55 protein-coding genes, 1 tRNA gene, 1 other RNA gene and 1 riboswitch (2 of these 58 running past the window's edge) are annotated in these 57,671 nt (G+C 44.3%); of the genes, 14 read left to right on the top strand and 43 right to left on the bottom strand.

Annotated features, from left to right (window positions below; genetic code table 11):
* Positions 1 to 271: the 3' portion of a hypothetical protein gene (locus Q7P33_RS00795; protein WP_303866383.1), read on the top strand. It extends 38 nt beyond the left edge of the window; 271 of the gene's 309 nt are visible here — the last part of the coding sequence; its start codon lies beyond the left edge, outside the window; its stop codon occupies positions 269 to 271.
* A gap of 79 nt (positions 272 to 350) precedes the next feature.
* Here Q7P33_RS00795 and Q7P33_RS00790 read toward each other — a convergent pair whose 3' ends face one another.
* Genes Q7P33_RS00790 through Q7P33_RS00780 form a run of 3 tightly spaced genes read right to left on the bottom strand, consistent with a single transcriptional unit; the run spans position 351 to position 2,186 of the window.
* A complete protein-coding gene (locus Q7P33_RS00790; RefSeq protein WP_303866379.1) occupies positions 351 to 902 on the bottom strand; it encodes a permease in 552 nt (183 codons plus the stop codon).
* Positions 899 to 1,378 carry a permease gene (locus Q7P33_RS00785; RefSeq protein WP_303866816.1) on the bottom strand — a complete coding sequence of 160 codons (480 nt, stop codon included), beginning with the start codon at positions 1,376 to 1,378 and terminating at the stop codon, positions 899 to 901. Before Q7P33_RS00785 ends, Q7P33_RS00790 begins: the two co-directional genes overlap by 4 nt.
* 37 nt (positions 1,379 to 1,415) lie before the next feature.
* The gene (locus Q7P33_RS00780; RefSeq protein ID WP_303866377.1) at positions 1,416 to 2,186 is read right to left on the bottom strand and encodes a methyltransferase domain-containing protein; all 771 of its coding nucleotides are present in this window, start codon (positions 2,184 to 2,186) and stop codon (positions 1,416 to 1,418) included.
* A gap of 120 nt (positions 2,187 to 2,306) precedes the next feature.
* Between Q7P33_RS00780 and Q7P33_RS00775 the strand changes: the two genes are divergently transcribed.
* Complete coding sequence (locus Q7P33_RS00775; protein WP_303866375.1) at positions 2,307 to 3,167, top strand: LysR family transcriptional regulator; 861 nt, start codon at positions 2,307 to 2,309, stop codon at positions 3,165 to 3,167.
* Between the two features lie 103 nt (positions 3,168 to 3,270).
* Here Q7P33_RS00775 and Q7P33_RS00770 read toward each other — a convergent pair whose 3' ends face one another.
* From Q7P33_RS00770 to Q7P33_RS00760, 3 genes are all read right to left on the bottom strand, one after another.
* Positions 3,271 to 4,410 carry a 1-propanol dehydrogenase PduQ gene (locus Q7P33_RS00770; RefSeq protein ID WP_303866372.1) on the bottom strand — a complete coding sequence of 380 codons (1,140 nt, stop codon included), beginning with the start codon at positions 4,408 to 4,410 and terminating at the stop codon, positions 3,271 to 3,273.
* 228 nt (positions 4,411 to 4,638) lie between these two features.
* Positions 4,639 to 4,904, bottom strand: an RNA gene (gene ffs, locus Q7P33_RS00765) — signal recognition particle sRNA large type.
* 62 nt (positions 4,905 to 4,966) lie between these two features.
* The gene (locus Q7P33_RS00760) at positions 4,967 to 5,965 is read right to left on the bottom strand and encodes a DUF3089 domain-containing protein (RefSeq protein ID WP_303866370.1); all 999 of its coding nucleotides are present in this window, start codon (positions 5,963 to 5,965) and stop codon (positions 4,967 to 4,969) included.
* 196 nt (positions 5,966 to 6,161) lie between these two features.
* Here Q7P33_RS00760 and Q7P33_RS00755 point away from each other — a divergent pair, with 196 nt between their 5' ends.
* From Q7P33_RS00755 to Q7P33_RS00725, 7 genes are all read left to right on the top strand, one after another.
* A complete protein-coding gene (locus Q7P33_RS00755) occupies positions 6,162 to 7,841 on the top strand; it encodes a 2-oxoacid:acceptor oxidoreductase subunit alpha (RefSeq protein ID WP_303866368.1) in 1,680 nt (559 codons plus the stop codon).
* A gap of 1 nt (position 7,842) precedes the next feature.
* On the top strand, positions 7,843 to 8,694 hold the full coding sequence (locus Q7P33_RS00750; protein WP_303866365.1) for a thiamine pyrophosphate-dependent enzyme: 852 nt from the start codon (positions 7,843 to 7,845) through the stop codon (positions 8,692 to 8,694).
* Between the two features lie 29 nt (positions 8,695 to 8,723).
* Complete coding sequence (locus tag Q7P33_RS00745; RefSeq protein WP_303866363.1) at positions 8,724 to 9,158, top strand: desulfoferrodoxin family protein; 435 nt, start codon at positions 8,724 to 8,726, stop codon at positions 9,156 to 9,158.
* A 284-nt stretch (positions 9,159 to 9,442) separates the two neighbouring features.
* A complete protein-coding gene (locus Q7P33_RS00740; protein ID WP_303866361.1) occupies positions 9,443 to 10,678 on the top strand; it encodes an iron-containing alcohol dehydrogenase in 1,236 nt (411 codons plus the stop codon).
* Complete coding sequence (locus Q7P33_RS00735; RefSeq protein ID WP_303866359.1) at positions 10,679 to 10,912, top strand: MoaD/ThiS family protein; 234 nt, start codon at positions 10,679 to 10,681, stop codon at positions 10,910 to 10,912.
* Between the two features lie 10 nt (positions 10,913 to 10,922).
* Complete coding sequence (locus Q7P33_RS00730; protein ID WP_303866357.1) at positions 10,923 to 12,923, top strand: aldehyde ferredoxin oxidoreductase family protein; 2,001 nt, start codon at positions 10,923 to 10,925, stop codon at positions 12,921 to 12,923.
* Positions 12,916 to 13,128, top strand: coding sequence for a 4Fe-4S binding protein (locus Q7P33_RS00725; protein ID WP_303866354.1), 213 nt, complete (start codon positions 12,916 to 12,918; stop codon positions 13,126 to 13,128). The genes Q7P33_RS00730 and Q7P33_RS00725 overlap by 8 nt, the downstream gene beginning before the upstream one ends.
* Positions 13,129 to 13,189: 61 nt before the next feature.
* On the opposite strand, the gene Q7P33_RS00720 is transcribed toward Q7P33_RS00725, so the two are convergent.
* From Q7P33_RS00720 to Q7P33_RS00655, 14 genes are all read right to left on the bottom strand, one after another.
* Complete coding sequence (locus Q7P33_RS00720; RefSeq protein ID WP_303866352.1) at positions 13,190 to 13,693, bottom strand: GNAT family N-acetyltransferase; 504 nt, start codon at positions 13,691 to 13,693, stop codon at positions 13,190 to 13,192.
* Between the two features lie 136 nt (positions 13,694 to 13,829).
* On the bottom strand, positions 13,830 to 14,291 hold the full coding sequence (locus Q7P33_RS00715; protein WP_303866349.1) for a GyrI-like domain-containing protein: 462 nt from the start codon (positions 14,289 to 14,291) through the stop codon (positions 13,830 to 13,832).
* Positions 14,292 to 14,539: 248 nt separating this feature from the next.
* A complete protein-coding gene (locus tag Q7P33_RS00710; protein ID WP_303866347.1) occupies positions 14,540 to 15,448 on the bottom strand; it encodes an FMN-binding protein in 909 nt (302 codons plus the stop codon).
* Positions 15,449 to 15,651: 203 nt separating this feature from the next.
* Positions 15,652 to 16,236 (bottom strand): chromate transporter, encoded by a 585-nt coding sequence (locus Q7P33_RS00705; RefSeq protein ID WP_303866344.1) that lies wholly within the window; start codon positions 16,234 to 16,236, stop codon positions 15,652 to 15,654.
* Complete coding sequence (locus Q7P33_RS00700) at positions 16,233 to 16,826, bottom strand: chromate transporter (protein ID WP_303866342.1); 594 nt, start codon at positions 16,824 to 16,826, stop codon at positions 16,233 to 16,235. Before Q7P33_RS00700 ends, Q7P33_RS00705 begins: the two co-directional genes overlap by 4 nt.
* 10 nt (positions 16,827 to 16,836) lie before the next feature.
* Positions 16,837 to 17,523 carry a 4'-phosphopantetheinyl transferase superfamily protein gene (locus Q7P33_RS00695; RefSeq protein WP_303866340.1) on the bottom strand — a complete coding sequence of 229 codons (687 nt, stop codon included), beginning with the start codon at positions 17,521 to 17,523 and terminating at the stop codon, positions 16,837 to 16,839.
* Between the two features lie 155 nt (positions 17,524 to 17,678).
* A complete protein-coding gene (locus Q7P33_RS00690; protein ID WP_303866338.1) occupies positions 17,679 to 17,888 on the bottom strand; it encodes a (Fe-S)-binding protein in 210 nt (69 codons plus the stop codon).
* A 105-nt stretch (positions 17,889 to 17,993) separates the two neighbouring features.
* Positions 17,994 to 18,068 (bottom strand) — tRNA-Gln (locus Q7P33_RS00685).
* A gap of 93 nt (positions 18,069 to 18,161) precedes the next feature.
* Positions 18,162 to 18,944 (bottom strand): TatD family hydrolase, encoded by a 783-nt coding sequence (locus Q7P33_RS00680; protein ID WP_303866335.1) that lies wholly within the window; start codon positions 18,942 to 18,944, stop codon positions 18,162 to 18,164.
* Positions 18,938 to 20,272, bottom strand: coding sequence for a CCA tRNA nucleotidyltransferase (locus Q7P33_RS00675; RefSeq protein WP_303866333.1), 1,335 nt, complete (start codon positions 20,270 to 20,272; stop codon positions 18,938 to 18,940). The genes Q7P33_RS00680 and Q7P33_RS00675 overlap by 7 nt, the downstream gene beginning before the upstream one ends.
* On the bottom strand, positions 20,262 to 20,840 hold the full coding sequence (locus Q7P33_RS00670; protein ID WP_303866331.1) for an HDIG domain-containing metalloprotein: 579 nt from the start codon (positions 20,838 to 20,840) through the stop codon (positions 20,262 to 20,264). The genes Q7P33_RS00675 and Q7P33_RS00670 overlap by 11 nt, the downstream gene beginning before the upstream one ends.
* Before the next feature lie 257 nt (positions 20,841 to 21,097).
* On the bottom strand, positions 21,098 to 21,907 hold the full coding sequence (locus Q7P33_RS00665) for an aminotransferase class IV (RefSeq protein ID WP_303866328.1): 810 nt from the start codon (positions 21,905 to 21,907) through the stop codon (positions 21,098 to 21,100).
* A 188-nt stretch (positions 21,908 to 22,095) separates the two neighbouring features.
* Positions 22,096 to 23,466, bottom strand: coding sequence for an aminodeoxychorismate synthase component I (gene pabB, locus Q7P33_RS00660; RefSeq protein ID WP_303866325.1), 1,371 nt, complete (start codon positions 23,464 to 23,466; stop codon positions 22,096 to 22,098).
* Complete coding sequence (locus Q7P33_RS00655; RefSeq protein ID WP_303866322.1) at positions 23,460 to 24,047, bottom strand: aminodeoxychorismate/anthranilate synthase component II; 588 nt, start codon at positions 24,045 to 24,047, stop codon at positions 23,460 to 23,462. Before Q7P33_RS00655 ends, pabB begins: the two co-directional genes overlap by 7 nt.
* Positions 24,048 to 24,302: 255 nt before the next feature.
* Positions 24,303 to 24,472: riboswitch (cobalamin riboswitch) on the top strand.
* Between the two features lie 114 nt (positions 24,473 to 24,586).
* Between Q7P33_RS00655 and Q7P33_RS00650 the strand changes: the two genes are divergently transcribed.
* On the top strand, positions 24,587 to 25,129 hold the full coding sequence (locus tag Q7P33_RS00650) for an ECF transporter S component (RefSeq protein ID WP_303866319.1): 543 nt from the start codon (positions 24,587 to 24,589) through the stop codon (positions 25,127 to 25,129).
* A gap of 90 nt (positions 25,130 to 25,219) precedes the next feature.
* The gene (locus Q7P33_RS00645) at positions 25,220 to 25,951 is read left to right on the top strand and encodes an alpha-ribazole-5-phosphate synthase (RefSeq protein WP_303866316.1); all 732 of its coding nucleotides are present in this window, start codon (positions 25,220 to 25,222) and stop codon (positions 25,949 to 25,951) included.
* Between the two features lie 114 nt (positions 25,952 to 26,065).
* Here Q7P33_RS00645 and Q7P33_RS00640 read toward each other — a convergent pair whose 3' ends face one another.
* From Q7P33_RS00640 to aroF, 3 genes are all read right to left on the bottom strand, one after another.
* Entirely contained in the window at positions 26,066 to 26,647 is a 582-nt protein-coding gene (locus Q7P33_RS00640) for an aromatic acid exporter family protein (protein ID WP_303866313.1), read from the bottom strand.
* 205 nt (positions 26,648 to 26,852) lie between these two features.
* The gene (locus Q7P33_RS00635) at positions 26,853 to 27,746 is read right to left on the bottom strand and encodes a prephenate dehydrogenase (protein ID WP_303866311.1); all 894 of its coding nucleotides are present in this window, start codon (positions 27,744 to 27,746) and stop codon (positions 26,853 to 26,855) included.
* Complete coding sequence (gene aroF / locus Q7P33_RS00630; protein ID WP_303866309.1) at positions 27,746 to 28,756, bottom strand: 3-deoxy-7-phosphoheptulonate synthase; 1,011 nt, start codon at positions 28,754 to 28,756, stop codon at positions 27,746 to 27,748. Before aroF ends, Q7P33_RS00635 begins: the two co-directional genes overlap by 1 nt.
* A gap of 596 nt (positions 28,757 to 29,352) precedes the next feature.
* On the opposite strand from aroF, the gene Q7P33_RS00625 reads away from it, so the two are divergent.
* Positions 29,353 to 30,636, top strand: coding sequence for an O-acetylhomoserine aminocarboxypropyltransferase/cysteine synthase family protein (locus Q7P33_RS00625; protein WP_303866306.1), 1,284 nt, complete (start codon positions 29,353 to 29,355; stop codon positions 30,634 to 30,636).
* 29 nt (positions 30,637 to 30,665) lie between these two features.
* On the top strand, positions 30,666 to 31,586 hold the full coding sequence (gene metA / locus Q7P33_RS00620; protein WP_303866303.1) for a homoserine O-succinyltransferase: 921 nt from the start codon (positions 30,666 to 30,668) through the stop codon (positions 31,584 to 31,586).
* 36 nt (positions 31,587 to 31,622) lie between these two features.
* On the opposite strand, the gene Q7P33_RS00615 is transcribed toward metA, so the two are convergent.
* The 20 genes from Q7P33_RS00615 to Q7P33_RS00520 all read right to left on the bottom strand — a co-directional run bounded on the left by Q7P33_RS00615 (position 31,623) and on the right by Q7P33_RS00520 (position 56,696).
* Positions 31,623 to 32,051, bottom strand: a complete 429-nt coding sequence (locus tag Q7P33_RS00615) for a hypothetical protein (RefSeq protein WP_303866301.1) — start codon at positions 32,049 to 32,051, stop codon at positions 31,623 to 31,625.
* 30 nt (positions 32,052 to 32,081) lie between these two features.
* Complete coding sequence (locus tag Q7P33_RS00610; RefSeq protein WP_303866299.1) at positions 32,082 to 32,501, bottom strand: hypothetical protein; 420 nt, start codon at positions 32,499 to 32,501, stop codon at positions 32,082 to 32,084.
* A gap of 323 nt (positions 32,502 to 32,824) precedes the next feature.
* Positions 32,825 to 34,105, bottom strand: a complete 1,281-nt coding sequence (gene mtnK, locus Q7P33_RS00605) for an S-methyl-5-thioribose kinase (RefSeq protein WP_303866297.1) — start codon at positions 34,103 to 34,105, stop codon at positions 32,825 to 32,827.
* Positions 34,106 to 34,215: 110 nt separating this feature from the next.
* Positions 34,216 to 34,989 carry an ABC transporter permease gene (locus Q7P33_RS00600; RefSeq protein ID WP_303866294.1) on the bottom strand — a complete coding sequence of 258 codons (774 nt, stop codon included), beginning with the start codon at positions 34,987 to 34,989 and terminating at the stop codon, positions 34,216 to 34,218.
* Complete coding sequence (locus Q7P33_RS00595) at positions 34,989 to 35,606, bottom strand: ATP-binding cassette domain-containing protein (protein ID WP_303866292.1); 618 nt, start codon at positions 35,604 to 35,606, stop codon at positions 34,989 to 34,991. Before Q7P33_RS00595 ends, Q7P33_RS00600 begins: the two co-directional genes overlap by 1 nt.
* Positions 35,607 to 35,648: 42 nt before the next feature.
* Positions 35,649 to 36,473, bottom strand: a complete 825-nt coding sequence (locus Q7P33_RS00590; RefSeq protein WP_303866289.1) for a nitroreductase family protein — start codon at positions 36,471 to 36,473, stop codon at positions 35,649 to 35,651.
* Between the two features lie 36 nt (positions 36,474 to 36,509).
* On the bottom strand, positions 36,510 to 37,340 hold the full coding sequence (locus Q7P33_RS00585; protein ID WP_303866286.1) for an undecaprenyl-diphosphate phosphatase: 831 nt from the start codon (positions 37,338 to 37,340) through the stop codon (positions 36,510 to 36,512).
* Positions 37,341 to 37,574: 234 nt separating this feature from the next.
* Positions 37,575 to 38,822 (bottom strand): serpin family protein, encoded by a 1,248-nt coding sequence (locus Q7P33_RS00580; RefSeq protein ID WP_303866285.1) that lies wholly within the window; start codon positions 38,820 to 38,822, stop codon positions 37,575 to 37,577.
* Positions 38,823 to 38,882: 60 nt separating this feature from the next.
* Complete coding sequence (locus tag Q7P33_RS00575; RefSeq protein ID WP_303866284.1) at positions 38,883 to 39,458, bottom strand: carbonic anhydrase; 576 nt, start codon at positions 39,456 to 39,458, stop codon at positions 38,883 to 38,885.
* 133 nt (positions 39,459 to 39,591) lie between these two features.
* Positions 39,592 to 41,508, bottom strand: coding sequence for an HD domain-containing protein (locus Q7P33_RS00570; protein WP_303866282.1), 1,917 nt, complete (start codon positions 41,506 to 41,508; stop codon positions 39,592 to 39,594).
* Positions 41,501 to 44,491: a response regulator gene (locus tag Q7P33_RS00565; protein ID WP_303866280.1), complete on the bottom strand. Its 2,991-nt coding sequence runs from the start codon at positions 44,489 to 44,491 to the stop codon at positions 41,501 to 41,503. The genes Q7P33_RS00570 and Q7P33_RS00565 overlap by 8 nt, the downstream gene beginning before the upstream one ends.
* A gap of 113 nt (positions 44,492 to 44,604) precedes the next feature.
* Positions 44,605 to 45,438 (bottom strand): protein-glutamate O-methyltransferase CheR, encoded by an 834-nt coding sequence (locus tag Q7P33_RS00560; RefSeq protein WP_303866277.1) that lies wholly within the window; start codon positions 45,436 to 45,438, stop codon positions 44,605 to 44,607.
* A gap of 47 nt (positions 45,439 to 45,485) precedes the next feature.
* Positions 45,486 to 47,417: an HD domain-containing protein gene (locus Q7P33_RS00555; protein ID WP_303866274.1), complete on the bottom strand. Its 1,932-nt coding sequence runs from the start codon at positions 47,415 to 47,417 to the stop codon at positions 45,486 to 45,488.
* A gap of 36 nt (positions 47,418 to 47,453) precedes the next feature.
* Complete coding sequence (locus Q7P33_RS00550) at positions 47,454 to 48,521, bottom strand: diguanylate cyclase (protein WP_303866271.1); 1,068 nt, start codon at positions 48,519 to 48,521, stop codon at positions 47,454 to 47,456.
* Between the two features lie 5 nt (positions 48,522 to 48,526).
* On the bottom strand, positions 48,527 to 49,789 hold the full coding sequence (gene uvsE, locus Q7P33_RS00545; RefSeq protein ID WP_369693271.1) for a UV DNA damage repair endonuclease UvsE: 1,263 nt from the start codon (positions 49,787 to 49,789) through the stop codon (positions 48,527 to 48,529).
* Positions 49,790 to 50,125: 336 nt separating this feature from the next.
* Positions 50,126 to 52,528: an HD domain-containing phosphohydrolase gene (locus tag Q7P33_RS00540; protein WP_303866268.1), complete on the bottom strand. Its 2,403-nt coding sequence runs from the start codon at positions 52,526 to 52,528 to the stop codon at positions 50,126 to 50,128.
* A 157-nt stretch (positions 52,529 to 52,685) separates the two neighbouring features.
* Positions 52,686 to 53,372, bottom strand: a complete 687-nt coding sequence (locus tag Q7P33_RS00535) for a CDGSH iron-sulfur domain-containing protein (RefSeq protein WP_303866265.1) — start codon at positions 53,370 to 53,372, stop codon at positions 52,686 to 52,688.
* Positions 53,373 to 53,447: 75 nt separating this feature from the next.
* The gene (locus Q7P33_RS00530; RefSeq protein WP_303866262.1) at positions 53,448 to 53,747 is read right to left on the bottom strand and encodes a cupin domain-containing protein; all 300 of its coding nucleotides are present in this window, start codon (positions 53,745 to 53,747) and stop codon (positions 53,448 to 53,450) included.
* An 88-nt stretch (positions 53,748 to 53,835) separates the two neighbouring features.
* Complete coding sequence (locus Q7P33_RS00525) at positions 53,836 to 54,813, bottom strand: DUF523 and DUF1722 domain-containing protein (RefSeq protein WP_303866260.1); 978 nt, start codon at positions 54,811 to 54,813, stop codon at positions 53,836 to 53,838.
* A gap of 128 nt (positions 54,814 to 54,941) precedes the next feature.
* Positions 54,942 to 56,696, bottom strand: coding sequence for a GGDEF domain-containing protein (locus tag Q7P33_RS00520; RefSeq protein ID WP_369693270.1), 1,755 nt, complete (start codon positions 56,694 to 56,696; stop codon positions 54,942 to 54,944).
* Positions 56,697 to 56,920: 224 nt separating this feature from the next.
* On the opposite strand from Q7P33_RS00520, the gene Q7P33_RS00515 reads away from it, so the two are divergent.
* On the top strand, positions 56,921 to 57,671 hold the 5' portion of the coding sequence (locus tag Q7P33_RS00515) for an iron-containing alcohol dehydrogenase (protein ID WP_303866255.1). It continues 425 nt past the right edge of the window; only the first 751 of its 1,176 coding nucleotides appear in the window; the start codon lies at positions 56,921 to 56,923; its stop codon lies beyond the right edge, outside the window.

Below are 57,671 nucleotides of genomic sequence, written 5' to 3'. Positions count from 1 at the left end.
CATTATTTCTTTAATTTGTATTGGCGTCAATATCATTTTGACGACGGTCGGTCTGAGTACCATCGCCTCGATTGTCAGCCTGGCCGGTCTGGTTACCGCTATCATGGCTTTTGTCTACGGCAAAAAAGAATATGCGGCTGATCCGGATAATAAAAAAGCCAAGACTGGCAAAACCATTGGTCTGGTACTGATTATTATCAACATCGTTTTTGCAGTTATTGCAATCGTCGCGATGATTGCGTTATTTGGCTTAGCTGCATCACTGTCCTAATTTTATTTGTAATCCTTTAATTTTAAAAAACAAAAGGCACTCGCGGCAATATTGCCGGGAGTGTCTTTTATTTTTAAATCTATTGTGACATCTTTCGGGCCAATTCATAAATCTGGCGTTCATCATCATCATTGAGGATTTTTTCCATACTATAGGCAATTACGAGTACACCAAAGATATCCATAACCAGCCTGATCAGGGTAAATTGCCAGCCCATGGCTGCCACTTCAAACAGCAGTAACGGTATTTTCATCGATGCCCAGGCACCAACAATGATAAAAACATTTGCCAGTCGACTGCCCTTGTTAAGAAATACTCCAGCAACAGGAAAAGCACCATAAAGTGGACCAGCGGCAGCGGAGCCAAGAAAAAAGCCCAACAATACCCCGATAATGCCTGAATCTTTGCCCATATATTTAACCATGGTTTCTTTTTTTACCCATACATCCAAAAGGCCAATCAAAATAAATATCGGCGGTAAAACTCCCAGCATTTCAAAAACACTGTTGAATGCCAGACTATAAACCCTAACCCCCATGTCCGGTTTAACCACCAAAATCGCGAGGGTGACGACAATCATGATCGCAAAAAAGCGATATCGCTTCATTAATTCAATGCTCTTGTTTTTCATGACATTATGCCTCCAATGACCATTGCAACCAGAATCGAAAAGACCAATCCCATGCCATTTCTTAACAATGTGGCCTTTTTCCCAAAATATAAAACTTCAACCGGCATGGTTACAATCCCCACCATCATCAAGCTTGACACAAAAGCGCCAATTTGCATATACCCTGCGCCATTTTCAAGCAACGCGGCAGCCAGAGGAAAGGCCAGAAAACCAGGTATTAATGTAATTGAACCAATCACTGTGGCAATGACCACCCCCACCCATCCTGAGTTTTCCCCGATCAGTTGCGAAATTTGCTGCGGTGACAGGATACTGAGGATCACCCCGATCAGCAACACAATTCCCAGAAATTGGGGTAAAATATTCTCAAAGGCTTTTAGAGCCTTCATCAAGGCCATCTTTGTTTTTTCCCTGCTTTTCACGAAGGAAAAAACGAGTCCAATGACCGCCAATCCATAAAAAATAATTGTCATAATCATTCCATCTTCCTCTTTCCCCTATTTTAAAATCCGGTTATTTCGTCCCTATAAAAAATATCCGTTTAAATTCAAATAAGATCTTTCCGTCTTTCTGAACAGTATACCCTTTTTCTATCTCGTTCAATACCTTATCATAAAATTCAGCCTTTTGGTTCTCTGCGAATCGATTCGCATAAGGCCTTAATCCGGTGCTCATGCAAAATTCTAAAATATCTTCAGGAGCATTCATTCGATGGAAATAGTTTGTTTGCCATAATTCGATTGTAGAAAAATGATTGGTCAATTCATCGTAATAAAATCCCGGTGCATAAGACCTGTGCAAATCTTTTTCAATGCCCTTGAATATATCGGGATCATATTTCTGCACGGCTTTTTCAATACAATCCGCAATTGTCATCGCCGAAAAATAGGGAATTTGAACCGCTAATACCCCTTTGGGCTGTAACATGCCACTTAAGTTTTTGATCACCCTTGCCTGATTTTCAAACCATTGCAGGGCAGCGTTCGAAAAAATCAGATCAAACTGTCCTAAATCATCCATCGGTTTGCTACAGTCTCTTTCCAGCCAGGTTACATCGTTCATCGTTTCTTTTGCTTGCGTCAACATTGATGATGACGAATCTGCTCCAAAAATTTCAGCCTCTCTAAAACGTTCTCGTAATGGTAACGTACTCATTCCCGATCCGCACCCAATATCGATGATCCGTTTAAAGGAATCGCCTTCAATTCGCTTTACTAAATCGACTGACGGTTGTACCCGCTCTTTTTCGAATTGACGATACAGTGTTACATTCCAATCTTCCATCTTTGATCCTCCCGGGAATTCTTTTTTGAATTGATTGTTTAATTATAGTAGATGTTGTATAATTTGTAAAATAGATCTTGCCGATCTTATCAATTCGAATTTATGATCATAGGAGTTCATATGGATACCCAGCAATTAAAAACCTTTATCCAATTGTCATCCACCAAAAATTTTACACAGACTGCCAAATTGCTTTTTGTGGCTCAATCCACCGTTACCAACCGGATCACTGAGCTCGAAAAATCTCTGGGAAAATCGTTGTTTATTCGGGATAAAAAACAGGTTGTCCTGACGCCCGAGGGGCAATTATTTTTAGGCTATGCCAAGCGCCTCCTCGAACTGGAAGAAAGTGCCATTGAACAAATCAACGCCTCCGATTTCAACAGCAAACTGCTGCGTTTTGGAACCACCAACTCCATTTATGAAAATTATTTGTATCCCCTGATCCATTCGGTGCTGACCAACGATCTGACGATGTCTACCAAAATCATTATCAATCATTCCTTTGAAGTGCTTTCATTTCTTCAAGACGGTTTAATTGACATCGCCTTTACCTATATTCCTTTTACAAAAAACGGCTATGTTTGTACCCCCTTCAAAGAAGATGAACTGATTTTGGTAACCGCCAAAAACAATACCGATTTTGCTGGTGGCATTGTTCAGAAAGATCTGATCGCTCTTGATTATCTTTTCTGTAATTTTGCGCTCCAGAAAGTCGGGCTATTCATCCGAGAATTATTTCCACCTCATTATCAATTCAAATTTGAAATTGACAATAGCAGTAAACTGATTCCCTTCTTATTAGATGGTATTGGTTATAGTTTTTTGCCTAAAAGTCTGATTTCTCAATACCTGGAAAACCAATCGCTTATTTCAATCCCGTTATTGGATTTTAATACCCCCACTATTAAAAGTTATTATACCTATAAAGCTGATGACGCCTTTGTTTTATCTAAAATCATTCCGTTGATTAAAGCCTAGCGGCCTAGCGGACTATCGAAATATCTCCAAACAAAAACACCCGGTTAAAGATCTTGGTCTTTAACCGGGTGTAATCATTGGTTTTACACTTTTTTTGTATTTTTTAGAATCCGTAATAGGCCTGATCCATAACCCCTCCCAGTTTTTCTCGGGTCACTTCCACCGGGTTGGTCGTGGTGCAGATATCAGCCATCGCCTTATCAAGCATTTCTTCCCGGGCACCCAGATAATCGGCTTCTAAAACCCCTGAGGCCTTTAGTGAAGCCGGGATATTCAATGAAGCACTGAGTGCTGCCACACTGTTATAAAGGGTTTCGGTAGCGTTACCGGAGACATTAAGAATACCGGAACCACTTAACAGCCGGGCATACTGGTGCTGAACCTTTTCGTCCTGGCCGTTGTATTTGATCACATAGGGCAATACAATGGCATTGGCCAATCCGTGGGGCAGATGGAACATCGCACCGAAGGCATGGGCAATACTATGGGTAATACCCAGACCGGCACTGTTAAAAGCAATCCCGGCCATACAGGAGGCAATCTGCATGCTGCCCTTGGCTTCCAGATCCGAGCCATTTATGTAACTGGGATAGAGACTACGGAAAACCAGTTCCACGGCCTTATTGGCATAACACCGGGCAAAGGGATTGTTCTGGGTGGAAATAAACGCTTCAATGGCATGGGTCATGACGTCCATTCCCGTAGCAGCGGTGGCCCCGGCTGGAACACTTTCAATCAGCTGCGGATCAAGAATCGCCTCATCCGGCATCATCAGAATATCGGTTAAGGGAATTTTGGTATTCTTCTGTTTGTCGGTGATGACGGCGTATTCGGTGACCTCGGAACCGGTTCCGGCAGTAGTCGGAATGGCAATAAACGTCGGTTTATGAACATAGCGGTCTTCAAAAAAGATCCGTTTGAAATTGACACAGTAAAAGATGATCGCTTTGGCGGCATCGATGACCGATCCACCACCAATGGCTATCAGCGCATCGGGTTTGTTCATAATAATATGCATCAATCCTTTTTCCACAATTTCAGTCGAAGGATCGGACTCGATATCGGCAAAAACATGATAGCTAATCCCTTTGGCGTCGAGCTCGTCGGTCAGTTTTTTTAACAGACCAAACTTGACCATCCCCTGGTCAGTGGCAATACAGACGTTTTTGAAATTATGTTTCTCAATTTGTTTCAGGGAACCTTCCCCATAATAAATTGCTGGCTTCACTTGAAAAAATCGCATGGGTATTTCCTCACATTCTTAATTTAAACTTTCATAACGGTTCTTTCCGCCACAGCGGTATCCGATTCTCGTCAGATTGAACTTTTTTCATTATAGCAAGAATGCTTGTTAAAATATAGATTATCTCTAATTTTTATTCCATGATGACCATTAAGTATCATGATTCTGTCGCAACGCAAAAAGTCTATTGAATACAAAACTCTGTTTAGCATTCAATAGACTTTTTTGTCGTGCACCCCACTTCGACTACCAGTTTCCAAGCGTTACACAGGTAGTTGGCTCAAATCAGATAATCCTCCGGCACATAGAAGATCCTACTTACCGCTGCTTCATTCCTGACCTGACGGGGTTCATAAGTTTCTATTGCGAAGGGTCCAACTCTCAACGCCACTTTCCTCTGGCAGACCTCAAACCCTGGCGCCTCGATGGGGAATTCAACCCTGCTACAGCGGATTGCAGGTTACAAAGCACCGCTAACTCTCCATCTAGCACGACCTGTATATTATAGCCTAATAATTTGTAATTGACAAGAAAAAATAAATCGCTTAAGAAAGTCTCAGGATGCCTTCCCCAGATAATTAGCAATCCGCTGGGTAACGTTTTCCTGGAGATTACGATAAAAGAACTGGTAATCGTAAAGATGATACACACCATCCGAAAAAATATCCAGCACCGGTGGATAATCGGCCACTGCGACATCGGTGACCCGAAGGGTACCCCGGTTGGGATCCAGATAAGCCCCAGTCAGGTTGGGGATCTCTTTGACAATGGCCCCGGCGTAGTCGGTAAAGACAGCCCCCCGATTTTCTGCCGCCGTCGCCGTGGTACTGTCGGTTTTCCAGTTTAGGGGATTAATCCCCAGGGTCTGATCGGGAACAATCAACGAGGTTTCGACACCCACCGCCTCGGAATTAAAGCTGACAATCACCCCGGTATCTCCGGCCTGCTGAGCCATTTTCAGATGCGGATACTGAGCCAGATCTGCCGGAGTTACCCGCCAGCCAATTAAGTAGGCGGCCACCAGCTTTTCATTTAATGCCGGATCGGAAAATTTCTCTTCCAACAGCCGCAGCAGCATTTCTGATCCTTGACTGAACCCAGCCAGTACAAAGGGTCGCCCCTGATTGTAATCTTCCATGTAAACATCAAAAGCTTGAGCAACATCGGCATAGGCCAAATCAAAATACTGCTCGGCTTTGACCGGATCCATGGTATAGGCATTCAATCCGGCCTGGCGATAATAGGGGGCGAAAAAATTAGCTGATCCGTCATACAGCCCCTTTTCCATATTGGTAGCCCCTAAAAACTGGGCTTTGGTCGCTTCGTCAGCCAGATCCAGGGAATGAACCGCATCCGTGCCCAGATAAACAGTCGGCGCCACAAAAAATACATCACAATCCCTGATGCGGTCGCTTTCACTTGGTAAATAGGCCCAGTTCTCTGACTTGTTGTAATCCACCGCTGCCGACTGGGCGCATCCTCCCAGAAGCAAAGCCATTAGAATCAGAACCGACAAAACTGCAAATGACCGTTGGCGCTTTGTTCGTGTTAACATAATTTTCCCCCTTTTATTTCGAAATTCATTGTTAATTCCTATTCTATCTTTTTTGATCAGCCAAATCAAAACTTTTTAGTAATTCGTATTAAAACTCAAGAAAATCAGAATCATTCTTTTAAAACTCCAATAATTGGGTAATCAGTAACAAAGCCTACTTTATTTTGAGGCTATTATCTTTGAATGGAGGGTTTGTATGTATAACATACTTTTAGGCGGCGCCGCCGGCGATGGCATTGAAACAATGTCCGCAATTTTCGAAAAAATGCTAAAACAATCGGGTTGTCATCTTTTTACAATCCGTGATTTTATGTCCCGGGTTCGAGGTGGCCACAATTTTACCCAAATCCGCTTTGGCAATCAACCGCTTCACGCCCATCGGGACACCTTGAACGGGATCTTTGCCATCGATGAGACCACCTATTTGGAACACCAGTCCCGACTATCCTATGATGGCTTCATTTTATGCGATGAGTCGTTAGTGATTGATGATTTCCGGGCTATTAAGTGCCCTTTGAAAAAGACTGCTGCCAACCTTGGCAACCCCAAGGTCATCAACAGCGTGGCTACCGGAGCCCTGCTGAAACTTTTTGATATTCCTCTTGATCATGCTGCAAGTATTTTAAAAGCAACGCTCCGAGCTGACCTGGTCGATGTCAATCTGTCCGCCATCAAAATGGGTTATGATTTATTAAATACCAATTATCACCAATCACCGGTTGAAACGTCAGAACAGCTTTTACTGTCTGGCAATACCGCCATTGGCCTGGGGGCCGTAGCCGCTGGAATCCGTTTTTACTCGGCCTATCCAATGTCACCATCGACCAGTCTGCTAGATTTTTTTAATGCTCAAAGCAGCTCCATGGCCATTGCCGTCGAACAGGCTGAAGACGAAATTGCCGCTATTAACATGGCCATTGGAGCCTCCTATGCCGGAGCTACTGCCATGACCGGCACCTCCGGCGGAGGCTTTTCACTGATGGTGGAAGCTCTGGGCTTTGCCGGTATTGCCGAAATCCCACTGGTCGCTGTTGATGTCCAGCGTCCCGGACCGGCTACCGGCTTTCCCACCCGAACTGAACAAAGTGATCTCCAATTTGTCATCTCAGCCTCTCAGGGGGAATTCCCCCGAATGGTCATCGCCCTGCGGGATCATGCCGATTGTTTCTATCAGACGGCCCGGAGTCTGGCCCTGGCCAAGAAATATCAACTACCGGTAATCCTCTTAAGCGATCAGTATCTGGCCGATTCCACCACCACCGTCCCGATTTTTGATAGCAGTAAAATTGTCCGCTTTGATCAATCAGACGCGGCAGTTTCAGCAACAAACGATCCGCCATATCAACGCTATGCCCTCACCGAAAACGGCATCTCACCACTGGCTATCCCGGGGAAAAGCCCCGCCCTGGTTCGGGTGGACAGTGATGAACATGATCCCTGGGGAAAGATTACTGAATCGGCAACCGTCCGCAATCAAATGGTTAACAAACGTCTGATTAAACTAAACGCCCTGAAAGAAGAATTGATCGAACCGGAATTCTGGGGCTCCCATCAATGTCAGTTACTGCTGGTAGGTTTTGGTTCCACCAGCGGAGCCATTAAAGAAGCCGTAGACATTCTCAATCAAAACGAAAATAACTATGGCGCCCTGATTTTCGGCGATATTTATCCCCTGCCAACCGAACGGCTTCGTCATTTTGCCACCCAGGTGGTCGAAATAATCAATGTCGAACAAAACGCCACCGGCCAACTGGCATCATTAATCCGGGAAGAAGCGCTGATCAACTGCGACCACAGCATCCTCAAATATGATGGCCGCCAGTTATCAGTAGACGATATTCTCAATGGTATTAAAAATCTTAAAGGAGGCTTTTGACATGAACAAACCAGCATTTACCACTTACGACACCGCCTGGTGCCCTGGCTGTGGCAACTATGCCATCCTTGAAACCCTCACCGGAGTATTGAATCAGCTGGCTACCCCACCCCAACAGGTGGTTCTGGTCGGAGGGATTGGTCAAGCCGCCAAAACTAACCAGTACATTACCGCCAACGGCTTTAGTGGGCTTCATGGCCGCTCCCTGCCGGCGGCCGCTGCTATAAAAATTGCCAATAATGATCTGACTGTAATTGTCAATACCGGTGATGGTGATTCCTACGGCGAAGGGGGTAATCACTTTCTTCACAATGTTCGCCGTAACGTCGATATTACTCATTTTGTCCACGACAATCAGATCTATGGTCTGACCAAGGGTCAGCCATCACCCACCTCCGACCCCTGCGATCCGCTTCATAAAGCGGCTGCCTGCAACATGGGCGAAACCTTTAATCCAATGCTGGTTGCCCTGGCCGCTGGCGCCACCTTTGTGGCCCGTTCTTTTTCCGGCGACAAAAAGCATTTGGCAGAAATGATGATCGCTGCTATTAAGCATCCCGGCTACGCTTTGGTGGATATCCTTCAGCCCTGTGTCAGTTTTAATAAAATCAATACCTTTGCCTACTATAAGCAACGCGTGAAACCCCTGGATGATCGCCATGATCCGACCAATAAACTGGCCGCCATCGAAAAGGCGATGGAATTCGGTGACACCATTCCGATTGGCATCCTTTACCAACACGCAGCGCCTACCTACGCGGATAAACGCCCGGAACTTTTTGATCACATTCCCCTCGTCGACAAACACGTTCCCCAGAGTGCTGTCGAGGACTTGATTAAACGCTATATCTGAATTCAAATCAAAGTGAAAGAGGTAATCGTATGGATCCCAAGTTGTTTTACCAATGTAATGACTGTAACGCCGTGCTGTTGGAACTAAACGGCACCCTGACCCAATATTGCAACCACTCCCAGACACTGTTGGCCCCCAATACCGTCGATACTGTCAAGGAAAAACACCTTCCAGTGCTTGTTTTTTCCGACCACCAGCTTCAGGTTAAAGTAGGTAGCGTTCCCCATCCGATGACAACTGATCACTCCATTTTATGGATCTTCGTCCAAACCCGAAACGGGGGTCAATATGTACAATTGACCCCCGAACATCCACCCGAAGCCCTTTTCACTGTCGAATCACTGGATGTTATCCGGGTTTATGCCTATTGTGACATTCATGGCCTCTGGATGGTCAACAATGCCGAGCTGGATTATGAAGAAATTGTCTGTTCGCCTGAGTTTCCACAAGGCTGTATTGAATAATAACCCTTTTTTCGTGTTGTTACAGGTTTACCTCAGTCTTTAAGCTGACCTGTCATCACCGGGTTCGGGGATGAAACCAACCCGAGCCCGAATTCATCCCAAAATGTCAAATTTCTTTATAGAACCTTAAATTTAAGCCATTTAGTTTCTTTATTTTTCGTTGTGATATAATGAATACCATATTTAAGCCAAGGGATGATTCATGAACGATAATAAACTTGACCTTGTGCTTTCGATCCCTAAATCTCGAATCAATGCTACCGTAACAAAATGGAGGTTATCTGATGCAAAGAGTACTTAAGACCATTCAAAATGTTCCATACCGCAGTTCTCAATTAGTCATGAAGCAAGTCGCCCAGGTTCTGCCCCTACCAATTCCTCCGGTTCTTCAGGGCCCTGGCATGGTTCGCCGTTTTCCCGAGATCATTGCGATTTCCGGGGTGAATAAAGTTCTGGTTGTTACCGACAAACCCCTGCATAAAATGGGCTTGCTGGATTCCTTTTTATGTTCTCTGGAAACCAATGGCATCGACGCCATCGTTTTTGACAAGGTTCAACCCAATCCCACTTTCGAAAATATCGAGGATGGTCTGGCTCTGTATTACAGCGCCAATTGTCAGGGCGTAGTCGCCTTTGGCGGCGGTTCTCCCATTGACTGCGCCAAGATTATTGCCGCTAAAGTCACCAACCGCAAAAGTATTGAAAAAATGCGGGGACTGTTTAAACTGACGCGGAGACTGCCACCTTTTTTTGCCATCCCCACTACTGCCGGTACCGGTTCTGAAGCAACCATCTGCGCCGTAATCACCGATGTCAAAAATCATGAGAAATTTGTAATTAGCGATCCCAAACTGGTTCCCCTAGCTACGGTTTTTGATCCGGAGCTCAGCGTCGGCCTCCCTCCTTCCCTGACTGCCACTACCGGAATGGATGCCCTAACCCACGCAGTGGAAGCCTACATCGGAAAATATGACACTGCTTTTGTTAAAGAAAAAGCCCTGAATGCCACTGAAATCATTATTAATAATCTTGAAGACACCTATCATAATGGCCAGGATCTGGATCTCCGTTTGAAAATGGCTCAAGCCTCCTTTGATGCCGGACTGGCTTTCACCCGGGCCTATGTGGGTTATGTCCACGCCATTGCCCATGCCATGGGTGGTTTTTACGGGGTTCCCCACGGTTTAGCCAATGCCATTATTTTGCCCTATATTCTTGAGTTTTCCAAAAAAGCCGCTGAAAAAAAACTGGCCGAACTGGCTTTCTATGCCGGTCTGGGCGAAGCCATGTATGATGACGAAACCCTGGCGGGATTCTTCATCGAAAAAATCAAATCGATGAACCTCCATATGGGCATCCCCACCACTATTTATGCACTGAAAGAAAAGGATATTCCCGAACTGGCCAAACGGATTCTTAAAGAAGGTAATCCCACCTACCCGGTTCCCCGGATCATGAATTACCAGGAATGCTGCGACATTCTGAGACTGCTTTGCCCGGAAAGAGCTCCCGAGGCTTAAATGAAAGTCCAGGTCTTTCCCCCGCCCATTGCCAGCCTGACCCACCTGGATGAGGATGGTATGATGATATTACCCCCAGGCGCTCGATTATTGACTGTTTACCGTCGGCTAAAAATTCCCCTGGTTTTACAACCGCTGTTGATCTGCCATGTCAATTACCAACGGGTGAAATTAAGCACCCCGTTAAAACACGGTGATGTGATCAGTTTTATGCTGCCCCTGGCGGGAGGATGAGAGGTATTATTTGAAAGGTTATTGCGGAACAATCCTGATGGTGGATCTCTCAAACGCCACCTTTGACGAAATCAAAATTCCCGATACGGTTTATGAACATTTTCTTTCTGGAGTCGGTCTCGGGGCATATATTTTATACAAATATATGCCCAGCGGAGCTGATCCCCTGGGGCCTGACAATATCCTCGGCTTTGTCAGTGGTCTCCTTACCGGCACAGGCAGTTTTATGACCGGCCGCTGGCTGGCGGTCTGCAAATCTCCGCTTACCGGGGGCTTCGGTGACGCCAATTGCGGTGGCACCTTTTCACCAGCCATAAAGCAATGCGGTTATGATGGCATCTTTTTTAAGGGCCAGGCTCCCAAACCGATGCTGCTCTTTATTGATAACAACGGCCCCCAACTCCTGGATGCCTCTACGCTCTGGGGCCTGGATACCGTTGCCACCGAAGCGGCCATCAAGCAGATGATTACCGCCAACAAAAAGCTGGCAATTGCCACCATTGGCCCGGCTGGTGAACACCAATCACAAATCGCCGGAATTTCCAACGATGGCGGCCGGATGGCGGCCCGCTCCGGGGTGGGCACGGTGATGGGTTCAAAAAAACTAAAAGCTGTTGTTCTGGCAGGTTCAAAGATGATCCGTTCCGAGAATCCAGAAACCCTCAAAGCCATCAGCCAGAACTATGCCCGAAAAATCAAAGCTTCCAATCTTCCACCAATGACGACCGGGGCCATCTTACCCATGATGGGCAAATCCATGGTTGCCACGGATAAGGCAATCCCCATCGACGGCATGTTATCCACGGCCATCATCAAAAAATGGGGAACTGGTTTTACCAATACGATGGGGATGACCATGGGTGACACGCCTGTAAAAAACTGGAAGGGTTCGATCACCGATTTCCCCTATCGCAAGTATCGTCAAATGAATCCAGATCTTATTCAAAAACATGAAACGCAGAAATATCACTGTTATTCCTGTATCATCGGCTGCGGCGGTCTGTGCGACATCAGCGAGTTAAGCAACGGCCGCTTCTCCCATACCCACAAGCCTGAGTATGAAACAGTCGCCGCCTTTGGTGCCTTGCTTCTCAATAAAGACCGGGATTCCATCTTTATGATCAATGAACTCCTCAATCGGGGTGGGATGGACAGCATTTCTGCGGGAAACACCATTGCCTTTGCCATGGAGTGTTATGAAAAAGGCTGGTTAAGTCAGGAAGCAACCGGCGGCCTGGATCTCTCCTGGGGGAATGTCGCTACCATTATTACCCTAGTTGAACAAATGATTGCCGGAACCGGCTTCGGGGCGATTTTACAGCACGGTGTTAAAAAAGCCAGTGAAATTTTAGGTATCGAATCGGCACCTCTGGCCATCCATGCTGGCGGTCAGGAACCCGGCATGCATGACCCCCGGCTCGATCCAATCCTCGGTATTCATTATTCCTGCGACCCCACCCCCGGCCGCCACACTATCGGTGCTGGCAGCTATTACACCTACATGCGGATCTGGGAGGATATAAGCTGGGCGCCCAAGGTCAAACTGGGGGAAGATAAAAATAACGAATACGAGGCAAACAATCAAGTCGGCCTCAAATCGATGATTAATGCCTGTATCAAACAAATTCTGGATGGCTCCGGAGGTTGTTTTTTTGCACTGGTCAGCGGACTGAATCACTTTAAACTATTTAATTATCTCAACGCTGCCACCGGCTGGAATAAGACCCCCAACGAATACATGACCATCGGCCTGCGGATGCAAACCCTACGCCAGGCCTTTAACGTCCGGGAGGGGATCAATCCCCGGGATTTTAAAATGAATGACCGTCTCAGCGGCAAACCGCCATTGACGGAAGGACCGTTAAAAGGTAAGCAGTTTGACATGGATGAAATGATGAGCATTCACTACCAGTTTATGGGTTGGGATAAAAAAACTGGCATCCCCACCAAAACGGCCCTGGAGGATCTGGGCTTTTGCGATCTGGAAATGGAGGGCCTAACCCATGGCTGATAAGAAAAAACCGGTTGTCAACTATGAACTCTGCATGGCCTGTGGGATCTGCTCTGGCGATTGCCCCTTAAGCTGTATTGTCCTGCGAAAAACCGACATCGATCGCTATCAGAAAGCCTATCCGGTGCTGGATGAATACTATCGTTGTACCGGCTGCACCCGTTGCGCCAAAGCCTGCCCGATGGATGCGATACAAATGATATAATCAAAAGATGCTGAATGATTTTTACCTCATTCAGCATCTTTTTGCTATTTTATTATTCTATTTATTTAATCAGGGCATACATGCAATAGTCAGTGATCTTCCCGTTTTTGAATATCGCTTTCTTGCAGATTCCTTCCAGCTGGAAGCCTGCCTTTTCCAGCGCTCTTCGGGAACCGGTATTATCAACGAAAGGACGACTATAGATTCTAAAAATATCAAAATTGGCAAAGCCATTTTCACAGGTTTGCATAATCGCTTTGGTCATAATCCCTTTTCCCCAGAAAGGTTCACCCAACCAGTATCCCAATTCGGCCGTCTTGCAGCTGACATCATCCTGAAGCAGTAATCCCACCGAACCAATTGGTTCATTGTCAATGACGATGGCTTTGATTGACTGTTTGGTCTGATCTCGGTGCATACACTGATCAATAAACATATGGGCATCATCCAGCGTGTAGGGTGATGGAAACGAGTTTCGCAAGAAGCAGGCAACCTTGGGGTTATTGGCATAATGAACCAAACTTTCCGCATCATCCAGTTTCCAATCTCTTAATTCAAATTTCATCTTTCTTCCTCCTGTATAGAATTAGCCATGCTATGTCAAACCAATGCCCTGGTAGCAAAAGAGCTTTTGTCTGACTAAAACATGTGAGCTGACATTTTTTGATAGAGCAGTTTACCTTTGTAAAACTGCTCTATCATTATTTAATCGGCATTACAATTTTAGTGAGCCATTCACTTTCCGGAAACGTCGGATCATTATAATAATATTCATAGGCAATTCCTTCCGGTTGACAGTGATTGGTCTCAAACCATTGTGCCATCTCCCCATAAACCGGTTCCATTTCGGCGTAAGGCCCCCGATACATGCAAAAGATATTTTTTCCTTCTGGAATCAGTCCCGGTTTGACGTCGCCCTGTCCAGGCAATGATTTGGCTACCGGAAATCCGATTTCTACATCAAGATGTTGCATATCCATGTTATGATAGGCAACAAATGGTACATCGGTCATCAATTCCCCGATCTCATTGAGATAGGCGCCAATCTTTCCGTAGCTCTCACCGATTAACTGCGGCAATTCTTCGACCCTGGTAATCGTTCGAATAACCAGAGTAGGTTGTTCCCGCTGTTTGATCGTTTCAATATTTGACATTTTTGGCATGTCCGACCCTCCTTAAAATTTTTTCGGCTAAACTTAAATTGCGCTTTTTAAATATTGTTACCCTCTTTTTGCCTAAATATTGAAATAATTTTATATTAAAAAACACCCCAACGCTTTAAATTTCATTCGTTAAGAAACTTAAAGAACAGGGGTGTCTTATCATTTATGACCATAACCGAAAGACTTTTAATTGTCTAATCACATTTTCCGCTTTTTTTATCCGTGTAACTAAAATCAGCTACATCATCTTACAGGCTGGGTAAGGTTCCCGAAATCACGGCTGGCTCCAGTGCATTGATAACGGCCCGCATAATTCCCGTTGAAGTATAGGTTGCCCCGGAAATGGTATCCACAACCGGAGTCTGAGCGGCGATGATGGCGGCCGGTACTGCATCAATAGCCTTTCCGTAATATTTGACATTGTTTTCATTATGAGAGATCACCGAAACAGCAGTAATCACATTATCAGCCACCGTAACACTAACTGTCAGCTCTGGTCCGTAACCTTCAGCCACCCCGGTATAGGTGCCGTCCTGCAAATCGACACTGCCCAAAAACAGATTGGTTTTGGTCATCACCGTATCGGTCACAGAGGCATCCACTGTCGTTGCCGGGGTACTTTCCGCTGTCGACACACTGGAGTTTTCTGCTGTTACGGAATTGCCCTGATCAGCCTCGGCTGTTGCTGAAACCGTTTTTGTGCCATATAATTTTTCTACCGAAGCCTCGACTTCCTTTAATGATCTGTTAAAAAAGACTTCTGGGCCCATGATTCCGCCAACCTCCCAAAGATGAACCCCCAGAAAAACAATCAGTACCACGGTTAACCAGCGGTGCGGTTTAATCCAGGTACACTTTCCCCTGAGCATTTTTCTGAGGAAATAGGTTAGTCCCAACAGAACTCCCATGACCATACAAAGGGTTCCAAAATTAAATGACAGAATTTCTCCCGAGGAAAAGAACCCATGAATACAGGCAGTGATCACAAAAGCGATTCCCATGGTTTTATGTGAATTTCTCAAATTGTGATTGATTTTTGCGATAACTTCATTTTTTCTAGTGCCCTTATTGACAATTCGCAATAAGTAGATGATGGACAACAAAACGGCAAAAATAACGCTTAGCCAGGCTGTTAACACATCAATAATAACAGTCATCTCAATTCCTCCTTTTTTTTATCATAGCAGGCTTTTATGACATCTTTGTGTCATCCTCATTAACATATCATGTTTTTGTGATGTTTCTGTGATGTTTCTGTGATTATCACACCGTTTTAATTATTCCTTAAGTCATTTCTGCCAAAACCGCATCGGTATTCTTGACAAAAAAAGACCTACTGCTTAACAGTAGATCTCAGCACCTAATAAAACATCGGCAATACCCCAAAAAACAACATCCCCAACGCCGCAGAAATCAGGATCAATTTGATCGGATGGAGTTTGAAGCGAAAATAAACAAAGACACAAATACTAAAAATAATGATTTCCAGATATTGAAGACTGGCAAAAAAACCGCCGACTGAGTTAATTTGCGCCTCATGACCAATAAATCCACTGGACATCAGCAGCAATACTGCCGAGGCAATCAATCCAATTACCACCGGTCGCATTCCATAAAGAGCCCCCTGTACCCATTTGTTCTGCTGAAAGTTGGTGAACGCTTTGGCAATCAGCAAGATAATGATAAAAGATGGCAACACCACCGCCGTGGTGGTGGTCAGTGCTCCCGGAAGCCCACCCATTTCCATACCCACAAAGGTGGCAATATTTACCGCAAATGGCCCCGGGGTCGATTCCGCCACGGCAATGAAATCAGTCAACTCCAATAGCGTCAGCCATCCGTGATCCACCACTTCCTGCTGAATCAGCGGAATCATCGCATATCCGCCGCCGATGGTAAACAAGCCAATTTTGAAAAAGGTTATAAATAAATCGAGATATATCATTTTTTCACCTCGTCACGTTTATCATCCGCTTGTTTTCGGTTTAACCAGACCTGATAAAAAAGGCCCGTTACAGCACCACCCAGCAAGAGATAAATGACATTGATATCGGTAAAGGATGCCAGACTAAAGGCCAGCATTAAGATCAGCACCGTCAGTGGCGTGTACTCCCCCTTTTTGCCCATTTTAACCACCGCTCCCAAGATTAACACAATGACACCGGCTCGAATCCCTTTAAAAGCATACCCCACCCATTCCAGGCTTTGAAACTCCTGGAAGAACAGGGAAATTACACTGATAATTGTAAAGGACGGAATCACCACCCCCAGGGTTGCCAGCAACGAACCCCAAAAACCAGCCACTTTATAACCAACAAAGGTTGCCGTATTGATGGCAATGACTCCGGGAGTGGCTTCGGCAATGGCAAAAATATCCAGAATATCCTCGCTTTTTATCCACCGATGCCGCTCTACCGTTTCGTATTCGATCAGCGGGATCATTGCATATCCACCACCAAAGGTGAACAGTCCGATTTTAAAAAAGGTAATGAACAGGGTTTGCAGTTTTTCTTTTTGATTTGTTGGTATTCCCATTAATTTGCTCCTATAATGTGACCCACTCCAGACACTCCTGAAAATCAACTGTATCCGTGACAGACCAGATAACATAGCCTTCCAGCTCCGGATAATTTTTAAACACCACCGGCATTTTTTGCCCTTCTGAAATAGTAGCTGTTTCAGGATTTATTGCCACTTCCTGGTGACAGTCAATCGCAAAAGTATGCAGCGGCAAATTAAAGCCTTTGCCAGTGTATTTCATATACGCTTCTTTTAGCGCCCAAAGATCATAAAAGCCCTGCTTCTGTTTTTCTTGTGGCAAAGCTATAAGCCAGTCTGTCTCGCTTGGGGCAAAAAAGCGTTTAGCCAGCCTGAGTTTCGGCTGAGCCATTTTTTGAATGTCCACCCCGACCGGTCGGGAACCCAGACCGCAGACCACGTAATCACCGGAATGGGAGAGGTTAAAGCAGATCTCCGGATAATCAGCAAACCATGGTTTACCAGATGCTCCGGTCTCGATCACCAGTGGTCCATCAATATCATAACTTTGCGCCAATGCCTTTTTCAATAATATTTCAGCACCAACTGAAAGTGCCTTCGCTGCCGGTGCTTTTAACCGCTCGGCTTTTTTCTGCCGTTCTGTTGATACTGCTTTCATGGCTGCTCCTAAACGGTTGGGCTTCGATAAGCTGCGGACATCGGCGATAAAAATCCGGATTTTGGGGTTTTCCATTTCTTCTCCATCGTTGACCTGATTCTTTCTTTGGCCATCCCGCTTACCACAGGTCAATCGTCGTCAGATTAATCAGGATCATTTCTTTTATTGTTATTTAGATTATACTAAAAAAGACGAAAGCAGACAAACAATGCTGATTGTTTGACTGCTCATTAGTTTCTATTTTTATCGATTAATTTCTGAATTTCCTGGCGGTTTTCTTCATTAATTGCTATTCTGAGGGCCGAACAGGCACCGATATTTTTTTTCCCCTGCAATAGTTTTTCGGCAAAAGCCATACAGTTATTTTCACCGCAGTTTTTACAACTAGTTTGTGGAAGATATTCATAAATATCAAAGACGCTGATTTTTTGATCCGACATGATTTTCTCCTATTTTTTCACGATTTGATGATTACCACCATCAAACAATTAGATATGACAAAACCTGCTTTTTAAGACATCTTAAAGAGCAGGTTAACTTTCTTTTGGCAGAGGTAGCAGGATTCGAACCTGCGAGTGATGGAGTCAGAGTCCATTGCCTTACCGCTTGGCGATACCCCTTTATTCATTTTCTGTCCCGAAGGTACGCTAAACATTTTATCTGAATTTTTATTGATTGTCAAGGAAAATGAATAATTGATTTGCGTTTTTTATTTATTTCGTCTTTTCACCAATACCAAATACCCTTTTGGCATTTCGGGTGGTAATCTCGGCCACCTCTTCCACCGCCATCCCCCGGATCCGGGCAATTTCAGCCGCTACCAAACCCACATAGGCCGGCTCATTTCGTTTGCCGCGATGGGGAGTCGGTGTCAGGTAAGGACTGTCCGTTTCAATCAGCAACCGCTCCAGCGGCATCATTGCGACAACTTCCGGTAGTTTCCGGGCATTGCTGAAAGTCAGCGGGCCGGAAATCGACAAATGAAAGCCCATCTCCAAAAAGACCTTGGCCATTTCCACCGAGCCACTGTAGCTGTGCATGATGCCACCGTACTCCGGCGCAAAATATTCCTTTAAGATCCGAACCATATCTTCCATCGATTCCCGGTTATGAATCACGATCGGCAGCGCCACCGCTTTAGCGATCATCAGCTGGCGGATGAAGACCTCCTGCTGGACATCCCGGGGGGAATAATCATAGTGGTAGTCCAGACCGATTTCGCCAATGGCAACCACCTTTTCTTTTTTTGCCCATTCCGTTAACAGGGCGTCGTGTTTGTGGGTATCGTAATCCTTGGCATCATGCGGATGAATCCCCACCGTGGCATAAACCATCGGGTATTTTTCACTCATTGCCACGGCCCGGAAGCTGGAGGCTTCATCCGCACCGGGATTAATGATCAGCTCCACTCCAGCAGCCCGGGCATTTTCCAGTACCGCTTCGCGATCCTCATTAAATTTCTGATCGTCAATATGGGCATGGGTGTCAATTAACATTTGTGTATCTCCTTTGCTTTTTCCATCAAATTTTCTTTTTCGTTTTGATAAACTTCGTCCATGACACCGGCCAGCAGTTGATTAAGAATCCGACCGATTTCGACCCCGTTGGTGATCCCCATGTCAATCAGATCGTGGCCGTTAACAGCCAGGTCTTTCAGCGAGAAGCAGGCCTTTTCGGCAATCACTTGATCCAGTAGTACTTCCAGTTTTTTCAACGACACCAATCGGTCACGATACTGGGGCGCCTGGGCCAGGTTATCGCCCCGCTTGATTGCAATCAGATCACGAAACAGCGGCTCCGATAAACGATTCAGCCAACGCTTAATGCTGGTTTTATCGGCCTCAATCAGGGTATCGTGGTATTTTACCAGCAGACAAACCTGATCAACGGTATTTCTACTAAGCCGCAAAGCGGTGAGGCGCTCCCGGGCCATCCCTTCCGATACCTTGCTATGACCTTTAAAATGACCGACGCCATCCGCATCCCGGGTAAAGGTTGCGGGTTTTCCCAGATCGTGAAACAACATCGCCCAGCGCAGCCGGGGCACCGGTGCCAATGTTTCCATGGCCACCGCCGTATGGGTCAGAACATCATAGCAATGGTGGGGATTCCTCTGATCAAAGTTTTTAGCTGGCAAAAGTTCCGGGATCACCACCCCCAGCACGGCGGTTTCTGCCAGGATGATCGCTTTGGCACTTTTTCCACAGATCAGTTTATCCAGTTCAACGGCAAGCCGCTCGGCCGAAATATGACGAAGTTGTCCACAATTTTGCCGGATTGCCCTGCCGGTTTCGGGTTCCAGATCAAACCCCAGAACTGCGGCAAAACGGAGGCCCCGTAGAATTCGCAAAGCGTCCTCAGCCATTCTTTGGGAAGGATCGCCAACACAGCGGATCATCTTATTCTTAAGATCCTGACTGCCCGCAAACAAATCAATTAAACCTTTTTGGGGATGATAGGCCATCGCATTAATGGTAAAATCCCGCCTGGCCAGGTCATCGGCCAGGTTTCGGGTAAATGCTACTGTATCCGGGTGGCGATTGTCCGAATAATCACCTTCAATCCGATGGGTGGTTATTTCAATCGCCATTCCTTCAATTATGACCGTAACTGTACCGTGGCGGATGCCAGTCTCAATGACCCGATGATTGGCAAAACACTTAATTATTTCATTCGGAGTGGCGTCGGTGGTCATATCAAAGTCCGTCGGCGGGGCGCCCAGCAAAAAATCCCGAACACAGCCGCCCACCAGATATCCACAGAATCCACAGCTTTCCAGTTGCTTAAAGGCCTGTTCTACCGGAGTCGGAAGATTAAGCTTCATTACTTCCCAGGCCGATGTCGTCAGCCACGGCCCGCATGCCCAGAATTGTTTCCTGCATCAGCTCATCCAGCGAATAACCAGCCATTTCGGCGCCTTTGGCAACCACCTCCCGATTAACCCCGGCGGCAAAACTGGCGGTTTTAAATTTCTTTTTCACCGATTTCAGTTCCAGATCATTAACGCTTTTGGAGGGCCGCATATACGCACAGGCAGTAATCAGCCCAGCCAGTTCATCGGTGGCATAAAGAATTTTTTCCATTTGATGGGTGGGTTCGACGTCGGCGCAGAGACCAAAGCCGTGGCTGACCACACTATTGATAAAGGCGCGCTCGTAATCGTTCGCTTCCAAAATTTCGACCACTTTAACACAGTGCTGATCGGGGTATTTTTCATAATCCAGATCATGCAGCAGACCGACAATGCCCCAGTACTCCGGATCTTCGCCTTCCAGTCTGGCAAAATGTTCCATCACCCCCGAAACCGCCAGACCATGATTAACCAGGGATTCACTTTCGTTGTATTCTTTTAACAATGCCAATGCTTTTTCGCGATCCAATTGTGTACTCATTTTATCACCTCATGCTTCTTAAAATTAATTGGCAGCTTGCCATTTTGTACTACCAAAACAACCATTGCGTTGGTTTTAGCTCCCGCTATTTATTTTGTTTATTAAACGTATTTTAACACAGTTTGCTTCCAATTAACAAAAGCGGTCACAAATTATTACGCTTTTTTCATCAACAAAAGCCCTGCCACAAATTTTTCTCTCCATGGCAAGGCTGGTGCTTCATTTTGGCTAATTAATAATTCAAACTATCCAAACGTTTAACGCTGCCCCCAGGTTTGTTGAAACAACGTATCGATCCGGGTAGTCAGCGTTTCCGATCCAACCCCGTAGTACCGTTTATCGAGCTGCTTCACTGGCATGATTTCCATCAGCGAATTGGTGATAAAAACCTCGTCGGCAGCTAGTAATTGATCACTGCTGTAATACCCCTCTGTGATCGGGATCTGATTGGTTTTTAGCAACGCGATCACCCGGTTGCGGACAATCCCGGCCAGTAGCCCACAATCCCTTGCCGGAGTATTGACTCGGCCGTTTTTGATAAAAAAGATATTGGTCATACACCCTTCCGCCAGATAGCCCTGAGTGTTAAAAAAAATCGCTTCGCTAAACCCCTGGGCTTTGGCTTCATTTAATATCAGCAGATTCTCCAGATAATTGTTGGACTTGATGCTCACCAGCCGGGATTTTTCATTGCGGATCGTATCACTGGTGCAAATTTTTAGTCCCTGTTCAAACATCCGACGATCATAATGGTTTTCCCGGGCAGTGATTAGCAAATTATCAGCTTTTACGCCCTTACTGAGCGTCACCCTCAGGCCGCCCCGAATCATCGTATTTTTGGCGATGATCTGCTGACACTCGCTTTGGATCTGATCAGGATGGCGATTAAGCTTCAGGCCCATCACCAGGGCACTCTGTTTGAGCCGTTCCATATGATCCTCAAAGAAAACCAGCTTGCCCTGAGCCACGTTGATGGTTTCAAACACCCCATAGCCATAAAGAAAGCCCTGATCCAGCGGCATCTGCGGTTTTTTTGAAATTTCCCCATTATAACTGACGTAGTCCATTTTTCTCCCTCTATTTGGAAACCGCATAATTTTAAATTACGAACAACTATTGCTTTACGATCAGTTTCCACAAACAATTGTGTAACGTGTAGGCGAACAGTTCAGCGAACTGTCCGCCATACAGTGTAACAATTGTTTTGTGCGAAAGTGGTCGTAAAGCTCACGGCACTTAAGTAACACAGTTGTATTTAATACCGTTTCAATGCATCCATCAGGGCCCGCCCCTTATCAAAGGTTTCCTGATACTCGGACTCATTGTCGGAATCCCAGACAATCCCGCCGCCGACCTGAAAATAGCCTTTGCCATCCTTACAGACAATTGTCCGGATGACGATGTTCAGATCCAGATCACCATTGAAACCAATATAACCAATCGAACCGGTATAAATGTTTCGCTGGGTCGGCTCCAGTTCATCAATAATCTCCATCGCCCGAATTTTTGGTGCCCCGGTAATCGAACCGCCGGGGAAGGTCGCCTTAACACAGTCGATGGCATCCAGCTCGTCTTTTAACTCGGCAATCACCGTGGAAACCAGGTGAAAGACCGTCTGGTATTCTTCCAGTTTAAACAATTCCGGTACCTTAACGGTGCCGGTTTTGGCGATTTTTCCGAGATCGTTTCGTTCCAGATCGACAATCATCAATAGCTCGGCCTTATCCTTTTCGCTGTTGACCAGCGTTTCACGATTGGCGGCATCTTCGGCCGGGGTTTTGCCCCGGGGCATGGTGCCTTTAATTGGTCGGGTTTCAATGTTTCGGCCCTGAACCAGAATAAATCGCTCCGGCGAACTAGAGACAATCTGACCGACCCCAAAATCGATATAGCTGGCAAAGGGAGCCGGGTTAATCTTTCGCAGTTCACTGTATAGCTCCAAAGGCGTGATCTGTAAATCAGCGTTAAAACGTTGCGTCAGATTGGTCTGATAAATATCTCCAGCTAAAATATACTCATGCACCGCATCCAGGGCTTTTAGATATTCCGGTTTGGTAAAATTACCCCGGAATTCCAGATTTTCATTGATTTTAAAGTCCGAACGAATGGCGACCTTGGGATCACCAACAAATTTTTTTACCAAACGGCTGACAATATCTGCTTCGTTTTCTTCAATCCCCAGGGCGGCTACATAGGTTTTGTTTTCTTTATGATCGACGATCACAATGCCATCGTAGAAGCCCATAAAACAATCCGGGACATTGACATCATCCACTGCCGTCCGGGGGAAAGTTTCCAGATGATGACAGAGGTCATAGCCAAAATAACCAACCGCTCCGCCGATAAACGGAAACGGCGATGAATAATCCATTTTATACTGTTTTAAGAGTTTTTGCAGTTCAGCAAAAGGATCGCCCGTAACCGTTTTCGTCTCCGTCTTGGTTTTAACGGTGATGTCATTGTCCTTGCTGGTAAAGACCAGTAACGGATCCCCGCCGATAAATGAATAACGTCCCAGGCTGTCCGGGTCTCTCCCGCTGTCGAGGAAGAAACTATAGGGGTCATCTTTAAATAAAAGATAGCTTTCAAAACTGGTTAAGTCGGTTTTTATTTCTTGTATTAGCATCTTGCACCATTTTCTTTTGTTGCTTGAAAAAAGTTATCCAATAATTCCATACCCATTTCGGTGAGAATCGCTTCGGGATGAAACTGCACCCCTTCAATGGGGTAGTTTTTATGGCGCATCCCCATGATCTCATTTTGATCGGTTCGGGCGGTAATCTCAAAAAAATCGGGAATATCCCGGTTTTCCACCACCAGAGAATGGTATCGGGTCACCTTCAGGGGATTATTAAGACCGTCAAAGACTCCGATATTGTCATGGGCGATCGCATGAACTTTGCCATGAACTGGCTCCAGCGCTTTGGTAATCGTACAGCCAAAGGCCTGACCAATGATCTGGTGGCCCAGACAAATTCCCAGAATCGGGATTTGTCCCTTAAAACGGTGAACCACATCCAGACAGATGCCGGATTCGTTGGGGGTACATGGCCCCGGTGATAAAACAATCATCGACGGTGCCATCGCTGCAATCTCGTCGAGAGTGATTTTATCATTTCTTTTTACGATCACCGTTTCATTGAGTCCCTCCAGATACTGGACTAAATTATAGGTGAAAGAATCATAGTTGTCGATCATTAGAATCAATTTTTATACCTCATAGTATTAATCATTTTGAGCTGTATTGTATCATACTCCATGGGTTTTAGACAATGAATTATAGCTGGAATATTTGGCAGAAATTTTCGATCGGTCTGGTTTTTTCGGGGTTGATTTACACCAGAATTTACCCCCATTCTAAAAATTCTCAATTCCCGGTTTGCTTTTTTTGCTTGGACTGATTATTAGTCCCAGTCAATTTTAATTTGACAAATCGATTCCCGATATGCTATTATGCTTCCAAGTAAATAAAGCTTTTTTGGTGCCTTGTAAAAGGAGAATAGGGAAACAGGTTGAAATCCTGTAGGGACCCACCACTGTATCGTTGGAGCACTTGTCATCACCACCTCACGGGAAGGGACAAGATGCGATGAAGCGGACTCAGGAGACCTGCCAAAAATGATTCCATTTGGACGACGGTAAAGTTCACATCTGTATTGGATGTGGGCTTTTTTGTTTGGCACTGGAATCGGTTCGTCTTTTCTTTGGCTATCAAATGCTTTATAATAATAATCAAGGAGTTTGTTATGAAAATCAACACCCGACAATTAGTTTTTATGGCACTTTTAATCGCCCTTTCTTTTGTAGGTGCTCAGTTAAAAGTCTTTGGCACCATTGCCTTTGATTCACTACCGGCTTTTTTAGGCACCCTGCTGATGGGCCCTGTGGCTGGCGCAATTATTGCGATTATTGGTCATCTTTTAACCGCCCTCACCTCAGGATTCCCGATGACCCTACCGGTTCACCTTGCCATTGGTCTGGGAATGGGACTGATCATGGTGGCCACCTGGTATACCTATGTTTTTGTTAAAAAAGCCAGCAACGAAATCGTCGCTCTGATTGTCAGCGTTATCGTTGCCGCCGTCTTTAACGGTCCGATTCTTTTGTTACTGTGTTCACCGCTGCTGATCCCGATGTTAACCTGGCCTGGTGTCATCGCAATGATGTTGCCTCTGGCCCTTGTCGGTGGCATCAACGCCCTGATTGCAGCCCTGATTTTTAAAGCCTTACCACAATCCGTTAAAAATCAGGTCGCTTCGGTAAACGAAACCCAATCATGGCAGTCCTAAATTAAATCTGTTTGTGCAGTAACCAAATAATTCACCAAGTCCACGACAGTTTCACTATATGGAAAACCACTCCCCCCGAAGGAGGATCTTATGAATACCTATCAATATCGTGACCTATCGGTCATTGAGCTTCCCGATACCCTCCTGGTCACGGCCTGTGACAGTAGCGGAGGTGTCGGGGAGAAGCCCGGGGACGAATTGTGTGTTCCTACTAAATATATTTCGATTTTTGCCACCCGGGTCTGTCTTTTTGAGCTGCTATCCTGCGGCACCGAGATTATCAGTCTTTCCAATACCATCGTCGGTGAAATGGAGCCCACTGGCGCCGCTCTGATCCAGGGAATTAAGGAAGAACTGGCTCGGGCTGGCATCGGGGAACTACCCATTAACGGTTCAACTGAAGAAAATTTCAAAACCTGTATGACCGGCTTTGGCATTTTTGTTGCGGGCATCGCCCCGCAATTACGAATCACCCCCTCTACGCCAGGGGATATCTTGATCTGTATTGGCAAGCCCAAATTCGGGGCCGCTCTTGTTCTCGATGATGATCCAGAAATCGCCAATTATCAGGATCTTCAAACCTTAATAAAAAATCCCGCCGTTAATGAGATTATACCCTGCGGCTCCAAGGGAATTTTGTACGAAGCCACCAATCTTGCCGCCATTCATCAGTGCCAGTTTAAAACGATGCCCAATGATCTGAATGTGGTGGATTCCACCGGTCCGGCGACCACCGTAATTGCCAGTATCAAGCCTTTTGCCTTATCCGAACTGGCTACGATCTTCAGGGATAAACTGACAGTGATCGGCCATCTTAAATAATTTTTTCACTAAAAAAAAGACCACCTGGTATTCGAGTGGTCTCTTTTTTAAGGGGAGGGGTAATTATATTTTAGTTTGTCCAGACGTCACAAAAATCCAGAAAAAACGTAAAACCTAGGGTTTAAATAGCATATACAAAAAACTCGACACTTTAAATCTCTGATGATCACTACCCGGTTTTTCTGCCCCGGTGACCAGCTCTTTTTCCGATTGTGTTCCCTCATCAGCTGACTTTTCGTCGCATTCCGGAACCTTGATAAACCGATTGATTAAAAACGCCACAATGATCCCAAACGCTGTTTCAAGCAGCCTTAACATTGCCAGCATGTAACTGCCCATTTCCTGGGGATAGGTCGTCATCACACTGAGAAACATCACACAGGTAATCACAATGGCACCCGCTTTGTGAAAATTATTACATAAATAAATCAGGATCATAATTCCCAAGGGAATAATAACTACATAAGCGTATTCATATGGGATTAAGTTAGCAATAAAAATGCCCAGCAGCCCCGCTATTCCACCAAAGATCGTTCCCAATATCCGATTCCAACCAGTTTCGATGGAATTTTCAATGCTCGGTCCCATGGTAAGCACCGCTGCAATTGCAGCAAACAATGGATTAAACTCCGGTCCCATTATTGCAAATACCACCACACAGATGAATACTGCCAGCACCGTTTTTATGTTTCTCATACCAAGAGATGGCAGATGACATAATTTCATGATTTTTTTGCTCCAATTATTTATTTAACTTTTACCCTCTTCGTTTTGTTCCCACCAAAAATTATAATTTCAAATGTTTCTTTATCTAGAGTATACTCCCATATTAAATTAAGTCAATAGCGTAATCATTTTCAGGCTGATGTAATAGTTTTCACAGCATATCTCTTAAGCAAACTCACAGTTTTTTTAAGCTTTTCGCCGCCCGAATCTCCCCCATGGCAATACGTTTTTCCCGAACTGATTGAAGTCGATCAATCAATTCGTCTTTTTCATCCAAACGAATCATTTCCTTCATGGCAACCAGGCTGGCCTCAAATTTCTCGATCTGATCAAGCAGATTTTTGCGGTTGCACATAAACAATTCCGTCCACATCGGGGCATTGATCATGGCAATTCGAGTCAGGTCACCAAAACTACCGCCTTCAAAATCAGTGATTGACAGATCGTCCTCGCAATCCACCAGTGCCGCCGCAATCACATGGCAAAGTTGAGAAGTGAAGGCTATTTTCTGGTCGTGAATTTCGGTGGTGGTTTCAACAATATGGTTAAAGCCCAGATCGGTCACGATGTCCCGGATTAACTGAATATTCTCCGGCTGATTGGTGGGCAGAGGGGTCAAAATATAATTCCGGTTCTTAAAGATCCGATCATCAGCCCCGCCGAACCCTTCTTTTTCACTGCCCGCCATCGGGTGTCCGGGAATATAATCAATGTCTTTGCGTAGCAAATTGCCAAGGTTTTTAAAAACCACTTCTTTGACCCCGATTATATCCGTGACAATCGCCCCCGGTTTGAAGTCTTCCATGTACAGGGCTAAAAAAGCCAGGGTGTCCATTGGGGTCAGGCAAATAAACACCAGATCGCATTGGGGCAGCATTTTTTGAAGCCCCGCCGAATCCCAGACCCCTTCGTCAATCACTCCCTGATCCAACGCCTTTTTAATCACCGACGGATTTAAGTCATACGCCCAGATTTCTCTGGGCCCCTGTTTCCTGAGTCCCATGGCCAAAGCCCCGCCCATCAGACCCAGGCCGATAAAGCCAACGATGGAATCTTCACGTTTTTTCATTACATCACCTTGTTCTCAAATTCAGCGTATTTTTTGACCGTGATCATGATTTTATGAAATTGTTCCGGCGTAATTGACTGTTCACCGTCACACAGCGCTTCTTCAGGATTATTATGAACCTCGATCATCACGCCATCAGCACCGGCAGCGATCGCAGCCTTTGTCAATGCTTCAACAGTCCATGACAATCCAGTGGCATGACTGGGGTCAATAATAATCGGCAAATGACTCTTTTGTTTGAGCACCGGGATACAGCTGATGTCCAGGGTATTTCGGGTGGCGGTTTCGAAGGTACGGATTCCCCGTTCACAGAGAATGACCTTATCATTGCCCTCCTTCATGATGTATTCAGCCGACATCAGGAATTCCTGCATCGTCGATGACATCCCCCGCTTAAGCAGGATCGGCTTATCAATTTTTCCCAATTCCCGGAGTAAATCAAAATTCTGCATATTTCTGGCACCTACCTGAATAATATCGACATCTTCAAAAGCCTCAAGATGCTCAAGCGACATGAGTTCGCTGACAATCGGCAGTCCGGTTTCTTTTCTGGCGATCTTAAGCAACTCCAGTCCTTCGTATCCCAGACCCTGAAACGCATAGGGTGAGGTTCGCGGCTTGAAAGCTCCACCCCGCAGAAAGGTTGCCCCGGAAGCTTTAACACTTCTGGCAATCGCCACGACCTGTTCTTCACTCTCTACCGAACAGGGGCCAGCCATCACACTGATTGTCCCTTCGCCGATTTTTCGGCCTTTAACATTAATGATGGTGTCATCGGGATGAAACAGCCGATTGGCTTTTTTATAGGGTTCCTGAACTCTGAGCACATTTTCCACAATACGGTTTGAACGAATTTTTTCCACATCTGCCAAGGTTGTATCCCCTACTATTCCTAGAATGGTGTGATCCACACCTTTTGAGTAATGAATGTTTAATCCCTGTGTTTCAATCATCTTGATTAACCTCTGAATATCCTCTTCTTTTGTGTTGGGCTTAACAACTATTATCATTTTCTTCCTCCATTAATTTACGAACTGACTACTCGGCCCCATTTTTTATCTTCTGTGCACCGAAGACCACCAGAAACCGCCTTACTGATTTCTGGTGATTCGCAGTCAGCATCCAAATTGCTAGCATGATCTTTGGCCTTTGACTTGCGAAAAAAAAAGGAGACTTCCTAAGAAGCCTCCTAAAAATCAACTTTTATTCAATACACCTGTATCGCTAAAAATTTCTCATGGGTTCGGATTCTCAAAGGAACTTAATTGATTGTACGCAAAATAACCAAAGCTAAAAAACCAATAGCTTTGGGTGTTAACGTAATAATATTCATTTAAGTTTCTTCTTAACTCTGCCATGATATTCCTCTCAGGACACCTTACAACGGAGAAAATGAACTTCTCCACAACCTTGTTGAACTGTAACGTGTATTTTGGTTTATTATAGACCTAATTTTTATCAATGTCAAATAAATAGTGATTAAAAACATGTTAATTTTTCATTCTTTGCTTTACGTATTGACAAGATCTGGTCATTATGATATATTGCTTATAATTCCTACTGGTATGATATGTAATTCATTAATGCGATATAAGGAGATATGATTATGAAGGATACCCGAAAATTTGAAACGCTCCAGCTCCATGGCGGGCAAAGCCCTGATCCCACCACCCATGCGGTGGCAGTTCCCATTTATCAGACCACCTCTTATGTTTTTGATAACAGCGAACACGCCCAAAGGCTATTTGGTCTGGAAGAACCGGGCAATATTTACACCCGGATTATGAATCCCACCACCAGTGTGCTGGAAGAACGGATGGCACTTTTAGAAGGCGGTGTTGGAGCCCTGGCCTTTGCTTCCGGCTCGGCAGCGATTACCGCTACCATTCTTAATATCGCCGGTGCTGGAGATGAGCTGGTGGCCACATCCACCCTTTACGGAGGAACCTATAATCTCTTAAGCGCCACCCTGCCCCGGCTCGGTATTACAACGACCTTTGTTAACCCGGATGATCCTGAAAATTTCCGCACTGCCATCAACGAAAATACCAAGGCCATCTATATCGAATCTCTGGGGAATCCGGCTATTAATATTGTCGATGTCAAAGTCGTGGCCCAAATCGCCCACGACAACGGGTTGCCACTGATTGTCGACAACACCTTTGCCACCCCGTACTTATTTAGGCCACTGGATTTTGGTGCCGACATCGTGGTTTATTCAGCCACCAAATTTATCGGTGGGCACGGCACCACCATTGGCGGTATCATCGTTGACGGCGGCAGCTTTGACTGGGCTGGCAGTGGCCGCTTCCCGCTGTTCACCACCCCCGACGCCAGTTATCACGGTATTACCTACACCACTGATATCGGCGCTGCGGCTTTTATTGTCAAAGCCCGGGTTCAGCTACTCCGGGATACCGGTGCCTGCATCAGTCCCTTTAATGCCTTTCTGCTGTTACAGGGTCTGGAAACCCTGTCGTTGCGCCTGGATCGGCATCTTGAAAACACTCAGAAAGTCGTCGCTTACTTGACCAACCACCCTCAGGTTTCCTGGGTTAACTATCCGTCACTCCCTGATAATCCTTATCAGTCTCTTTCTGATGAGTACTTTAAAAAAGGCCCTGGTTCGATCTTCACCTTTGGCATCAAAGGCGGCATCGCCGCCGCCCGTAAATTTATTGATAGCCTGACCCTGTTTACGCATCTGGCCAACGTTGCCGATGCCAAATCACTGGTGATTCATCCTGCCACCACTACCCATCAGCAATTGTCTGGTGAAGACCTGATTGCCGCCGGTGTGACCGAAGATATGATCCGTTTGTCGATTGGACTGGAACACAGTGATGATATTCTGGCTGATCTCGATCAGGCCTTTTCTCAGGCGCTTTAATTTTTAATCAACCACCCGGAGGTAAACCAATGCCGATAAAAATACCCACAAATCTGCCCGCCAGTCAGATTCTGACCAATGAAAACATCTTTGTAATGGATGCTGACCGGGCCAGTCATCAGGATATCCGGCCCTTAAAAATTGCCATTCTCAATCTGATGCCGACTAAAATCACCACTGAAACGCAGCTGCTGCGACTATTAGGGAATACACCGCTGCAGATTGAGGTAACCCTGTTGCAAACAAAAACCTATGAAAGTAAAAACACCCCGTCTGAACATCTGGGCTCTTTCTATTGTTATTTTGAAGATGTCAAAGCGCAACGGTTTGATGGCCTGATTATTACTGGGGCTCCAATCGAAACGTTGGCGTTTGAGGCGGTTGACTACTGGGATGAACTCACCGAGATTATGGACTGGAGCAAAACCAATGTCTTTTCCACGCTGCATATCTGTTGGGGTGCCCAAGCCGGGCTCTATTATCATTATGGGATTGAGAAGTATTTGTTACCCGAAAAAGCCTTTGGTGTTTTTGAACACCATCTGGAGCAAGACTATGTCAAACTCTTTAGAGGCTTTGATGATACTTTTTACGTGCCCCATTCCCGACACACCGGAATCCGTCGAGAACTGCTTGAGGCCCATCCCGATCTGGAAATCATGGCCACCTCACAGGAATCTGGGGTGTATATCGTCATGGCTCAAAATGGCCGCCAGATTTTTGTCACCGGCCATAGTGAATATGATCCCCTGACATTAAAGGGTGAGTATGACCGTGATGTTTCCCAGGGTAAACCAATCAATATTCCAATCAACTACTACCCTAATGACGACCCGACTCAGCCGCCGGTGGTGCGCTGGCGGGGACATGCCAATCTGCTGTTTAGCAACTGGCTAAATTACTACGTTTATCAGGAAACACCCTATGAATTATCTAACGCAGCTTTTTAATGGCATTTAAAAGCGCAGGCATTTGCCTGCGCTATTTCAGTATAATGCTTTTTTCTTTGACAACACGACCTTGAATTTCCAACCGTTTTCCTTGGCAACAGTTTTAGCAATTTTGTTAAACTGCCCCAAATCAAAATTATATTCGTAGACCTTTCCATCCGTGCTGTATTGAACCGCCTTTACTTTCCGGGATAAGGTTGCCCCACTTTGTGAAAAGCTTTCACTGCTGAATCCAACAGAAAAACCGCTTTTTATTTCTTTAGACAACTCCCAAAAATAAATCGTCTTTTCCGCTTCCTTCAATAAAATCAGATTTTCATAATGGATTTTTATTTTCCCCGTGGCGTGTTTGGCATCCATTAATTCCTGATTTACTGAAAGATCCGTTTCACCACCAACTTTACAGGCAATTCCGTTTTCTTCATACTGTCTGGCAATACTCGCGATTATTTCATTTTTTTCCATCGTTTGATTAATCTTTCCTTTGCTGCTTCTTTATTTAACAACAAATTCGTTGACGGTATCGGGATCTTCCCGGTCATCAATGTAAATTTCAACAGCATAGTTCCCCGGCGTGGTAACCAACTCAGCAGGTAGAATACCCCACAATGGTGCATCACTGACATCACCGTTATTGATGGTAACGGAATCGACTACCTGATCTTCCAGATACCAGATAAAGGTTATGTCGGTATCATCCGGTGCGTTGTGCAATTCCGCTGCTACATAAACGTCGGTATTGACTGGAAATGAGGTGACTTCATCAATCGGTAATGAACTGTCATCCACTCCGGTTGTCATCACTGCATTGCTGACGTTAGCCGATGTTGCACTGCAACTGGCCCCCATCAAAAGAACCGAAACCATCATAATCGTTATGGCCACAAGATAAACTGTTAATTTATTTTTTTTCATGACTTTTTCCTCCTGAATGATAATTTTACGCGAATAGCTGGAATTCCCTTTCTGCCTGTTATCCCAAATTCTTAACCGCAGCTTGATCGGCCGATTTGATTGCAACCGATTTCAGACGCGTTTCCGGTTACCCATCCGGCTTTTAATAACCCCTTGTTTTGCTTAGCCCTCCTTTTTTTATAAAAAAGATTTCTGTTCGTTCCAACCTATTTTCGTACTACTATTCTACCACATTTCTGTAAAAATAAACATTCCCTCGACTGACATTTCACCATACAAAAAACCCAAGTGAGAAAATCACTTGAGTTTTTCATATACAGGTTTTATTGACTGGCTTTACTTTGGTTTTTTAACGCCTTCATCACATCAAAATAGCGATAGGTAATAGTTTCAATCAGCGAAATGATGTCTTCTGCCGATTCCATTTCTTCCCGTTTCATGATCAGTGCATCCGCAATCAGCAGTGACAGACGTCTTGCACAGTTTCGGCTAACCGGATTTTTAATCACATCAAAGTCCGGCAGTGGCACAATCCCACCAACCCGACTGACAATCTGGCAACCGGTGAAACCGCAGACCTCTTTGATATAAGTTCGCAACAAATCATCCCGATACTCAGTGTACTCCCGATACATCGGCTTGGCATCCTGATCCCAGCAAGCACAATAAACCCGCTGATATTCGGTAATTAAATCACGGATGTAACCCAATATTTCCTGGCGGTAGGCTTTCCGGGAGGCTTTGGTGCCTTCTTCATGATGGAACCAGGCAATGTATTCATAAACCAGGTTGCCCAGCAGATAGCCGGTGTCGGATGAGGATGGACCCATAAATGGGTATTCCATATCAATGATTTTCATCTCATTTTCGTCAATCATAATGTTGGAGGTATGCAAGTCGCCATGCACCAGGCATTCGCTTTTCTTCATGAAAATGCCCCGCAGCTTCAGCAGCTCCACCCGCAGTTCCCGCTTTTCCCAAAGTAGATCACTCATCGCCAGATGATTGGGATCACCTGCCGGTAAATCAACTTCTCCTTCAATAAAAGACTCCCGCAAAAACAGGATTGTTTCCATAATGACCCGCATCTCGGGATTCATAAATTTGCATTCGAGCCCCTTATGGGCAATCTGATCCAGATAAATCTCGGAAGTATAAAAATTTGATTTGGCCAAAAATTCGCCCATCTGCCGGGGGAATTTAGGGAAACGCTTGCCCCGGGTCAATTCAAAACGCATAATCTTCAGACGGCCGCAGTCCTCATAAATAAAAAGATTGTTATCGGGATCGAGGTGATACATTTCCGGCAGATACTCGGGGGTGATGGCGGCTCGCAATTTGATGATTTCCGATTCCAGCTGGTTACGTTTGGCAGTCAACGGCGCTCCTTCACCAAATAGCTTCAAATAGGGTTTGGCCTGTTTGAGAATAACCGACTTGCCAGTTTCATCCCAGATCCGATAAATATGGTTGACAAAACCATCGCCGTCGTCCTCGCCACCACCGACCTCATAAACCTCTAGTTGGGCATTAGCTGGAAAAATATCCGTAGATGCTTTGATATAGTCAATGACAGTACTGGGGGTTAAATCTTTATAGGACATCTGCTACCTCGCAATTTTTAAACGAATTCAATGTTTATTCATCTTATCACGATCAACGGTAGAAATAAATGAACTAATTATTTGATTAACGGGAATTTTTTGTGCTAAGATTAAATGATTAGCCGGTCATAATCATCGAAGGCCTGTTTCCGGGTTAACAGAATCGAGAAGTGAATCCCAAAATAACGGGAAATCAGAATCGCCCCCATGATCACAATTTGGTAGACAATCGCCGTCATTGGCATCGAACCGCCGAGAATCTGGCCCGTCATCATCCCCGGCAGAGAGACCAGACCAATCGTTTCGGTGGAGGCAATAATCGGATTCATGCAGGCGATAATTGCCTCCTTGTACCAGGGCAGGGTCGAATCCCACTGATTGGCTGACAAGGCCAGCCGGTACTGATACTGCCGCTCATTTTTCCTTAAACCGTTGTAGAAGGTATTGATCCCGATGATGTTACCGCTCAGACTGTTGCCCAAGAGCATGCCCATCAGGGGGATGTAGTATTGGGCATCAAAAATATTATCCAGACCAATCACAAATTGGTTGATAAAAAGAATCATCACCAGATTGGGAACTCCAAATCCGATCACAATCGGTATAAACTGATTTTTGATCGTCAATCCGCAGGTTTTAACTGTCGATAACCCGGCCGCTCCGATCATAAATAAAATATATGCCGAGTTTACCCAGAGGTTGTTAAATAAGAAGATATATTGCAGAAAAAAACCGACCAATACCAACTGAACGGTCATCCGGAAGAGCGCATAAATAATTCGTTTATTAAGGCCAATTCCCAGTTTATTGTTGATAATTGCCATCGGTACCACAAAGATCAACAACAACAACGGGGTATAAAAAGGGATTTCCTGAACGCCCATTACCAATTCACCTCCCGCAGTCCCCGATTTTGATAAATTTCGTCGTGGGAGACCACTAAAATGGTTTTATCATAGCCCAACAACAACTCCACTATTTTTGTCTTGAGTTCCAGATCGAGTCCGGTGGTGATTTCATCGAGAATCCAGATGTCACGATCCAGCAAAATCCCCAGAATCAGAGCCAACCGTTGCCGTTCGCCTCCGGACAGCGCATCGACATCTCTTTCCAGGGTGTCTGGCGGCAGTGCCATGGTCGTAAGCCACTCACTCAAAACGGCTTCGTGATAACTTAAATGGCGATTAACCTGATATTTAAAAACGTCCGCAAAAACATCGCTAACCCTCCCTTTGGGAAGATCGGCATCCTGACTGACATAAGTAATTTTGCTGCGAATCTGATTGACAGTTGCACCGCTAAGGGTAACCCCTGCCACCGAAATCTCACCGACATCGGGTATCACAAATCCCAGCAACATTTTAACCAGGCTGGTCTTTCCCCGGCCCGAAGGCGCACAAAAAAGAACTTTTTCCTGACGTTCAATTGCCAGATTAAAGCCTGAAAAAATCAGTCGCTGATCATATTTCAACTGAATATTTCGAAATTCCAGATAAGCCATCTTACACCTCGTGTTTAATTCCATTACGCCAGGCTGATAGTCTTATCGCCAGGATACTTCCGGTTTTTTTCGAGGCACGGTGCGCTGGTAGGCGACCTTGGGATATCCGATCACCTGACAGGCAATGACCTGTTTATTGGTATCTTCAATCCCCAGAAAGCGTCGCAGTTTGTCGCTGTTGGCCGCTGCCCGGACAAAAAAGCCACTGTAGAACATTCCCAGTCCCTGGGCATGAGTCATCAGTTCCATGGAGGTCGCAGCCAGGCCACCATCAATGGGTGATTCTGAGACAACGATCAAAACGGCTTTGGCATTAAAAAACAGATCAGTGGGTTTTTCTGGATTAGTCTGATAACCTTCATACATCTGCAACCACCGCTTCGCATAATAGGCAATCAAGGGCGGGGTCTTTTCGGCATCGGCCAGCAACACTTTTCCCAGATTATTAAGGCTTTCCAGGGCCAGTCCGGTCAACTCCACAAGTTGATCCGAAACGACCACAAAAGACACTGGCTGTCGGTTACCCCCAGTTGGTGTAAAACGGCCCGCTTCAATAATCCCGTCCAGCTTTTCTTTTTCAACCGGCTGATCAGTAAACTGTCGAACCGACCGTCTGAATTTAATAAAATTCAGCAGTTTTTCCGGTTCAATATCAAAACTTGCAGCGTCGTACTCCTTCACTTCGTTCATATCGTAGTCAGTTATGCTGACGGCATTAACCGGACAGATGGCAATACAATGGCCGCATTTAATACAGGTTTGATTAAGGGCTTTGGCCTTATCATCGGCAATGACAAGATCCCGGGTAAAACAATCATCAACACAGGCACCACAACCAATACACTTTTCCTGCTCAATTATAATCATTTTTCTTCCTTTCAACTCGTAGTATTATCAATCAGCCTAGTTACCGGTGATAAAGAAATACAACAAGACAATTACACCCAGAACAATGCGGTACCAGCCAAAAATTTTAAAGTCATGCTTTTTGATATAGGTCATCAGGAATTTAATGGCCAGTATGGACGTAATAAAGGCCGTGATCATCCCCACTAACAATATCACCGCTTCCCAAAGAGTAAAGGCAAAACCAAATTTAATCAATTTTAATAAACTGATCCCGAACATCACCGGAACGGCCATAAAAAAGGTAAATTCGGCAGCCACCGTTCGGGATGTCCCCAAAATCATCCCCCCCAGAATGGTTACTCCGGATCGGGATGTCCCCGGAACAATCGATAACGCCTGAAAGGCACCAATCTGTAGGGCCCGTTTATAACTGAGTTCCGATAACTTGACAATCTCCGGTTTGCGCTTTTTGTTGTAATTTTCAATCACAATAAAAAGAATCCCATAGAGAATCAGCATCGCTGCCACTGTGATCGAATTCATAAAATAGGTATTGAAGAGACTGTCCAACAGGAAATAGGCCACGATTCCCGGAATACAGGCCACCACAATTTTTGACCAGAGAATGACCGTGTTTTTACGGATCATTATTTTTTTATCTTTAAATGAAAACGGCACCAGTTTATGCCAATAGATATAAACCACAGCCAGAATGGCGCCCAACTGAACGACATATAGAAACATTTCAATGAATGGATCGGACATATTCAGTTTAATAAAATCATCCACTAATATCATGTGTCCGGTGCTGCTGATTGGCAGCCACTCGGTTACACCTTCGACAATCCCCAGAAAGATTGCCTTTAAAATCTCTAAAAATCCCATTTTTTCCTCTCTTTTGCCGGTAATTTTAAGTCGTTATGTTCCGGAAATTCATCACCATGCGATTAAATCTCAATCAAACACTTACTGAACTTACATCACTAAGTTTACTTTTTTATGCTTGAAAATACAACATTTTTATGGAATTATCTTGAAATTCACAATTAATCTTAAAGAATCCCTATTATGAATAAAAATGCCCGATGCTGTCGATCAGAGCAACACCGGACAATGCCTTTATGAACGGGGATCCTGTAGCATCCCCATAAAAATGATGGCGCCGGTTTCCCGATCCTGAATGGCGTAGAAAAAGGGACGATCAAAATTGAGTTCAAAATCGTAAACGGGCATGCTGGTGGTTCCCACTTCCACCGAGGTAACGGCGGCGGCCTCAGTACCAGCTTCATCAACCTGTATAAAGGTTTTATGCTTAACATCACTGATGTATACATCCCCCTGCGCTGCTGACGCGGTCATTTTCGAAAAATCTGCCTTACCAGCTTCAAAGGCGATTTCCATGCCCATATCCGACAATACCGGATTCAATGAATTTTCGTACGCCATGGTAAATTTCGGAAGCATCAGGCTCCCTTCTTTTGGCTCGAAAAGACCCATCCAGTTTGACCAGCTATCCTGACTGAGCTGCTGCAAAAATTCGCCCAGACTGAAATCCGGATTGGGTAAAAACAGCACCATCGCCATCCGTTCATCTTCGCCATAGGGAAGCCGTAGTGCCTGAAAGTCAGCTGTTTTTAAATAATCAAACGAACCGCTCTGGTACATTGTTGGCACAGTCACGATCTGTCCACCAGCCAGATTAAAACTCTGGTCGGTAGTGAGCGACTCTTCGAAGGGACTGGTCCAGGCTCCTTTAAAGTAAATGGCATTAATCAGAAACATAATGGTTTGCGGATCAATCGGTGGTGCGACAATCTGGTCGATGGTTCCCCGGGTTTGATCTTCCACCCATTTGTTGATTACTTTGGCAGACTTGGGATCTGAAAAATCCAGTTGTTTGGCCGTCGCCTGATACTCATTATTAACTGTCTCTACAAATCCTTCGGAAAATTTGAAATCATCAGACATCCAAATCGAGTTGGCGATATCTAAGGTCACTTTGGGGTCAGCCGAGGTCAACAGATACATCATGGCCCGATTATTATTATTGAGTTTCTCCACTTCAACGCCCTGAATGTTCAAGGCTTCTGCCATGGCCGTCCGGGTCGTACCAACAGCTCCGTTATAAGCCATTTCCATGGCCAGAGAGATGCCAACGGGTGAGATCATGATGTTTTCATTTCCCGTTGCCAGCTTTTTATAGAGATTGAATCCAAAGTCATTGGTCTTTTCAACCAAGGATGTGTCAAACGAATTCAGCACCTCTGTCGATGGTTTCGATATCTCGTTTTTTTTGCAACCAGAACTCATAAATAATAGGGCCACTATTCCAAACACGCCCATCAGCATTACCAGTTTTCGTTTCATCTTGGTCTCCTTTTTCCTTAATCCCGCTGGCACACCATAACTGCGTTTTGCGTTAATCGATTACCCGAAAAACTCCACGACTCCCGATTCGAGATTGTATTTTGCCCCCAACACCTTGACATCACCTGCATTGATTCGTTCATTAATGGCTTCACTTTGAAGGATTCTCTTAATGCTATTGTCAATATTAAGGTTTTCACAAATAGCAACATTTTGCTCACCCTCAATAGCTGGCTGTATTTCTTCCACAATCGATGTAATATACCCATGACCATGCCCCTGCATGGCGGCAGCCACTGCTCCGCAGTGATTATGCCCCAGCACCAACACTACAGATGACCCCAAATGACCGACGGCATATTCAATGCTGCCCAGTTCAAAATCACCAATAACATTGCCAGCAGTTCGAATCACAAACAACTCACCGATTCCAGCCGAAAAAATATGTTCTGGCGGCACCCGTGAATCTGAACAGGTCACAACTACCACATCGGGCTTCTGACCCGCTTCCACATTCTTACTTCGTACCTTTTGAGAAACATCTCCGGGGTTTTTTTCCGCTGTCACAAAGACCTGATTTCCTTTTTGTAACTTCTTTATTACCGCTTCAATGACATCCTGTTTTTTTTCGCACATAGCAAACCTCTTTTCAAATTTAGTTGTGATCGATAACCTTCATGGAGTGATCTACTCAATGGAGGTTATTGATGCACTTGCTTAAAACCCTGCCTGGAGTTTAATCGTATCAACAATCGCCGTTGAGTATTTTTTAATCAATCGCTTGGGTGCGATGCTCATTCAAAACTTTTTCGATAAAGACATTGGCGACTTCCGGATCAAACTGGCTACCAGCGCATTTTTTAATTTCAGCCACCGCCTCATTAACACTCAGCCCCTTACGATAAGCCCGGTCACAGGTCATCGCATCAAAGGCATCAGCCACCCCGATAATCCGAGCCTGGATGGAGATTTCTTCTCCCATCAGTTGTTTCGGGTAACCTTTTCCATCCCAGCGCTCCTGATGCTCCAGTACGTATCTGGCCAACTCTGAAAATTCGCTGGATGAACTTAAAATCCGATAGCCAATTTCTGGGTGTCGTTGAATTTTCTTCCATTCGTCTGGATCCAGTCCACCCGGTTTATTGAGTATTTTTTCATCAATCCCCATTTTTCCAATATCATGGATTAATCCGGCAGCTTTTACCTGACTGATATCATCCTGATCAAAATTCATTTTCACTGCGATTTTTTCGCAGATTTCACTGACCCGTTGTGAATGCAACATTTCCCGGCTGCTTTTTTCATAAAGAGTATTCATAATCAAATCGATGGTTCTGTTTTTAATGCTGGCACTTTCATAGAGTTTATGACGATACATGTTGTCCTCAGCATTTTTTAACACCTCCTGAATAGTCTGGTGACTCTCGGTTTTGGTTTCATAACCAAACGAAATCGAGAAATCAATGTTTCCAACGGATTGTTCCAGTGCTGCGACTTTCATCCGTTTGACAATTTTTGCGGCTTGATCCTCATCCGTTTGGGGTAGCAGCACAATGAATTCATCCCCACTGAGCCGGGCCACCACGTCCTGATTCCGACACTCTGCCAGGATAATTCCGGCCACTTTTTTTAGCAGCTCATCACCCAAGGCATGTCCAAACGATTCATTAACCAACTTTAAACCATTCACATCAGAGATAACCAAACTCAGCGGCAAATTTTCAACCCGATCAATATTAACTAGGGCTTCTTCATAGTAGCGGCGATTGTAAACTCCGGTAAGATAGTCATGATTGCTTAAATAGCAGATCTTTTCTTCGGTCTGTTTCCGCTCGGTTATGTCAGAAATGATCACTGCCACCTGCTGGGGCTCTGGGGAATAGGCCACCACTTCAAAGTACTTTGCAAATTGTGGAAAATATTTTTCGTAACGCATAGATGCGCCTGTTTTAATTAGTTGCGCATATTTTTCAACCAGAAAATCCTTTGAATCGGGCATGATTTCTGATAGGGTTTTCCCCAGAATATCCTGACTTTTTAATCCGGTCAGCCGTTCAAAACTAGCGTTAACATATAAAAAATTACAATCCGTTGGTTTTCCATTTTCATCAACCTGCACCTCATGTACGGCCAGGCCCTGCTCCATCTGAGTAATCAGTCGGCGGTTTCTTTCTTCACTGATTTTAAGGCTTTCCAGTAATTCCATGGTCTTGATATGGGCAGCTTTCAGGGCCGCCGTTTTTTCTTCCACCATCTGGGTCAAGCGGCCTTGTTCGTCTTTTTTTTGACGGTTGGCGGCTTTTATTTTTACCATCGCCCTGAGCTGGGCAGTCAATTCTGATTCATCGATGGGTTTGGCTAAAAACGCTTCCGCACCAGACTCAAGTGCCAGAATACGATGCTCACGATCCCCTTTAATGGCGGTGATAAAAACAACTGGAATTTCTTTTGTCTGAGAATCACTCTTAAGTCTTTGGCACACTTCAAAGCCATCCATTTCCGGCATCACAATATCCAGAAGAATGACATCAGGATCTTCTTCCCTGGCAATTGCAATCCCTTTTATTCCGGTGGTGGCTGACAGCACCCAGGCTTCGGGAAATGCTTCCCGGATCAGTGCCCGCATGGTGATCAAATTATCCTGATTATCATCAATTGCTAAAAATTTCAATTGTCTATCAGCCATAGAGTACCTCTCGTATAACTTTCAAAAACTCCCGTTCAATGATCGGTTTAGGGATAAAGGCATCAAATCCCTGGGCTAAAATGCCCTCCCGATCCTGGGTCATGGCGCTGGCGGTTAACGCAATGATTGGGATCTTCGCCAATCCCGGCAAGGCCCGAATCGCTTTAAAGGCCTGAATCCCATCAATTCCCGGTAAGGCAATATCCATCAAAATCAGATCGGGAACAAATTGTTTGGCCATTTCAATACTTTCCTGGCCATCAGCTGCTTCCAAAACCCGGAAATGATCGCTCAATAAGGCTTTCACCGTGAACATATTATCCGGGTTATCTTCCACCGCCAGCACCAATGGCTTACGTTGATCGGCTCGGGGTTTCAGGGGCCTGATCTTTTTTTTATGCGTCGCCGGATAGAGCATGGAGGCGATGGCTTTTTTCAGCTCATCCCGATTCACATCACCTTTTTGAATCAATTGATGAATGTTATTTTTAGTCAGATCTTTGAGCTCGTCCTGGGTAATATGCTTGGCGGTCAGAATCAACACCGGAACATGAGCTGTTGCTTCAGCTTCCCGGAGGGTATGGAGTAGTTCAAATCCATCAATTCCTGGCATCATCAAATCTAAAACCATGGCATCCGGAATCACTTCTTCCATGATTTCAAACGCTTCTTTGGCATTTCGGGCTACCTTTATCGTGTGGCCGCTTTCAGCCAGCAAATCTCTAATCTGTATTACCGCCGGTTCACTATCCTCAACCATCAATAGGGTTTTTGTCGAGGGATCTGTCGAAGGTTTTCCAGACAATTGGGGTGTTATCATGCTCGTTGCAGATTGACCGCTTTCCCGTTGTCCTTGATAGGCTGGTTTGATTACCTTTTTACCCGGTGCGTAATGAATCGGTAGTGACAAAATAAATTCGGATCCCTCATCGACCACGCTTTTCACACGAACGGTTCCCCCTAATAGCTGGGCATATTTTTGTGCAATAGCCAACCCCAGCCCGGTTCCCCCAAACTTACGGGACGTACTACCATCTCCCTGTCTGAATTCATCAAAAATATAGGGCAGATAGTTTTCAGCAATTCCGATTCCTGTATCAGTAACCCGAATCTCTATGTTTTCATCATCTTGACCAATGGATAACTCAACCTGACCCTGCTCGGTGAATTTAACCGCATTGCCAGCCAAGTTTTCCAAAATATGACGGCACTTATCGCTGTCACTGTTAATATAGACGGCCATGTTGCCCGATCCATTGCGACAGATCACATTTTTCTCGCGAGCCTGAGGTGCCAGCATTTCCACCACCTCATCGATCAATTGGTTAATATTAAAGGTGGTAATCTCAACCTCTTCCCGACCAGCCTCGATTCGGGAAATATCAAGAATATCATTTATCAGTGCCAATAGATTCTTTCCATTCCGCTCGATGACTTCAAGATAGCTGTATTCTTCATCGGGGATCTCATTTTTAAGGCGCCGGTTCAAAATTCCAGATAAGGCAATGACCGAGTTAAGCGGTGTCCGCAATTCATGGCTCATATTGGATAAAAAGTTTGTTTTCAGTTGGTTCGCCTCATCGAGCTCTTTTTTCTGCATTTCCAACTCGATATTCTGATGAATGAGTTCCACTGACTGTTCTTCCATTTCATTCTTCTGGGCATCCAGTTCCCGATTTTGATGTTCCAATTTTTGAGAAAACGCTTTGATGGTACGATAGGCTAAAATCCCTTCAATTCGGGCACTCATGGTGCTAATTGTTTTTTCGATAAAATCAATGGCTTTTTGATTGTATTTTCCAATGGCCGCCAGGGACAAAACAGCAATAACCTCGCCGCCAAAAATAATCGGAATGGTGATAATTTCCCGGGGCATAAACTTCCCACTGACGGTGTAAAAGGCAAATCGTGAATCCTCCGGAATATCCTTAATATGGGTGTAATGACCACTAGCAAGGGCTGCTCCGAATTCGCCTTCGAGGGTGTCTCCGGCAAACGCCGCCCGGCCTGTTTCATCCAATCCGATCGATTCAAAATGCTCAAATTGATTCGTATCGGCGTTGCGCAGATAAACCGCTGCTACCTGGGAATCAGTATAGCGGGACAGGGTATTCAGAGTCTTTCTAAAGAAATTTTGGGCATCTTCTTCTGCTAACATAATTTTAATAAAATTGGCTGTTCGTTCATTCAGCTCCAGGTTTTTTTGAATGTCATCCGCCAGCGTATTAAAAGAAGTCGATAGGCTCCCAAATTCATTCGTGTAAGCGTAAACACTTCGGGCATTATGATTTCCGTTTTGAAATTCATCCGTTGTTCGGGTGAGTTCATTCAACGGTTCCTGAATATTTCGAAGCAAGAGAAAACTAATCAGTATCGATAACACCATAATGATTAATACAATCATGGCTAACTGCAATTTTATTCGGGTATATAAATCCATTGTATCCTGATAGAGTTCATCCGCTTTATTACTGGCGAAATTTTCTACCACTGCCATTTTTTCAGTTAAGGTATCCCGGTAGATTCCCACCTTTTCGCCCGGCAACAGACTTTTTCGGGCGGTTTCCAGGTCTCCGGCCAGAGCATTCGCCACGATATCGGCCCGGGCCGTTTCCCAGTTGATGTAAGCATTATATGCCGCATCCACATCCTGTTTAGGCCCTAGATAAAGCTCGCGGACAATATCAAATTGGATCTGGATATCAGCATCATATTGCTGCATCGCTTCAATGGCACTATTACGTTCTTCCTGGTTATTGGCCAACAGCAGATCTCTAACGCCCACCCGCATATTTAAAATGTCCGAATCCAGTCGGTCAATTGCCCGGGTAACCTTAAAGGGGTGGTCATACATGGTTTCCGCCTGATTCACAATGGTATTGGTTTGCATATAAACCAAAATCCCCAATAAAATAACAAAAAATATGATGGTCGCAAAACCAATCGCAAGCTGAGTCTTCACTTTTAAGTTTTTAATGTTCATCTTTTCTCCCGGGACCCTGACTATGAGGTGCAACAATTTTGACAACTCAGCACAATGGTTGTTAATCTTTCTTTTGCGCAATAAATTTTTGGTACGATATCCTGTTCATCCCATTACCGACTGATCTGAAAAATAGGCACACTGGAAGATAGCATCTTTAAATCCGGTTCTTTTGCCATAAAGATGGATTCCGCCTCGCCCGTGACCAAATAACCGCCTTTGGCCAGAGAACGTTTTAGTTTTCTGACAATTGACCGTCTCACATCGGCGCTATAATAAAAAAGCAGATTGCAACAAAATATGATGTCAAAATCACCAAAAATGCTATCCGGAGGATTGCTCGAATGGGAATCCAACAAATCATACTCCGAAAAATCGATTTTTTCTTTTAGTTTTGATCCAATTGCGTAAACATCGCCCTGTTTTTCGAAATAGTTTTTCAGCTGATGCATGCGAATATTTGCAATGTCATCCCCATCATACAGACCCGTTCTGGCAACGCTTAAGGCTTCCGGTGAAAGATCGGTGGCAAAAATCCGAAATCGCCTCGGCTTTGACACCGACTTGATCCCTTCTTCAAGCAAAATTCCGATCGAATAAGCTTCCTGGCCGGTGGAACAACCGGCCGACCAAACTCTGATTTCACCATTTTCCGGCTTTTGACTGAAGAGCTGCGGCAAAATCAGCTTTTCCAGCACCGCAAAGGTCAATGCATTTCTAAAGAACTGGCTGTAAGTGATCTGAAAAGATGCCATTAATAAATCGGCTTCCGCGCGATTTTGCTGTAAATACACGCGATATTCTGCAACGCTGAGCTTGATGCTCATCATCCGCCGCTCCAGTGATTTAATCAAAAAAGCATCATCATAAATAGTCAGATCTTTTTTATAAATCTCTTTCATAATCCGAATCAGCTCAAAAATGGTTTTATTTGCCTGTGTTCCCATCCGTATCCCCTTAGTATCCTGCCCCATGTCCGAATCAGCAGGTGTCGCTAACGAATCATTTCCGAATGCACAACTTCAACCAGCATTTTGGCCACCAGGGGATCAAAATGGGTCCCGGCACAGCGCTTAATTTCCGTAATGGCCTCATCATAGGCCAGTGCTTTGCGATACGCGCGATCACTGGTCATGGCATCAAAGGAATCGGCCACTGCCACAATTCTTCCCTGCAGTGAGATTTCCTCCCCCTTTAAACCTTTTGGATATCCATGCCCATCCCAGCGTTCATGATGTTCCAGGATACAATTGGCCATTTCCGAAAACTCATTTGCCGAGCTGAGAATCCGATATCCAATTTCAGGATGTCGCTTAATTTCCTGCCACTCATCCTTACTCAGAGCGCCCGTTTTATTCAGGATTTTTTCATCAATCCCCATTTTCCCGATATCATGAATCAGTCCCGCTGTCCGAATCTGATTGATTTCATCCTGATCCAGCTTCATTCGCAAACCGATTTTTTCACAGATGTGACCAACCCGGCTTGAATGCATCATTTCCCGATTGCTTTTTTCATAAAGAGTATTCATGATCAATTCGATGGTTTTACTGCGCATGCTGGCACTTTCGTAGAGCTTATGCCGATACATATCATCTTCTGCATTTTTTAATATCTGCTGGATGTTCTCTTCTTTCCTGGTTTTCGTGCGGCTGCCAAAAGCAATGGAAAGTTTCAATCCGCGAATTTTTTCCCGGGCTGCCAATACTTCCAGTCTTTTTATAATCAGGGCCGCTGTTTCAGCATCCGTTTTAGTTAAAATAATAACAAATTCATCACCACCCAGTCGGGCTATCACATCATTCTCACGACAGCCGCTTTTGATGACATTGGAAGCTTTCTGGAGCAATTCGTCCCCTACCGCATGGCCAAAGGAATCATTGATCATTTTTAAGCCATTGACATCGGCCATAACCAAGGTTAATGGGTAATTATCTTCCGTATCCAGTTTTATCAGGACTTCTTCATAAAAGCGCCGGTTGAACAAACCGGTCAGGTAATCATGGTAACTCAAATACCTGATTTCTTCCTCCGTTTTTCTAATTCGGGTAATATCCTGAACGGTTCCAAAATTTCCAATATGGTTTTTCTCCTCATCAAACTGGGGAATCATCCGCATATTGATAATTCGCTCTTCGCCATCCTGACGAAAGATCCGAAAAATAAAATCAGCCGTTGATTTTTCGACCATCACCTTCTCGATGTTTTCGCGAATAATGGGAATCTCTTCCGGATGGGCAAATCCAAGAAATTGCTCCTTGGTATTCACTTCATCAATCGAAGCAATGCCAAAGATATTCAGCACTTCTTCCGAACAACTGATTTTATGTTTTTTTAAATCGAATTCATAACTTCCCAGATGCGCCAATTTTTGGGCTTCGACCAACGCTTTTTCACTTTTTTTCCTGGCTTCATTTTCTTTTTCCAGCGATTTCAGCAGTTTGAGGGTACGGGCATGGGCGGCCTTTAAGGCGATGTTCTGCTTTCTGACCCGGTTGTTAAGCCGCTCTTTTTCATTTCGTTTTTGAAGATTGGCCCATCGGATCTTTGCCATTGCCCGAAGCTGAGTAAGCAGTTCCTGTTCATCAATCGGCTTCGAAATAAAGCCTTCCCCGCCGCATTCCAACGCTAAAATCCGATGTTCCCGATCGCCTCGGGCAGCAGTCACAAATAATACTGGAATATCCGCCAGATCGGGGGTGGCTTTTAATTGACGACACACCTCAAAACCATCCATCTCTGGCATGATAATATCCATGAGAATAATATCCGGATTTTCCGACACCGCCATTTCAAACCCCGTTCTCCCAGTAAAAGCCATCAAAACAGTAGCATCTGAAAACACATCACGAATCATGGCTTTTAAGACAATCACATTATCCGGGTTATCATCAATCACTAAAATTTTTAATTGTCTTGTTTCCACAGGTCACCTCGTCCATGATTTTTAATATGTTGATCACTACTGATATTCAACCCGGTTTTGACCCTTCTCTTTAGCCCGGTTTCGGGCTGTATGGGCTCGCGAAATCAACGTTGCCGGCAATAAATCTTTGCGATAGGCAGAAACCCCAAAACTGGCAGTAAGCTTCCCAACGGCATTAAAGTGCGTATTTTCAAGAATTTTCCTGGTTTTTTCTGCCAATATAACGGCACCCTTTTCATCAGTATCGGGAAGAATCACTAAAAATTCCTCCCCGCTCCATCGTCCCACAATATCCGTCACCCGGACGTTGTCCTTAAGCATCGCGGCCACTGCCACCAGCATCTCATCCCCTACCTGATGCCCATAAGTCTCATTGATATTGCGGAGTGAGTCCACATCAACCAGCATAACCGAAAAAGGTGCCTTTGTCCGCTCGGAGCGTTCCAATTCAAATTTCAAAAACTCATCGAGCTTTTGACGATTAAACACCTGGGTCAGTTTATCCTTAATTGATAACTTTTTTATTTCCTCTTCCAGTCTTTTAATTTCAGTGATGTCCCGGATGACACTCAAGATGTGTGCTTCGCCCTCAATGCTAATGGCCTGGGCTGATACCAATCCGACAAACATTTCACCATTCACATCATTTACCATGATTTCCATGTTCTCACTGACACCGGTTCGCTTCAATTCTTCAATTAGCTGATCCCGTTTGTCCAATTCAAAGTACAAATCATGAATATTCGTCACATCAGCCATGATGTTTTTCCCTCTGGTGTTTATCAATTTATAGAAGGCCCGGTTATAGGACAATAACTTTCCATCTTCCATGGTGGTGATAATGGTTGGATCCGGAAATAAGTCAAAAATCATCTCAAAATGCTTTTTACAGGCGCTGCGAATATCCCCTATCATTTCATTGAGCTCAATAAAATCCGGATCATTTCCGTATTTTTCTAAAACACCCTTGTCCGGTTTTTCCTCCGCAACGATGCTTTTCAGGTATTTAATCAATTCTCTGATTTCAGCATTTAACATGGTTTTCCCTTCACAACTTTCTGACTCATCATCGAAATGTTTTTTCGATAATCCGTCCCCATACATTCTATTCAGATAATAACATAATAATACGAATCCAACAGGTAAGTTAGTTCATACTTCACCGTCATTTTCCACAGATTTTTCTTCACCTTTTTAATGGAGGCTTCCCCTTTTTCATATTGATCCAGCAGTTTTAGAAAATACTTTTTCTCGCTGGGCAATGCAATCGTTCTAAAATATCCCCAGATATGTTGCGCCACATTAATTGAGTTTCCCATGGTGGCTTCTTTTTGAAAGGATGATTCAATCAGATTATAAAACTCCATGCAGGGGTAGCTGTCCTTATTGTTAAGCAGTTTTCGAATCTCCAGATAATCGAGGGGCGATCTTTCCAATACTGCATATTTATATTTGCTCCATTCATGTTCCAGGCGATTAATTTCTTTTGGTGCGGTTATGCAGTTAATGCATTTAATCGCCGATAAATTCTTGTCTTTCACTTCCAGCATGATATCCAGATCTCTGCCATCCAACTCCTGATGAAATGCCATAAATTCGTTTATTCCGATGGTCTTGGAGTGCGAGCCCGGCTTTTTATCCGGATGCTGTTGGGAGTAATGGATTTTTTGTTTGCCATCCTGACTTTTCCAGGTAGTTTTACAGATGTCAATCCAATATGTATCCGACTGCTTTTCATCGCACGGATTCACCTGATGATGCAGGTTGTCAAAAACCACCGGGATGTCCAGGGCTTTTCCAATGATTAAAACATCACTGATGGTATATGATTTATCATCGTTTTCAATCACCAATCGTTTTCTTACCGTTTCACTCAATCGCTGGTAATTTCTCAGGAAGCGTTTAATTGCCTGTTTTTTATCATTATATATTCCCCCGACGTGGAGGATAATCTTATTTTCAGGACCCAGTCCAAGGCTATCCATGACACAGGCGTGATAGTCCAAATCGGCAATGGCATTCGCCACAATATTTTCGTCTGCCGAGTTTAAAACGGTATACTGTCCCGGGTGCATGGAAACGCGCATGCCACTTTTGGCAATTTTTTTGCTGATTTTTTTAAACTGTTTTTCAAAAACTTCCCACCAGACAATCCGATTGACCGGACTCGATCCAAACGGAATCAGTGATGAGCTGATTCGAAACAACTCAATCTGATTTTCAATATTATAGTCAATCATCTTTTCGAGAGCATTCAGATTGTGCTTAATCAATTCAGTCAATTTTTCTTCGGACGCATTTTTCAGTAAGCACGTTTTCAATTCCGTATTCAGCACACCAACCGTTAAACATGCATATCCTATCCTCATCATAACCTTCTTTCCTACCCGTTCCCACTACATAAATCGCTTTTTTTCGTTCGAAGTGTTTATTAAAGCCTAAAAAATAACCATTATCAAAAATATCCATCCAACAACCACTTATGTCGCATTCATAAATCCGTTCGATCCGATATCCCCAATGATTTCGTTCATTATATCAGAAATGATTCTGAAACTGAAGTGAAATGGTCGTTAAATCAATGATATTTCATTTATTTTCGACCTAAAAAAGAGCCTGATTTCAGACTCTTTCTGTTTTTTGAAGACTGGATACTTTTGAATGCCATTCTTTTTCTGATTCAGCATGCATTAATTTCCAACAAACCATCATTCTTGAGTCAGCACTTTTTCAATAAAGATCCTTGTCACTTCCGGATCAAACTGAGTACCGGCGTGCTTTTTTAGTTCACAAATGGCATCTGCCTGACTCAGACCGTTACGATAAGAGCGATCACAGGTCATGGCATCATAGGCATCCGCCACCCCAATAATTCTTGCCTGTATGGATATTTCTTCGTGCTTCAATTTTTTGGGGTAACCTTTCCCATCCCAGCGTTCATGATGCTCATACACATACCTTGCCATTTCGGAAAATTCACTGGAAGAACTCAAAATCCGATAACCAATTTCTGGATGCCGCTGTATTTCCTGCCACTCCTCGAAATTCAAATGGCCGCCCTTGTTAAGGATTTTTTCATCAATCCCCATTTTGCCAATATCGTGCATCAGACCGGCAGCCCCAATTTGGTTAACCGCATCCTTGCTCAGACTCATCTCGATCGCAATCGATTTGCAGATCTCGCTGACTCTCCGAGAATGAAGCATTTCCCGACTGCTCTTTTCATAAAGGGTATTCATAATCAGTTCGATGGTTTTGTTTTTGATGCTGGTACTTTCATAGAGCTTATGCCGATACATGTCATCTTCAGCCCGTTTATAAATCTCCTGGATATCCTGGTTTTCACTTTCCTTTATTTCGCAACCAAATGATATGGAAATATCAAAGGCGTCGATTTTTTCATTTGAGGTCTTTGTTTTCAAGTCATTAATCACCTCAACGGCCTGAAAAATATCCGTCTGCGGTAAAATCACAATAAACTCATCGCCCCCCAGTCTGGCAACAATACTGTTCTTTGGAGCAGCTTCTAAGATCAACCGGGCGGATTTTTTTAACAACTCATCACCCATAGCATGGCCAAAGGAGTCGTTTATCAGTTTAAGACCGTTGACATCTGCCATGATCATCGTAATTGGGAGATTATCGGGAACATCCAGTCGTTCCAGTTCTTCTTCATAATACCGCCGGTTATGAAGACCAGTAAGGTAGTCATGATAACTCAAATATCGGATTTCCTGTTCAGCCTGTTTGCGCTCCGTAACATCTGTAATAATCACCGCAAATTGTTTAAAGCGGGGAGAATAGGCTACCACTTCAAAATATTTGCTCACATACCGGTCATAAAATTCAAAACGAACTGGCTGACCGGTCATGGCTACCTGACCGTATTTTACGATCCACTGCTGATCCATTCCCGGCATTACTTCCCTTGCTGTTTTACCGATAATCTCCTTCCGCTTCATCCCAACCAGCTTCTCATAGCTTTCATTGGCATCCAAATATAAAAAATCCACGGGATTGCCGGATTGATCAAAAATAACTTCATGAACCGCCAGTCCCTGGGCCATTTGGGTGATCAGTAGCCGGTGTTTTTCTTCACTTTCTTTTAATGCTATTTCTGCCTGATAACGATCGCTAAAATCCACCAGCATATAGCTGACCAGCTTCCGCTTAACGTCGAAATCATTTTTATTTACATAAAACCAATGGATTTTTTCATCCGTTCTGACCTTTACTGGCGTGCGTTTACGATTACCACGATTTAGAATTCTCAGAATTTCTGAATCACTTTCTGTTTTTTCCGCAAAAAAAAGACTGGCAGCTGGATTTAAACATATAATCTCCGCATCACTGTTAATCAGAAAGGCCACCTCGCCAATATTCCAAAAAGTCTGTTTCCAACGATTGATTTCCAATTCAAATAAATCATTTTTTACTTCGTTTAAAGCAATCATGGCTGAAATATACAAAATCACAATCGGTGTCGGATCCACATATTTATCAGCCCCCATCAGGATCACCAGCACCGCAAACCATGACACCTGTATTGCCACAAGGATGAAACGATAACTTTTTTTCCAACTTGGGGAATTCGATTTTTTATATGCTTTGATCAAAGTGACTATTAAATACAGCAGAAAACCGATGTAGTAGGTAAGAATCAGATAATAGCCGATGTTTTTGGATGTACTGGCTACCGAAAAACCATTTACTTTAGTCAATTCCACCCAGTAAAACGCCAGATGATGAATCGGATCGGTAATATATACTATCCAGAGTATCCCTGAAAGGGCTATCAGTAAATATTTGATTGGCTGGGAAATTTTGACTTTTGCGAATTGGGAAACAAATAAGATTCCAAACGTGGGAATAAATATCACACCCAGATTCGCAACGTCCCGGGCTATGATCATCATTTTAATGTTTTGCGAGTTGAGCGACAGAAAGTACCCCAACGCATAAATTGCCGAAGAAAACATCAGGGCCGAAAAATAATTAAACTGGCCCTCGACTTTTTGCTTTAAGAGCTTTATCCCCACAACACTGTAGCCAACCGCAATGATCGGTAATGCATACACGATTAAATTTAAGAATACCTTTTGTAAATCCATCCACTTCCTCATTCCAAAACGCGTCCGAAAATTCTGCTGTTTCCAATCAACTGATAAAAAGCAGCCTTGGCAATCTTGACCGAACCTGTAGACTACCAGATAAAAGCAAAACGAGCCTTTGTCAAGTATCATCTTTTTACATAAAACGCTACCTGGTTTACGCCTGTTCGTCCAAATATTTTATATGAATGTGTGTCGCGTCACAGAAGGGCTTATTGCTAGATTCACCACAGCGACACAATACCAGCCGATTGCGTTTCTCATATAGGCTGCCATCCGCCGATTGAAGCGGAATCCCCCCCTTAACAAAAATACCACAACTGGCCCCCCGCTCCGGATCCTGGAGAATCACAATTTCGGGTTCATATTCCGGTTCGATGAATGCGCCACTTTTTTCTACTGCCACTAACCGCCCGGCCGGACACTCACTGGCTGCTTTAATGGCTTCATTTTTAAGCGTAGGATTATCAGACTGCCTGATCAGCTCCCATGCGGTACCATCATTGCGGTGACAGAATCTGGCAAACGCACAGCGGTGGTCATCGCGCATATCCAGATCAGCCCCAATAAGCAGTTCAGCCCGATCGATAAAGTCGGCCTTTGAAGCGGTTTCATCACCATGAAAATCACATTTTGAATGGGCGCCATCACAAAAAGGCGGATTCTTTGACTTTCCGCAGCGGCATAGGGTATAGGTTTTCGCTTGCGGCAACTCCCGCCCTTCCCGATAAACATAGCCCTTTCCCTGAGAAGAAATTATTTTCTCAGAAAGCTTAATATTCCCGGTAACCACATAGGGCCCGTCTTTTAAGATCTTTATTTTGCCTGTCATTTCATTTTTCATTCTTATCTCCGCACTTATCCTTTGATATTGAATCTAATTTTACGGTTTGTACCAATTGGGTAATGAACGCCACTTTTAATAAAACACACACAGCCAGATGCAGGGCGGATCCGTCGAGGTATAGGCGACCCGATGTTTCTGGTGCGGCTGAATCAAAAGAGTATCCCCTTTTACCAAGGTGACCTTCCGGTCATCTTCAAAGACCAACTGAGCCCTTCCTTCCAGCAAAATCACATACTCGTACTCCTGCTGATCATACCAGTTTGATTGCTGACCCGTACTGATAATCCGTTCGATCCGGATCGTTTGATTGTGCTCCAGTACGGAGATCAGTTCATCCTTGATGGGCAACTCGGGCATTTCATAAATATTCATTGTTACCTCATATAAATCATACCATAGAATCCGGTTTGAGAACAGTTCGGCTTAAAATTCAAATCTTTTCTGCTCCCCCAATTTTTAATTATTTACTGATCCGCTCTGCCATCTTTCCCGAATCACTGATATCCATCAGTTCTTCCGGAAACGGTGCCCAGATGGTCTGCTCCAGAAGATAGGGATCGTTATATTTAATGACATAGGACTTAAGGATATTGATCGGCACACTGAGGGGGATTTTCCCATTTTTATATTTTTCAAAGCTATCTAACAGGAAGTTTTTTTCGCCGCTGGAAAGCTGTTCTGAAAAATAACCAAAAATATGCAGCATCACATTAATATAACTACTATACCGGGGAATTCTCAAAAAAGCAATGCCAAGATGGGTTTTATAACTACTAAAGACCTGTTCGAGCGATACCTTATCATGATTGGCAACAATTCGCCCCAATTCTCTTTGCTCTTTCTGACTATAAGCCATCAGCAAATATTTATTTTGAGCCTGAAATTTAACCAGTGCCGCCATCGTTTTGGCTTTTTCCACCTGGCGATAATGGCACAGCGTATAAAGTTTGGTCAAAAAATGCTCTCTGATTCTAAAATTAGTTAACCGGCCCTCCTCTTCGATGGCCAGATAGGGATAGCGTTTAAATACCTGGGCTGCAAAAATGCCCTGACCCTTCATTGAACCCGTGGTCTTCGCCTTACCCAGATAAACTTTGACGTCTTTGGTGCCGCAGGATGGCGAACGCCCTTTTAAAATGAAGCCGTCCACGGCCTTCAGGCTGTCAAAAAAAGCATCACTAAATGCAATCATTTCCCTGGTATATTCAATATCCGATGCCGGTTGATACAAAACAAGCTGCTCATTTTCCATCACCAGGCGAATCGGGTTACGGGGCACTCCCAAGCCAATTTCCACTTCGGCACAAACTGGAAAATAGTCCACATAATCTTTTAGTTTTTCGACGAACTTATCCGGCAGTGTTTGTCCATTATAACGACAGGCATCAAAGCCCATGCATTTACTGACGACAACCTGAGGTTTTAATTCCTTATCCATTTTAGTCACCTCGTTTCTTTATCTCAGACCATATTTACCCATTTCTAGAAAGCTTCAATCATCCGGGATTTCAGTCCACTGGTAAAAAAAAAGACACGCGATGCGCATCTGTTTTTTGACTACTCAGTTTAACTCAACAGGTAATTACTGCCCGTTTTTTTCTTGCATTTCTTTTTTATTTTCGCCGCTGTTTCTGCCAGTTCAAAAATCGTTTTGCTGTGATCGCTGGCCACACCAGCAATTGAAACTGACAAAAATGGAAAATTCTCCTCCACATCCTTGCGATCCTTGGAGGTGATATAGCCTTTATCTATATCTTCCTTACTGTAATATTTAATCACGGCCTCATTAAAGGCCTGCATGATACTGATACATAGCTGCTCGGTTTTCTTTTTAGGAACAATGGCAATAAAGTCATCCCCACCAATATGACCAATAAAATGCTCGCTTGGAATCCTGGTTTTTAAGATCTCGGCAAATTCCTTTAACACACGATCACCATTTTCAAAGCCATACAAATCATTATAGGCCTTAAAATTATCCAGATCAAAATATAGTATCGTTTTTTTATCTTTGGATTTAAGGGCTTTTTCCAGTTGTTGTTCAATCATCAGGTTTCCTGGCAACTCAGTCAATGGATTCAAGTGCTTTGCATAAACAAACTCAATTTCAATCAGTTTTTCCATCAGGTCTTTAACCGTTACAATGCCCTGAAACTGATTATCCCGGGTTACCACAATAAAATCATAAATCTTGTCAAAATCCCGCTGCATCGCATTTTTCCCGACAACATCAATGGTGGCCAGGCAATCCACGTCCATAAAATCTGTATCCATGATAGTACGAACCGGTTTATTAGCATAAAGTATATAACCATATTGACCACTAATCCGTTTATAAAGGGCATTTCGGGTAATCACCCCGATCGGCATCTGATCTTCAACCACACAAAAACCGGCGCGGGTTTCATTTTCTTTAAACATTTCATGAACCTGTGAAACAAGGATATCCGGTGTTATGGTCTTCTCCAGCTTACATATGCTCTCAATCCGGTCATCGAGAACCCGATTATCCAACAACTTTCTTTTCTTGGCATTCTCTTTCATAACAATTTCAAGCACATCCTTTGAGATTGAATTTAGAATTCCATTGGGCTTTTGAATAAAATAACCTTGTCCATACTGAACCCCAATTTCGATGAGTGTCAGCAGTTCTTCCTTCGTCTCGATCCCCTCGGCAATCAGTGCCGTTTCGGTATATTCCGAAAACTCGTTTAGACACCGCACCAGAGATTGTTTCGTCATGTCTTTATCGATATCCCGGATCAGTTTCATGTCCAGTTTAATATAATTGGGATGAATATCCGAGATTAAATTCAATCCCGAATATCCGGCCCCGGCATCATCGATGGCAATCCGATAATCCTGTTCTTTATAATTGTCAATGGTTTTAATAAAGTCCACCAGGTGATTGATGGCCTCACTCTCGGTAATCTCAAAAATAATGCGCTTGGGATCAATGTCAAATTTTTCCAGGTACTCCCGGGTAAAGCCTTTTCTGAATTGGACATCCTGCATAATATTGGGATTTACATTTAAAAAAAGTTTAAATTCGCTTTCGATTTTAAAAGCCGCCTCAAAGGCCTTCGACCGACACAAAAATTCCAACTCCCAGAGCTTGTTGAATTTCTGGGCACAAGTAAAGAGCATATCCGGATTATGAAGCAACGAATCAGCTGGACCCCGACTCAACGCCTCATAGCCATGAACAGTTCCGTCTTGTAATGACACAATGGGCTGAAAAACGGTCGAGATTTTTTTTTGATAGAGTATTTCCAAGAGCTCTCCTCTCAACCGCTCTTCTTTATTCTGATTGATATCCAAACACATTCCTCCCCATTGTTGATGTCACAAATTATAACCAGAGGAGATGGTCATTAATATTATCATCCGGTTAAATTTACGTTAATTTTCATCGGATGCGGGTACTTATTAAAGATAAACCTTTTTACGATAATTGTATCTAACATCATCGAAATGTTTACAGAAAGAATTTCAACTGTTATACTTAAGTAACAGATTTTCACATGAGAAGAGAGGTTATTGTTATGGCTGAAACCCTACTGGAACTAAGAAAATTTGTGATCCCGGAAATAATCATTGGTGTCGATGCCCGCTTGTTGATTGGGCGCTACATATCTCATTTTAATGCCAAAAAACCGCTGATTGTAACCGATAAAAATATTCATGATTTTGACTGGTATCACGAAACCATCGATCAGATCCGTCCCCATGTTAAAAAACTTTGTATTTTTGATGAAACCACCCCTAATCCAAAAGATATCGAAGCGATGATCGGTGCAGAGCTTTTTTTATCACTGGGTTGCGACCTGATCATTGCCATTGGTGGCGGTAGTGCCATCGACTGTGCGAAGTGCATCAGTATTGTGGCAACCAACGGCGGCAATATCCTTGATTACGAAGGGGTCGATGAAGTACAGATGCCCGGGCCACCGCTTATCTGTATTCCTACCACCGCCGGATCCTCAGCCGATGTTTCTCAGTTTGCCATTATCAAGGATACCGCTACCAATATTAAACGGGCAATCATCAGTAAAAAGGTGGTCCCTGATCTGGCCCTCATCGATCCGGTTCCGCTGATGTCGATGGATCCCTATTTAACTGCCTGTACTGCCATGGATGCCTTGACCCATGCCATCGAAGCCTATGTATCCAATACCCATTCAGCCCTGACTGACGTTCATGCTCTGGAGTCGATTCGTCTGATTAATCAAGACGTCGAACAATCCATCACACCTGCACGAAGCATTGAAACGATGTTTCAGCTGATGCTGGGTT

Source organism: Acetobacterium wieringae, from assembly GCF_026646375.1.
In the GTDB taxonomy this organism is placed as follows: Bacteria; Bacillota; Clostridia; order Eubacteriales; family Eubacteriaceae; genus Acetobacterium; species Acetobacterium wieringae_A.
Note: the sequence above shows the minus strand (reverse complement) of the source record. Positions and strands in the feature narration are given on the sequence as shown.

Bases quoted from the DNA above. Each gene is read 5' to 3' on its own strand.
- Q7P33_RS00790 (WP_303866379.1), bottom strand. From the start codon at position 902: ATGAAAAACAAGAGCATTGAATTAATGAAGCGATATCGCTTTTTTGCG.
- Q7P33_RS00780 (WP_303866377.1), bottom strand. From the start codon at position 2,186: ATGGAAGATTGGAATGTAACACTGTATCGTCAATTCGAAAAAGAGCGG.
- Q7P33_RS00775 (WP_303866375.1), top strand. From the start codon at position 2,307: ATGGATACCCAGCAATTAAAAACCTTTATCCAATTGTCATCCACCAAA.
- Q7P33_RS00770 (WP_303866372.1), bottom strand. From the start codon at position 4,410: ATGCGATTTTTTCAAGTGAAGCCAGCAATTTATTATGGGGAAGGTTCC.
- Q7P33_RS00760 (WP_303866370.1), bottom strand. From the start codon at position 5,965: ATGTTAACACGAACAAAGCGCCAACGGTCATTTGCAGTTTTGTCGGTT.
- Q7P33_RS00755 (WP_303866368.1), top strand. From the start codon at position 6,162: ATGTATAACATACTTTTAGGCGGCGCCGCCGGCGATGGCATTGAAACA.
- Q7P33_RS00750 (WP_303866365.1), top strand. From the start codon at position 7,843: ATGAACAAACCAGCATTTACCACTTACGACACCGCCTGGTGCCCTGGC.
- Q7P33_RS00745 (WP_303866363.1), top strand. From the start codon at position 8,724: ATGGATCCCAAGTTGTTTTACCAATGTAATGACTGTAACGCCGTGCTG.
- Q7P33_RS00740 (WP_303866361.1), top strand. From the start codon at position 9,443: ATGCAAAGAGTACTTAAGACCATTCAAAATGTTCCATACCGCAGTTCT.
- Q7P33_RS00735 (WP_303866359.1), top strand. From the start codon at position 10,679: ATGAAAGTCCAGGTCTTTCCCCCGCCCATTGCCAGCCTGACCCACCTG.
- Q7P33_RS00725 (WP_303866354.1), top strand. From the start codon at position 12,916: ATGGCTGATAAGAAAAAACCGGTTGTCAACTATGAACTCTGCATGGCC.
- Q7P33_RS00720 (WP_303866352.1), bottom strand. From the start codon at position 13,693: ATGAAATTTGAATTAAGAGATTGGAAACTGGATGATGCGGAAAGTTTG.
- Q7P33_RS00715 (WP_303866349.1), bottom strand. From the start codon at position 14,291: ATGCCAAAAATGTCAAATATTGAAACGATCAAACAGCGGGAACAACCT.
- Q7P33_RS00710 (WP_303866347.1), bottom strand. From the start codon at position 15,448: ATGACTGTTATTATTGATGTGTTAACAGCCTGGCTAAGCGTTATTTTT.
- Q7P33_RS00705 (WP_303866344.1), bottom strand. From the start codon at position 16,236: ATGATATATCTCGATTTATTTATAACCTTTTTCAAAATTGGCTTGTTT.
- Q7P33_RS00700 (WP_303866342.1), bottom strand. From the start codon at position 16,826: ATGGGAATACCAACAAATCAAAAAGAAAAACTGCAAACCCTGTTCATT.
- Q7P33_RS00695 (WP_303866340.1), bottom strand. From the start codon at position 17,523: ATGGAAAACCCCAAAATCCGGATTTTTATCGCCGATGTCCGCAGCTTA.
- Q7P33_RS00690 (WP_303866338.1), bottom strand. From the start codon at position 17,888: ATGTCGGATCAAAAAATCAGCGTCTTTGATATTTATGAATATCTTCCA.
- Q7P33_RS00680 (WP_303866335.1), bottom strand. From the start codon at position 18,944: ATGTTAATTGACACCCATGCCCATATTGACGATCAGAAATTTAATGAG.
- Q7P33_RS00675 (WP_303866333.1), bottom strand. From the start codon at position 20,272: ATGAAGCTTAATCTTCCGACTCCGGTAGAACAGGCCTTTAAGCAACTG.
- Q7P33_RS00670 (WP_303866331.1), bottom strand. From the start codon at position 20,840: ATGAGTACACAATTGGATCGCGAAAAAGCATTGGCATTGTTAAAAGAA.
- Q7P33_RS00665 (WP_303866328.1), bottom strand. From the start codon at position 21,907: ATGGACTACGTCAGTTATAATGGGGAAATTTCAAAAAAACCGCAGATG.
- pabB (WP_303866325.1), bottom strand. From the start codon at position 23,466: ATGCTAATACAAGAAATAAAAACCGACTTAACCAGTTTTGAAAGCTAT.
- Q7P33_RS00650 (WP_303866319.1), top strand. From the start codon at position 24,587: ATGAAAATCAACACCCGACAATTAGTTTTTATGGCACTTTTAATCGCC.
- Q7P33_RS00645 (WP_303866316.1), top strand. From the start codon at position 25,220: ATGAATACCTATCAATATCGTGACCTATCGGTCATTGAGCTTCCCGAT.
- Q7P33_RS00640 (WP_303866313.1), bottom strand. From the start codon at position 26,647: ATGAGAAACATAAAAACGGTGCTGGCAGTATTCATCTGTGTGGTGGTA.
- Q7P33_RS00635 (WP_303866311.1), bottom strand. From the start codon at position 27,746: ATGAAAAAACGTGAAGATTCCATCGTTGGCTTTATCGGCCTGGGTCTG.
- aroF (WP_303866309.1), bottom strand. From the start codon at position 28,756: ATGATAATAGTTGTTAAGCCCAACACAAAAGAAGAGGATATTCAGAGG.
- Q7P33_RS00625 (WP_303866306.1), top strand. From the start codon at position 29,353: ATGAAGGATACCCGAAAATTTGAAACGCTCCAGCTCCATGGCGGGCAA.
- metA (WP_303866303.1), top strand. From the start codon at position 30,666: ATGCCGATAAAAATACCCACAAATCTGCCCGCCAGTCAGATTCTGACC.
- Q7P33_RS00615 (WP_303866301.1), bottom strand. From the start codon at position 32,051: ATGGAAAAAAATGAAATAATCGCGAGTATTGCCAGACAGTATGAAGAA.
- Q7P33_RS00610 (WP_303866299.1), bottom strand. From the start codon at position 32,501: ATGAAAAAAAATAAATTAACAGTTTATCTTGTGGCCATAACGATTATG.
- mtnK (WP_303866297.1), bottom strand. From the start codon at position 34,105: ATGTCCTATAAAGATTTAACCCCCAGTACTGTCATTGACTATATCAAA.
- Q7P33_RS00600 (WP_303866294.1), bottom strand. From the start codon at position 34,989: ATGGGCGTTCAGGAAATCCCTTTTTATACCCCGTTGTTGTTGTTGATC.
- Q7P33_RS00595 (WP_303866292.1), bottom strand. From the start codon at position 35,606: ATGGCTTATCTGGAATTTCGAAATATTCAGTTGAAATATGATCAGCGA.
- Q7P33_RS00590 (WP_303866289.1), bottom strand. From the start codon at position 36,473: ATGATTATAATTGAGCAGGAAAAGTGTATTGGTTGTGGTGCCTGTGTT.
- Q7P33_RS00585 (WP_303866286.1), bottom strand. From the start codon at position 37,340: ATGGGATTTTTAGAGATTTTAAAGGCAATCTTTCTGGGGATTGTCGAA.
- Q7P33_RS00580 (WP_303866285.1), bottom strand. From the start codon at position 38,822: ATGAAACGAAAACTGGTAATGCTGATGGGCGTGTTTGGAATAGTGGCC.
- Q7P33_RS00575 (WP_303866284.1), bottom strand. From the start codon at position 39,458: ATGTGCGAAAAAAAACAGGATGTCATTGAAGCGGTAATAAAGAAGTTA.
- Q7P33_RS00570 (WP_303866282.1), bottom strand. From the start codon at position 41,508: ATGGCTGATAGACAATTGAAATTTTTAGCAATTGATGATAATCAGGAT.
- Q7P33_RS00565 (WP_303866280.1), bottom strand. From the start codon at position 44,491: ATGAACATTAAAAACTTAAAAGTGAAGACTCAGCTTGCGATTGGTTTT.
- Q7P33_RS00560 (WP_303866277.1), bottom strand. From the start codon at position 45,438: ATGGGAACACAGGCAAATAAAACCATTTTTGAGCTGATTCGGATTATG.
- Q7P33_RS00550 (WP_303866271.1), bottom strand. From the start codon at position 48,521: ATGTATGGGGACGGATTATCGAAAAAACATTTCGATGATGAGTCAGAA.
- uvsE (WP_369693271.1), bottom strand. From the start codon at position 49,789: ATGATGAGGATAGGATATGCATGTTTAACGGTTGGTGTGCTGAATACG.
- Q7P33_RS00540 (WP_303866268.1), bottom strand. From the start codon at position 52,528: ATGGATTTACAAAAGGTATTCTTAAATTTAATCGTGTATGCATTACCG.
- Q7P33_RS00535 (WP_303866265.1), bottom strand. From the start codon at position 53,372: ATGAAAAATGAAATGACAGGCAAAATAAAGATCTTAAAAGACGGGCCC.
- Q7P33_RS00530 (WP_303866262.1), bottom strand. From the start codon at position 53,747: ATGAATATTTATGAAATGCCCGAGTTGCCCATCAAGGATGAACTGATC.
- Q7P33_RS00525 (WP_303866260.1), bottom strand. From the start codon at position 54,813: ATGGATAAGGAATTAAAACCTCAGGTTGTCGTCAGTAAATGCATGGGC.